Source organism: Bacteroides sp. AF25-5LB, assembly GCF_003602965.1.
Lineage (GTDB): Bacteria > Bacteroidota > Bacteroidia > Bacteroidales > Bacteroidaceae > Bacteroides > Bacteroides uniformis.
In genome coordinates, this window is record NZ_QTMC01000008.1 from 57,672 (window position 1) to 115,342 (window position 57,671).

47 protein-coding genes and 2 pseudogenes (2 of these 49 cut by a window edge) are annotated in these 57,671 nt (G+C 44.7%); 16 read left to right on the plus strand and 33 right to left on the minus strand.

What is annotated here, in order from left to right; all coding sequences use genetic code 11:
• From DWY57_RS10655 to DWY57_RS10670, 4 genes are all read right to left on the minus strand, one after another.
• On the minus strand, nucleotides 1-744 hold the 5' portion of the coding sequence (locus tag DWY57_RS10655; RefSeq protein ID WP_119961728.1) for an alpha/beta hydrolase-fold protein. 141 nt of this gene lie to the left of the window's left edge; the window shows 744 of its 885 coding nt (coding positions 1-744); it begins with the start codon at nucleotides 742-744; its stop codon lies beyond the left edge, outside the window.
• A 121-nt stretch (nucleotides 745-865) separates the two neighbouring features.
• Nucleotides 866-2,431, minus strand: coding sequence for a RagB/SusD family nutrient uptake outer membrane protein (locus DWY57_RS10660; protein WP_119961729.1), 1,566 nt, complete (start codon nucleotides 2,429-2,431; stop codon nucleotides 866-868).
• A gap of 23 nt (nucleotides 2,432-2,454) precedes the next feature.
• Complete coding sequence (locus DWY57_RS10665) at nucleotides 2,455-5,523, minus strand: TonB-dependent receptor (protein WP_243634673.1); 3,069 nt, start codon at nucleotides 5,521-5,523, stop codon at nucleotides 2,455-2,457.
• 72 nt (nucleotides 5,524-5,595) lie between these two features.
• A complete protein-coding gene (locus tag DWY57_RS10670; RefSeq protein WP_119961731.1) occupies nucleotides 5,596-7,251 on the minus strand; it encodes a carboxylesterase/lipase family protein in 1,656 nt (551 codons plus the stop codon).
• 247 nt (nucleotides 7,252-7,498) lie between these two features.
• Here DWY57_RS10670 and DWY57_RS10675 point away from each other — a divergent pair, with 247 nt between their 5' ends.
• A complete protein-coding gene (locus tag DWY57_RS10675) occupies nucleotides 7,499-11,551 on the plus strand; it encodes a two-component regulator propeller domain-containing protein (protein ID WP_119961732.1) in 4,053 nt (1,350 codons plus the stop codon).
• 62 nt (nucleotides 11,552-11,613) lie between these two features.
• Nucleotides 11,614-12,012, plus strand: a complete 399-nt coding sequence (locus DWY57_RS10680; RefSeq protein ID WP_005825862.1) for a hypothetical protein — start codon at nucleotides 11,614-11,616, stop codon at nucleotides 12,010-12,012.
• 232 nt (nucleotides 12,013-12,244) lie between these two features.
• Here the strand turns inward: DWY57_RS10680 and DWY57_RS10685 are convergent, their stop codons facing one another.
• The gene (locus DWY57_RS10685) at nucleotides 12,245-12,955 is read right to left on the minus strand and encodes a SprT family zinc-dependent metalloprotease (protein ID WP_117599794.1); all 711 of its coding nucleotides are present in this window, start codon (nucleotides 12,953-12,955) and stop codon (nucleotides 12,245-12,247) included.
• A gap of 287 nt (nucleotides 12,956-13,242) precedes the next feature.
• Here DWY57_RS10685 and DWY57_RS10690 point away from each other — a divergent pair, with 287 nt between their 5' ends.
• Nucleotides 13,243-14,103 carry a head GIN domain-containing protein gene (locus DWY57_RS10690; RefSeq protein ID WP_119961733.1) on the plus strand — a complete coding sequence of 287 codons (861 nt, stop codon included), beginning with the start codon at nucleotides 13,243-13,245 and terminating at the stop codon, nucleotides 14,101-14,103.
• 300 nt (nucleotides 14,104-14,403) lie between these two features.
• Here DWY57_RS10690 and DWY57_RS10695 read toward each other — a convergent pair whose 3' ends face one another.
• The 6 genes from DWY57_RS10695 to DWY57_RS10720 all read right to left on the minus strand — a co-directional run bounded on the left by DWY57_RS10695 (nucleotide 14,404) and on the right by DWY57_RS10720 (nucleotide 19,438).
• Entirely contained in the window at nucleotides 14,404-14,886 is a 483-nt protein-coding gene (locus DWY57_RS10695) for a hypothetical protein (protein ID WP_117599796.1), read from the minus strand.
• Nucleotides 14,876-15,385, minus strand: a complete 510-nt coding sequence (locus DWY57_RS10700; protein WP_117599797.1) for a sigma-70 family RNA polymerase sigma factor — start codon at nucleotides 15,383-15,385, stop codon at nucleotides 14,876-14,878. Before DWY57_RS10700 ends, DWY57_RS10695 begins: the two co-directional genes overlap by 11 nt.
• A gap of 60 nt (nucleotides 15,386-15,445) precedes the next feature.
• Nucleotides 15,446-16,216, minus strand: coding sequence for an acetylglutamate kinase (argB, locus tag DWY57_RS10705; RefSeq protein WP_117599798.1), 771 nt, complete (start codon nucleotides 16,214-16,216; stop codon nucleotides 15,446-15,448).
• Between the two features lies 1 nt (nucleotide 16,217).
• Nucleotides 16,218-18,110, minus strand: coding sequence for a biosynthetic arginine decarboxylase (gene speA / locus DWY57_RS10710; protein WP_117599799.1), 1,893 nt, complete (start codon nucleotides 18,108-18,110; stop codon nucleotides 16,218-16,220).
• A gap of 135 nt (nucleotides 18,111-18,245) precedes the next feature.
• Complete coding sequence (locus DWY57_RS10715; RefSeq protein ID WP_117599800.1) at nucleotides 18,246-18,773, minus strand: shikimate kinase; 528 nt, start codon at nucleotides 18,771-18,773, stop codon at nucleotides 18,246-18,248.
• Nucleotides 18,774-18,835: 62 nt separating this feature from the next.
• Nucleotides 18,836-19,438 (minus strand): nitroreductase family protein, encoded by a 603-nt coding sequence (locus DWY57_RS10720; RefSeq protein WP_117964278.1) that lies wholly within the window; start codon nucleotides 19,436-19,438, stop codon nucleotides 18,836-18,838.
• 116 nt (nucleotides 19,439-19,554) lie between these two features.
• On the opposite strand from DWY57_RS10720, the gene DWY57_RS10725 reads away from it, so the two are divergent.
• On the plus strand, nucleotides 19,555-20,190 hold the full coding sequence (locus DWY57_RS10725; RefSeq protein WP_034525485.1) for a ribonuclease H family protein: 636 nt from the start codon (nucleotides 19,555-19,557) through the stop codon (nucleotides 20,188-20,190).
• A 93-nt stretch (nucleotides 20,191-20,283) separates the two neighbouring features.
• Here the strand turns inward: DWY57_RS10725 and DWY57_RS10730 are convergent, their stop codons facing one another.
• From DWY57_RS10730 to DWY57_RS10800, 15 genes and pseudogenes are all read right to left on the minus strand, one after another.
• Nucleotides 20,284-21,186, minus strand: a complete 903-nt coding sequence (locus tag DWY57_RS10730; protein ID WP_117599802.1) for a sugar phosphate isomerase/epimerase — start codon at nucleotides 21,184-21,186, stop codon at nucleotides 20,284-20,286.
• Nucleotides 21,187-21,208: 22 nt separating this feature from the next.
• Nucleotides 21,209-22,084, minus strand: a complete 876-nt coding sequence (locus DWY57_RS10735; RefSeq protein ID WP_119961734.1) for a DUF1080 domain-containing protein — start codon at nucleotides 22,082-22,084, stop codon at nucleotides 21,209-21,211.
• 72 nt (nucleotides 22,085-22,156) lie between these two features.
• The gene (locus DWY57_RS10740) at nucleotides 22,157-23,644 is read right to left on the minus strand and encodes a Gfo/Idh/MocA family oxidoreductase (protein ID WP_119961735.1); all 1,488 of its coding nucleotides are present in this window, start codon (nucleotides 23,642-23,644) and stop codon (nucleotides 22,157-22,159) included.
• A 66-nt stretch (nucleotides 23,645-23,710) separates the two neighbouring features.
• Nucleotides 23,711-24,790, minus strand: a complete 1,080-nt coding sequence (locus DWY57_RS10745; protein WP_117599804.1) for a Gfo/Idh/MocA family oxidoreductase — start codon at nucleotides 24,788-24,790, stop codon at nucleotides 23,711-23,713.
• Nucleotides 24,791-25,281: 491 nt separating this feature from the next.
• Nucleotides 25,282-27,120, minus strand: a complete 1,839-nt coding sequence (locus tag DWY57_RS10750; protein WP_119961736.1) for an ABC transporter ATP-binding protein — start codon at nucleotides 27,118-27,120, stop codon at nucleotides 25,282-25,284.
• A 171-nt stretch (nucleotides 27,121-27,291) separates the two neighbouring features.
• Complete coding sequence (locus DWY57_RS10755) at nucleotides 27,292-29,133, minus strand: ABC transporter ATP-binding protein (protein WP_117599806.1); 1,842 nt, start codon at nucleotides 29,131-29,133, stop codon at nucleotides 27,292-27,294.
• 64 nt (nucleotides 29,134-29,197) lie between these two features.
• Nucleotides 29,198-30,505: a glycosyltransferase gene (locus DWY57_RS10760; RefSeq protein WP_119961737.1), complete on the minus strand. Its 1,308-nt coding sequence runs from the start codon at nucleotides 30,503-30,505 to the stop codon at nucleotides 29,198-29,200.
• Between the two features lie 14 nt (nucleotides 30,506-30,519).
• Nucleotides 30,520-31,437 (minus strand): glycosyltransferase, encoded by a 918-nt coding sequence (locus DWY57_RS10765; protein WP_119961738.1) that lies wholly within the window; start codon nucleotides 31,435-31,437, stop codon nucleotides 30,520-30,522.
• A 68-nt stretch (nucleotides 31,438-31,505) separates the two neighbouring features.
• Entirely contained in the window at nucleotides 31,506-33,764 is a 2,259-nt protein-coding gene (locus DWY57_RS10770; protein WP_117599808.1) for a glycosyltransferase, read from the minus strand.
• Nucleotides 33,765-33,806: 42 nt separating this feature from the next.
• Nucleotides 33,807-34,071, minus strand: a pseudogene (locus tag DWY57_RS10775) (glycosyltransferase); the annotation flags it as partial.
• Nucleotides 34,072-34,083: 12 nt separating this feature from the next.
• Nucleotides 34,084-35,367 (minus strand): glycosyltransferase family 4 protein, encoded by a 1,284-nt coding sequence (locus tag DWY57_RS10780; protein WP_119961739.1) that lies wholly within the window; start codon nucleotides 35,365-35,367, stop codon nucleotides 34,084-34,086.
• Complete coding sequence (locus DWY57_RS10785; protein ID WP_117599810.1) at nucleotides 35,367-36,311, minus strand: glycosyltransferase family 2 protein; 945 nt, start codon at nucleotides 36,309-36,311, stop codon at nucleotides 35,367-35,369. The genes DWY57_RS10780 and DWY57_RS10785 overlap by 1 nt, the downstream gene beginning before the upstream one ends.
• Nucleotides 36,308-37,384 carry a glycoside hydrolase family 99-like domain-containing protein gene (locus tag DWY57_RS10790; protein WP_005825939.1) on the minus strand — a complete coding sequence of 359 codons (1,077 nt, stop codon included), beginning with the start codon at nucleotides 37,382-37,384 and terminating at the stop codon, nucleotides 36,308-36,310. Before DWY57_RS10790 ends, DWY57_RS10785 begins: the two co-directional genes overlap by 4 nt.
• Nucleotides 37,385-37,403: 19 nt before the next feature.
• Entirely contained in the window at nucleotides 37,404-38,414 is a 1,011-nt protein-coding gene (locus DWY57_RS10795; RefSeq protein WP_117599811.1) for a glycosyltransferase, read from the minus strand.
• Nucleotides 38,415-38,426: 12 nt separating this feature from the next.
• Nucleotides 38,427-39,491, minus strand: coding sequence for a CDP-glycerol glycerophosphotransferase family protein (locus DWY57_RS10800; protein WP_117599812.1), 1,065 nt, complete (start codon nucleotides 39,489-39,491; stop codon nucleotides 38,427-38,429).
• Nucleotides 39,492-39,752: 261 nt separating this feature from the next.
• Here DWY57_RS10800 and DWY57_RS10805 point away from each other — a divergent pair, with 261 nt between their 5' ends.
• The 5 genes from DWY57_RS10805 (at nucleotide 39,753) to hldE (ending at nucleotide 44,926) form a co-directional block, all read left to right on the plus strand.
• Nucleotides 39,753-41,567 carry an LTA synthase family protein gene (locus tag DWY57_RS10805; RefSeq protein WP_117964287.1) on the plus strand — a complete coding sequence of 605 codons (1,815 nt, stop codon included), beginning with the start codon at nucleotides 39,753-39,755 and terminating at the stop codon, nucleotides 41,565-41,567.
• Between the two features lie 83 nt (nucleotides 41,568-41,650).
• Nucleotides 41,651-42,400 carry a lipopolysaccharide kinase InaA family protein gene (locus DWY57_RS10810; protein ID WP_117599814.1) on the plus strand — a complete coding sequence of 250 codons (750 nt, stop codon included), beginning with the start codon at nucleotides 41,651-41,653 and terminating at the stop codon, nucleotides 42,398-42,400.
• 36 nt (nucleotides 42,401-42,436) lie between these two features.
• Nucleotides 42,437-43,018, plus strand: coding sequence for a D-sedoheptulose 7-phosphate isomerase (gene gmhA, locus DWY57_RS10815; RefSeq protein WP_008662056.1), 582 nt, complete (start codon nucleotides 42,437-42,439; stop codon nucleotides 43,016-43,018).
• Nucleotides 43,011-43,499 (plus strand): HAD family hydrolase, encoded by a 489-nt coding sequence (locus DWY57_RS10820; protein WP_016272073.1) that lies wholly within the window; start codon nucleotides 43,011-43,013, stop codon nucleotides 43,497-43,499. The genes gmhA and DWY57_RS10820 overlap by 8 nt, the downstream gene beginning before the upstream one ends.
• Entirely contained in the window at nucleotides 43,496-44,926 is a 1,431-nt protein-coding gene (hldE, locus tag DWY57_RS10825; protein ID WP_119961740.1) for a bifunctional D-glycero-beta-D-manno-heptose-7-phosphate kinase/D-glycero-beta-D-manno-heptose 1-phosphate adenylyltransferase HldE, read from the plus strand. Before DWY57_RS10820 ends, hldE begins: the two co-directional genes overlap by 4 nt.
• On the opposite strand, the gene DWY57_RS10830 is transcribed toward hldE, so the two are convergent.
• Nucleotides 44,907-45,905, minus strand: a complete 999-nt coding sequence (locus DWY57_RS10830) for a glycosyltransferase family 9 protein (protein ID WP_118696375.1) — start codon at nucleotides 45,903-45,905, stop codon at nucleotides 44,907-44,909. The two genes, hldE and DWY57_RS10830, sit on opposite strands and share 20 nt — an antisense overlap.
• A 212-nt stretch (nucleotides 45,906-46,117) precedes the next feature.
• Between DWY57_RS10830 and DWY57_RS10835 the strand changes: the two genes are divergently transcribed.
• Nucleotides 46,118-47,092: a glycosyl transferase family 90 gene (locus DWY57_RS10835; RefSeq protein WP_119961741.1), complete on the plus strand. Its 975-nt coding sequence runs from the start codon at nucleotides 46,118-46,120 to the stop codon at nucleotides 47,090-47,092.
• A gap of 14 nt (nucleotides 47,093-47,106) precedes the next feature.
• On the opposite strand, the gene DWY57_RS10840 is transcribed toward DWY57_RS10835, so the two are convergent.
• From DWY57_RS10840 to DWY57_RS10860, 5 genes and pseudogenes are all read right to left on the minus strand, one after another.
• The gene (locus tag DWY57_RS10840) at nucleotides 47,107-47,913 is read right to left on the minus strand and encodes an FkbM family methyltransferase (RefSeq protein WP_118696376.1); all 807 of its coding nucleotides are present in this window, start codon (nucleotides 47,911-47,913) and stop codon (nucleotides 47,107-47,109) included.
• A 24-nt stretch (nucleotides 47,914-47,937) separates the two neighbouring features.
• Complete coding sequence (locus DWY57_RS10845) at nucleotides 47,938-48,750, minus strand: LicD family protein (RefSeq protein WP_118696377.1); 813 nt, start codon at nucleotides 48,748-48,750, stop codon at nucleotides 47,938-47,940.
• Nucleotides 48,751-48,767: 17 nt separating this feature from the next.
• Nucleotides 48,768-49,499: a phosphocholine cytidylyltransferase family protein gene (locus DWY57_RS10850; protein WP_118696378.1), complete on the minus strand. Its 732-nt coding sequence runs from the start codon at nucleotides 49,497-49,499 to the stop codon at nucleotides 48,768-48,770.
• Nucleotides 49,496-50,535: pseudogene (locus DWY57_RS10855) on the minus strand (histidinol-phosphate transaminase). The gene DWY57_RS10850 and the pseudogene DWY57_RS10855 overlap by 4 nt, the downstream one beginning before the upstream one ends.
• A gap of 3 nt (nucleotides 50,536-50,538) precedes the next feature.
• Nucleotides 50,539-51,684, minus strand: a complete 1,146-nt coding sequence (locus DWY57_RS10860; RefSeq protein WP_118696380.1) for a glycosyltransferase family 1 protein — start codon at nucleotides 51,682-51,684, stop codon at nucleotides 50,539-50,541.
• Nucleotides 51,685-52,051: 367 nt separating this feature from the next.
• On the opposite strand from DWY57_RS10860, the gene DWY57_RS10865 reads away from it, so the two are divergent.
• The 3 genes from DWY57_RS10865 (at nucleotide 52,052) to DWY57_RS10875 (ending at nucleotide 55,326) form a co-directional block, all read left to right on the plus strand.
• On the plus strand, nucleotides 52,052-52,249 hold the full coding sequence (locus DWY57_RS10865; protein ID WP_227212774.1) for a hypothetical protein: 198 nt from the start codon (nucleotides 52,052-52,054) through the stop codon (nucleotides 52,247-52,249).
• A 63-nt stretch (nucleotides 52,250-52,312) separates the two neighbouring features.
• On the plus strand, nucleotides 52,313-53,356 hold the full coding sequence (pdxB, locus tag DWY57_RS10870) for a 4-phosphoerythronate dehydrogenase PdxB (protein ID WP_117878285.1): 1,044 nt from the start codon (nucleotides 52,313-52,315) through the stop codon (nucleotides 53,354-53,356).
• A gap of 116 nt (nucleotides 53,357-53,472) precedes the next feature.
• Entirely contained in the window at nucleotides 53,473-55,326 is a 1,854-nt protein-coding gene (locus DWY57_RS10875) for a sulfatase-like hydrolase/transferase (RefSeq protein ID WP_005825980.1), read from the plus strand.
• On the opposite strand, the gene purN is transcribed toward DWY57_RS10875, so the two are convergent.
• The gene (purN, locus tag DWY57_RS10880) at nucleotides 55,317-55,904 is read right to left on the minus strand and encodes a phosphoribosylglycinamide formyltransferase (RefSeq protein ID WP_119961742.1); all 588 of its coding nucleotides are present in this window, start codon (nucleotides 55,902-55,904) and stop codon (nucleotides 55,317-55,319) included. The genes DWY57_RS10875 and purN overlap by 10 nt on opposite strands.
• A 149-nt stretch (nucleotides 55,905-56,053) precedes the next feature.
• Between purN and DWY57_RS10885 the strand changes: the two genes are divergently transcribed.
• The 3 genes in view from DWY57_RS10885 to rnc are tightly spaced (at most 21 nt apart) and all read left to right on the plus strand, a layout consistent with a single transcriptional unit that may run on beyond the window.
• Nucleotides 56,054-56,290: an acyl carrier protein gene (locus DWY57_RS10885; RefSeq protein WP_004291965.1), complete on the plus strand. Its 237-nt coding sequence runs from the start codon at nucleotides 56,054-56,056 to the stop codon at nucleotides 56,288-56,290.
• 21 nt (nucleotides 56,291-56,311) lie between these two features.
• Nucleotides 56,312-57,577, plus strand: a complete 1,266-nt coding sequence (gene fabF, locus DWY57_RS10890) for a beta-ketoacyl-ACP synthase II (RefSeq protein ID WP_117599822.1) — start codon at nucleotides 56,312-56,314, stop codon at nucleotides 57,575-57,577.
• A gap of 7 nt (nucleotides 57,578-57,584) precedes the next feature.
• On the plus strand, nucleotides 57,585-57,671 hold the start of the coding sequence (rnc, locus tag DWY57_RS10895; protein WP_226791290.1) for a ribonuclease III. 792 nt of this gene lie beyond the right edge of the window; the window shows 87 of its 879 coding nt (coding positions 1-87); it begins with the start codon at nucleotides 57,585-57,587; the stop codon falls past the right edge of the window.

Here is a 57,671-nt window from a genome sequence, read left to right on the forward strand (position 1 = left end):
ACGATCCAGCAGAAAGTCATCATCTCCGCAATCCACAAACCACTGTACTGTACGAAGCTGTGCCTTACGCGCATCATCTGCCTCAGCCACATACCTGATGCAACTATGTTCCTGCACAGAACGCGTCAGCACAGCCATCTTGTTCGTGGGATCGGGGTCTTTTCCCGCTTCCTCACCACTGACGGGGATATTCATCAAAGCACTCATGGCATAGGCGGCACAATACATATCCGGATAGCGCTGTGCATAGCTTGCCGTTCCGCCTCCGCCCATAGAAAGTCCGGCAATGGCACGATGCTGCTTATCACCTTTCACCCGGTAGGTCTTCTCTATATAAGGAAGGAACTCCTTATAGAAGAAATCTTCGTAAGCCCATCCCGGCATATTGAAGTAGCCGTTCCAGCAAGTGGCCGGATTTCCTCCGGCATTGGGGCTGACGATAATCATCTCGCAAGCCTCGCCCGATGCCGTCAGCTGGTCCATCACATCCTTGCAGCGCTGGTCGTTGAACCAACTGGTGTTTACTCCCGACATGCCATGTAGTAGATAGAGAATCGGGTATTTTCTCGTAGCATCCACCTCATAACTTTGAGGTAAATAAATTGTAAACTGCCGGTTTGCATCCAATATCTTGCTGTAGATACTGTCCGTCACCACTTTGCTCTGCGGTCCCCAACCGGGGAATTGTGCGTATGCTGTTAGCATGGTGAAAATAGCCAGAAAAGTAAATAAGACTTTCTTCATGGTATTTTAGATTTTAATGTTTCTCATATTTATGATACATCAAGGGTAAGGTATCAGAAACGGTTATGCAAAAATAAAAACTTATGATTTCTTTTGTCATGATATATATCAGTTTCTTTTCCTACCAATTTTCATTCTGCACCATATTCGGATTCAGTTCAAGCTCCTTGCGCGGTATAGGCAACAACTTATGCTTCGGTTTGAAGCCATAAGTGGAATTCCGGTACTGGAATTCCGTACCCTTGGAAGAATAGCTCGGTATTTCTTTACCCTGATTGGCCATTACTGTTTCGGCATCGCCCCAACGCACCAAATCCTGAAAGCGTACACTCTCCAGACAAAGTTCCAGACGTTTTTCTTTCTTCACATCATCCAATGTTACAGAAGTCAGACCATTCAGTTGGGCACGGGAACGTATCTGGTTGACGTATTCCAATGCTTTACCGCTATTGCCATTCTGCACATGTGCTTCAGCAGCCAGCAACAACACTTCAGCATAACGCATCACGCGCAGGTTAATGTACTGCAAGGCTTGAAAGTAGGAAGCATCATATACACAGTCCTCTTTCAGAGCACGGTTCTTCCACATAAAATACCCCTCGTGTCCCACCAGGTTCGCTCCTGCCTGCAAAGAAATACCAAGATTCTCCAATTGGGCAGCCGTACGGATGGAGCTGTTCAAACGATAGCCATTTTCACCTTCCATGGCAACAAAAGCTTCATATAAATCCTTTGTCGGATTCATGAAACCATAAGTACCCGTAGCAATGTAGGAAGAGGCCTCGCTACTCAGTGTCAGTTTTTCCGTACGCCACCCCTGCATAATGAAGGTCATTGTCATCTGGTTCCAGGCCTGCTCAGAGTCATTGCGTTTCTGCACTTCCAACATAGACTCGCAACAGCCATTGGCAGCAACGTGCAGCAGTTTATCATAATCACCCGTATAGAGCGCGTATTTACCAGACTCTATGACTTCATCCAGAATACCGGCAGCATCGCCATACTTCCCTTGAAACAAATAAGCTTTACCCAACATGGCCTGCGCCACCTCTTTCGTAATCCGAATACCCGTCTCACTGTCGTTTACATCCGATTTGGAAGGAAGCGCATTAGAATTTATAGCCTCCGTCAAATCGCTCTCTATCAATGCCCACATAACCTCCGGCGTACTGTTGCCGAGGCGATATTCTCCCGGAGTCAACAAATGGTCCACCACCGGAGCCGTACCAAACAGAGTGACCAGTTCAAAATTCGACCATGCACGGAAAAACCTGGCTTCGGCAACAGCACGTTTCTTGACTTCCGTATCCGGCTCCAACAAATCAATAATCAGATTCGACTTATAAATTATGCCGTACATACCCGAATACAGCCCCTGTACCATGCCATGGTCCGTGTCAAATGTATATTCATTCAACTGTTCCATTTGAGAGTTGTCACCCCGCGAGCCACCTCCAGCCCAAACATCATCGGCCAACAGATTCTTTGTGAAAAACCAGTTATAGTAATTGCCTCCCCAACTACTATACAGAGAAGCCAAAGCTTGTATGGCATCGTCATCAGTCTTATAAAAATCTTCCTGACTACCCATATTTCCATGTTTTGCTATATCAAGGCGATCTTCACAACCGGTACTGAATACGGAGAGTAACCCCAGCATCAGTATATAAACATATTTAGTTTTCATTATCAGTATCAATTTGAGGTTTATTAAAATTCAATGTTAAAGCCTAACACCACTTTTTTGGAACAAGGATAAGAGCCTTTGTCGATTCCCATACCTGAAGTAGAATTGGCAGCGGCTTCTGGATCAAAGCCCGGGTACTTGGTGAACGTGAAGAAGTCATCCAAAGAACCATAGATGCGAAGATTACCGACACAAAGTTTTTTCATCCAATTCTTTGGGAATGTGTATCCCAGCTGAATCTGCTTGATTTTGAAGAAAGAACCGTCATAGACCAATGCATCAGAAATCTGATATTTATCCATATTGGTGGCACCGGCACGGGGTACCGACCCATTGGGATTGGAAGCTGTCCAACGATTGTCATAAAACACCTCTTTCATTTTATTGGAAGCGGCAAAGTCAGGCCGGTTGATACAATTAAAAATGTCATTACCTTGCGAGCCCGTTCCGAACACAGTCAAGTCAAAGCCTTTCCATCCGGCTGTCAAAGTAATACCATAAGTAAAGTCAGGAATGGCATCACCGATATATGCCAAGTCACCATCATTCAGGTCACCGCTCTCATCCAAGTCATAGAATGTGGGATCACCGGTTGCCGGGTCAACGCCTTTGAACTTGTATCCACGGAAATAGTATACCGGATATCCCTCCTCAAAATAAGTAATGGTACTGGTGTGGAAATTCACGCCCGAAAGACGGGTGATAGATGGGTCTATATAGGTTACTTTGTTTTTCAGAGTTGCAAGATTAGCACGCACACCATAGTTGAAATTACCGATACGGTCCCTCCATCCCAACTCGAACTCCCAGCCTTTATTGCTTACATTACCGGCATTCATCGGAGAGGTTGAACCACCGATAATCAATGATGGAGTAGTGCCGGACACCAGCAGGTCTTTCGTTTTTTTATCGAAATAATCCATACTGAAGGTCAGACGGTCATTCAAAAAACGTGCATCGATACCCACATTTATTTGTTCGGAGGTTTCCCACTTCAACTCATCGTTGCCCATTGTGGAAGGAGCAGCACTGGTAATGTACGAATTCCCCATTACAAAAGGATAAAGGCCTCCCAATGCCATGTCAGTACTATAAGCATATCCGCTCAATGCAGCCAAACTACCATTCTGTCCCCAACTGGCACGCAGTTTCAGACTGCTGACATGATCCTTCAGAGGTGCAAAGAACTTTTCTTCGGAAACCGTCCACCCTACGGATACTGCGGGGAAATACCCCCAACGGTTCGTGGCAGGAAGCAGAGAAAGGTCGGCTGCGTCTGCACGTAGAGATGCCTGCAACAAATAACGTCCTGCAAACTCATAACCTACACGGCCGAAATAAGAGAGCTTGGCTGAACGCGTCTTCTCACCACCCACCCCTTTAATGGCAGAAGCTGAAGCATAATTCAAATAGTAGAACAACGGATCATTTTTTTTCAGTGCATCCTCTTCATTGGGAGAAAGACTGCCGTTTACGTAGTCATAAGTGGATTCCTGATATGACATACCCACCATGGCCGTCACCGTATGCTGTCCGAAGGTCTTCATATAATTGGCAAAGTTCTCCCACTGATAATAAATAGTAGTTGACGAAGTATTACTTTGACCGACATAGTCACGGCTTTGCGTGGCATTGCCATAGAAAGGAAGGTCTGTTGTAGAGCTACGGGTACCAGACAAGCGGTAACCGAAACGGGAAGTAAAAGTGAATCCCTTGAAAGGCTTGAAGTCCGCATACACAGAACCGTTTACGTTAAAACCACTGTTCTTACCAATGTTATTGTCACGCATAATCATAGGATGATATTGCTCACCTGCAAAAAATTTGGAAACAGCATAATAGTTTCCATTGTCATCCTGCAACAAGTGCTTGCCACTATTCAGGGCGGTCAGCATATGGGTGGGCAGGTTTTCGTATGTATAAGTATCCGGAGTCAGCGGGTCGAGCTGCAATATGGAAGTCAGCAAGCTGCCATACTCATTATTGGTGGAGACACTCCGTACGTTGTATTTTTCTATCTGGTTGGTGGTTCCCACTTTCAGCCATGGCTTGATTTCATATTCAGAGTTGATAGTAGCAGTCAAGCGCTTATAAGTATCGGCATTACCTTTCACGATACCATTATCGTCCAGATAGGTCAGGGAGAGATAATAGTTCCCTCTGTCACTGCCATTAGTAAACGCAATGTTATGCTTCTGCATGCGACTGTTTTCAAAAGCTACATCAGTCCAGGCCGTATTGGTCACACCGTCCCAATTCTGTAACAGATAATCTTCCGTGAAGGTATTCGCCTCTACCATGTAGTCTATGTACTGTTCAGCACTCAGCATCTTGGGTACACGTTGCCAGTGCTGGGAGGAGAATTGGAAATCGTACGTAATTTTACCTTGGCCGGACTTACCTTTTTTCGTGGTAATAAGTACCACACCATTGCCGGCCTCAGCACCGTAGATGGCAGCAGAAGCGGCGTCTTTCAGCACTTCCATGGAGGCAATATCATTAGGATCAATGCCACTAATGTCGGATAGGCGGACACCATCCACCACATAAAGCGGATTGGAGGACACATTGGACGAGTAGCCGCGCACACGTACCGTAGGCGAGGAGCCCGGTGCGGCAGAGGTCTGGATAACCTGCACACCAGCAGTCTTGCCCTGCAAGGCAGCAGGCGCATTACTAATGGTACGATTCTGCATATCCTCGGTTTTCACCTGGGAAATGGCACCCGTAACGGAGCTCTTCTTCTGTACACCGTAGCCCACTACCACCACTTCGTCCAATGTCTTGGTATCTTCCTTCAATGTGACATTCATCACTCCAGGCACGGCTTTCTTCTCTTGTGTAACGTAGCCGATATAGGAATAAACGATAACAGCACCCTCCTTGACGGACAGCATATAGTTACCATCCAAGTCGGTAATCACACCGTTCGTTGTACCTTTTTCGAATACACTTACACCAATCATAGACTCCTTCAGGTCATCTGTCACTTTACCCGACACCTTTATCTGGTTCTGTGCCAGCAGGAAAGGCATCCCAGCCAAAAGGAAAAGTGCTGACATCGCCAGCCTTTTCACTGCATTGTTTCTCATAATGCTTTTCATTAGTTGTTAATTAGATTTATTAATAAAAGGGTTATATTCATTCTTCATCGGATACCTGCATCAGAAACCGCGTACCGGAAAGGCCATCACCACCTCAAGCAGTTCCTTGTCATGATTGTACTTCATGCCACAATCATTATCGAAAATCATCGTTGCTCCCTTATCAGCTGTATAAGGTTCCCACTCGGGCAAACCTTCAGTATTGGGATTCCCCGTACGGGCAAAGTTCAGCCACGCACTGCTCATCTTGTCCGCCAGCACTTGTGCCGCCTTTCCGCCTCCGGTCATCGAAGCATGACGCACGACATTGTTGAACACAAAAGGAATCTCCATACAATGCGTGCTGCGGAGTATTCCGTCCATCACGGGCGATTCCCAAGCAAACATATACATATAGACCGGTGCACCTTGCTGTGCCGACTTCAGTTTGGCCTGCTCCACTGCGCCAGGGCGGAAAATGAAGTCCACATCCACCAGGTCCTTGGGCTGATAACCGGGGTAGGCCTGCTCAAAAGCTTTCAGAAAATCATCCGTACGTTCACCATATTTCTTTTTAATCTGCTCCACAACCTGCTCCTTCGTCATGCTCCGCAAAGGCGGGAAGTAAGTGCTTGCGGTAAACTCGTGCAGGGTAGTGCCTATCATCACCGGAATGTCCTTGCTTTGCACCGGAGCCTGAGGGTCGAAAGGCTGTGCTGGCAGCACATCGCCATCTACCGTGGGAGCCCAGCCAAAGATAAAAGAAGCCACTCCTTCTTTATCAGCCTCTACACGCATTTTGGCAACGGCCTTTTCGCCTGCGGCAAGCAATTTGTCGTAAGGTACTTTCTGTAATTCATCTATCTGCGAAGCATTCAGTCCCAGCTCCTCCATAACCGCACTGCCAATGCGACGAGAATACTTTTGCTCCATCGTACGAAGCATAGATCCGCTTTGTACAATGGCTTTATGGAACAAGCCTCTCGCCGACGGTGTGGCAAGCAACGTAGAGACCTTGCCTCCCCCACCGGACTGACCGAAAATGGTAACATTCCGGGCATCTCCGCCAAAAGATTCTATATTCTTATTCACCCATTGCAGTGCCGCCACCAAGTCAAGCAGTCCGGCATTGCCCGATTTTGCATATTTATCACCATAGGCGGAAAGGTCGAGAAAACCCAGGACGTTGAGACGATGATTCAGTGTCACAACCACTGCATCCCCTTTCTTTGCCAGATTTGTTCCGTCATACGAAGGAAGCTCCTGACCACTGCCGGCGGAATAACCTCCACCATGCAGCCACACCATGACGGGGCGTTTCTTCCCGTCTTTCAGTCCCGGTGTCCAGATATTCACCCGCAGACAATTCTCGTCAGGATAACCGTCATCCCAGTTGAAGGCAAACGCCTGTTCGTCGCTGTACCATCCCATGCGCTTGCCTTGCGGACAAGTAGGGCCGTAGGCACGACTGCTGCGGACACCTTCCCATTTGTCAACTGCCACGGGCGGCATAAAACGTTCGGCTTTGGCATACGGAATACCTTTATATATATAGATACCGTTCTCCACATATCCGGCTACTTTGCCCGATTCGGTTTCGGCAACAGCAACCGTAGAGGAAGCCGTTATCTCCCCCTTCTGCCCGCAAGCAGGTACTCTCTCCATTTTAGCTGTCCCTCCGCACGAGGAAAGTAGGATGGCGGAGAATGCTAACACTGACAAGAATTGCTTTTTCATATTATGTATTAGTTTTATGTTTTTATGATTGCAATATTAGCACATTCTCCCCAAAAGGATTTTCTACGTTATCCAAACGGCTTTCCCCGATGTTCAAAACAGCTTTCTCCAATGTTCAAATGTTTGCAGATTTGTTCAAAACATGCTCTCCGGCAGTCTCTCTCTCAATTTTTATGAGTATTTTCGCATCGTAATGCCAAAACAAAAAGATGGCACATGCCAATGCTTTTAGTCTACACTATATATTATGAAATACATTAAATATTTACTTCTATTGTGTTTAATCACCGCATGCAATCCGTCGGACACAAAGCCCACACCGGAAGGCAGCATCGAAAGCCCTGTCATCACCAATGACCTCTCCAACCAGAAGGTCACCGCCTTTGCCGAAGATGCACAAGGACACATTTGGATAGGAACTTCACGAGGGGTAAACAAATATAATGTACACGAATATCATCAGTATTACTGTACGGATGACTCACTGGATATACCCGATAATCAAATCAACGACCTCTTCCGCGATTCACAAGGCCGGTTGTGGGTAGTCACCGTAAATGGGACTAGCCTATACACAGACAAGGATAATTTCCAAAATATGCCACTGGACTTCCCTAATAAAAACGGCATCCAAATATTCGAGAACAAAGACGGAAAGATTTTTCTGAACATGATGCACAGCCTTGCCGTATATAATCCACAAACACACAAATTTGACGTACCCATCAAGATATTTGACCCGAACTATACCTTCAACAACCGCTGCTTCATAGACCAGAGCAACAAACTGTGGGCAGTGACCCCGCTGTCTCTGCGCCGCTACAACTCCTCCACACTGGCGCTGGAAGACTCCATCCCAATGCAGGGCTTTTCTCCCACCTACTTCTTCATGCAGGCTAACGGAATCCTATGGCTGGCAGGAAACCGCCAGATAGCACTGTACGACACACATACGCACAAATTCAAGGAAACACCCCAAGCCCTCCGAAGCCATCCGTTGCTGCTGCATGCCAACGTCAACTACATCCATCCCTACGGCAGCAACAGCCTGCTACTGAATACCGACCAACAAGGAATGTTCCTCTACAACTACGTGGAAGAATACATGATACATCAAAGCGAAAACGGTTTTCCCTTCGAAGTACCTCACTTCAAGATAAGCACCATGTTTACCGACTCACAGAAAAACCTATGGATAGGCTCTGTAGACCAAGGGTATGTCGTGCGCTATAACTACAAAGAACGTTTCAACACCAACAACCATCTCAGCTCATACCTGAACCGGAAGTCAGTGCTGTCCGTGGCAGTGGACAAGGAGCGAAATCTCTGGATGGCCACCATGATAGACGGGCTGTACGTTTACAACATGGACAGCCACGAAGTGAAAGAAGTGGACCAGCCTGGACTTCCGGGGAAAAGCGCTACCGACAAACCGGACATCACACGCGTATTCGTAGATGACGAGGGCTACATCTGGCTGGCGGCCCTCTATGCGAGCAAGGTGATGAAATGCAGCTATAAAAACGGCATACTGAAGACAGAGGCTATTCATGACATCTTCCTACCGCTGTCGTTTGCACAAGATAGCCGTGGAACAATTTGGGTGGGTACATACAGCCCTAAACTTTATGCCAAAAGGCGTGAAGAAAAAGAATTTGTCCAAACACAAGTATTTTCCTGGACTGGAACCTTCATACCCGGACTCCTTCCACTCAACAACGGAAAGATGTGGGCCACTGCCTTCATGAACCCAGTTATGCAAATCAATCCCGACAATTGGGAAAGCGCTGAAGTACCATTCGAGAACACCGACTGGCAAGCTTGTATCCAACGTTCAGTATTCATCCCTACCGACATCTTCGAAGACAGTCGTGGAGATGTGTGGATTGGAACCGTCAGCAACGGACTGCTGCACTATTCTGCCGCCACCGGAAAAATCAAGACCATAGAGGGTACACCCTGCCGGGACATCTCTTGCATTGAGGAAGATGCACAAGGCAATATATGGACAGGCACACAATACGGGCTGGGCAAATATGACCGCACCGTAGGGAAATTTACCAACTACTATGCCGCCGACGGCATAGGCGGCAATCAGTTTTACGACCGTTCTTCATGCCGCTTGCCCGACGGGACACTGGTTTTTGGCGGTACGCACGGGCTGACTTTCTTCAACCCTATGGACGTAAGTACCAAACGGGAAATTCCACTGCTCTTCGAGGATTTGAAGATACACAACCGGTTGGCACGCCCACAAGACAGCAAAAGTGTAGACAAGCACCTCTCCTACCGGCCGGACATCTGCCTGGACCACAATCAGAATGGTTTCAGCATCTCCTTTGCCGCACTGGACTACTGCGAATACGAACGCGTACATTATTATTACAAGATGGATGGTTTCGACAAATATTGGATTGATGCCCGCAACAACCGAGAGGCCTACTATGCCAATCTGCCTGCCGGTACCTACACTTTCAAAGTTAAAATAACCAATAACGACAAGAGCATTGTAGAAAGGGAGAATTCCATACGCGTCATCGTAAAGCCCGCCCCTTGGCAAACATGGTGGGCATGGTGCACCTATCTGCTCATTGCCGCCGCCATCATCGGTATCTTCATCCGTGCCTGGCTACGCATTAAGCAGGAAAAAGAAACCGCCCGACGCGCCAAACTTGAGAAGGAGCAGGAACAACGGGTGAACCGCATGAACATGAGTTTCTTTGCCAACATCTCGCACGAGTTCCGCACCCCACTCACCATGATTTCGGGTCCGGTAACACAACTTTGCGAAAGTCCCCAAATAGAGGGAGAAAACAAACAACTGCTTTACATCGTACAACGCAGTGTGGGGCGCATGCTCCGTCTGGTGAACCAGCTGATGGACTTCAACAAGCTGGAGAATGACACCCTAAAACTGCGGGTGAAACGGACCGACATCATCTCGCAACTGCAACGTTTTGTAGACATTTTCCGCATCAACGCCAACGAGAAAGGCATCGCACTGAACACTTATGGCCTGGAGGATACTTTCCTCATGTGGCTGGACGTGGACAAGCTGGACAAGATTGTAGGAAACCTGCTTTCAAACGCCTTGAAGTTCACTCCGAACGGCGGAAAAGTGGAACTGTGCTTCGACGTCATTACCCGCGAAGAGGCTGCACGCCTCTTTACGCTGACGGACAAAGACATCGACACACAGTACGTCAAAGTTGCCGTGGCAGACAGTGGCCACGGAATCCCCGAGGAACAGTTGGAGAAAGTATTCGAACGCTATTACCAACTGGACAATCAATCCAAAGGTACCTATAACTGGGGAACCGGTATCGGTCTGTACTATGCCCGTAGCCTGGCGCTGCTGCATCATGGCTATCTGAAAGCCGGCAACCGTACCGAACGAAACGGAGCCGTCTTCACCCTACTGCTACCGGTGAATGACCTCTCTTATACCCCCGAAGAATGCACTCTCCCCGAAGAGGAACAGAACAAGGCATTTCCGATACAAACGGAAGAACAATATCAACTGGAAAATACAGAGAGCATCCGGCAGCAAAAGCAAACTCTTCTGGTAGTAGACGACGATACGGAAGTGGCTCACTACCTGAAAGCCCTGCTTTCTCCCATCTACAAAATCGTCTGCCGCTTCGATGCCGACAGCGCCTTCAAAGCCATGAACGAAGAAGCGCCCGACCTCGTACTGAGTGATGTAGTGATGCCCGGAAGAAACGGTTACGATCTCTGTCGCCAGATAAAAGAGGACTTGCAACTATGCCACATCCCCGTGATACTGGTAACGGCCAAAGCTACTGTAGAGAATCAGGTGGAAGGTCTGAATACCGGTGCAGATGCCTACGTGACGAAACCTTTCGAGCCCAACTACCTGCTGGCGCTTATCAAATCCCAACTGAAAAACCGCGAGAAAGTGCGCAGCCTCCTGAGCCAGTCCACCCAAACGGATAAGATTGAGGGAAATGTGCTTTCGCCGCAGGACAACACTTTCATGACCGAGCTTTACCACCTGATGGAGAACGAACTCTCCAATCCGGAGCTGGACGTGGCGCGCATGACCGAGCTACTGAAAATCTCCCGTACCAAGTTCTATTATAAGGTAAAGGGGCTGACGGGTGAGAACCCCAGCGTATTCTTCAAGACCTACAAGCTGAACCGTGCCGCCGAATTGCTCAAAGAAGGAAAATACACTATTTCAGAGATAGCGGACATGACGGGATTCAGTACGCTGTCCCATTTCTCGACAAGCTTCAAGAAACAGTTCGGTGTGAGTCCGAGCGAATACAGCAAGTAAAAAGCCGGTCGGTTCAAATTTATTCATTACATTTGTACCATTCTTAAAAAACCTTTTTATCCATGGCACACCGACTGAACACCAACAAACAGTTTATGATAGGCAACGGCATCCTTGCCTTTGCCGTGATTTTTGTAGTTGTCATCTTTGTCTACATGAGCATGAGGCTGCAACAACGAAAAGAAGGAGAACGCAACTTCATTGAGACATACACCATCACACTGACGAAAGGATTTGCCGGAGATTCCACTTCCATATTCATCAACGACAGCCTGCTGGTGAACCGTACCATTGCAGAAGAACCTTTCACCATCGAAGTGAAACGCTTTGCCGAGCAAAACGCACTCATGATTGTAAACAATGCAACTGAAAAGCTTTCCTTATTTGAGCTAAGCGAAAAAGGAGGAGAATACCGGTTCGAGAAGGAAGGGGAAGAGGTAAAGCAGTTAGCAAAAAATTAGGGATAAAAAGTTTGAGGCATTTTGCTCTCATATTTCGGAGTCGACAAGCTGTTTCCTGGCTTACCAACAGCCACTGCAAAGACACCACATAACTTTTGCAGTGGCACTGCAAAAGGAGTGCAGTGACAGTGCAAAAGGAGTGCAGTGACAGTGCAAAAGGTATGCAGTGGTTTTGCAGTATCACTGTCTGCAAAACAAGGAACTACTTACCGTGATACACCCATACTAATCTCTAATCATTTATTTTCGTTTGATATTTCCGAAGCTCCGCTCTCAATGCTTGTGCCTTTCCATCAGTCATCCGATCGAGCAAATCCCAGAAACGCTCCCCGTGATTCATCTCGCGGGTATGTGCCAGTTCGTGCAGTAGCACGTAGTCTATCAGATGCTTGGGAAGAAGTACCAGATAATAGGAAAGGTTGATATTGCCTTGTGCCGAACAGCTTCCCCAACGCCCACTGCTGGAATTTATCTTCACACTCTTGTAAGAAAGGTTGTGCTGCATGGAAAGCATATACAAACGGGGCGGAAGAACAATTTTCGCATTTCGCCGTAAAGCTTCCTCAATTACCTTGCGTAGCCAGGCCTGCAACTTCTCATCCGAGAAATCGGCATCAGGAGGACAGATTATCTGCATTTCCCCCAATTCCGAACGAGACAAAAACCGTTCCCGTTGTCCGCTGACCAATGTCAGTTTAAAGAACTCCGTATCAATGCGGTAATCCAAATCAATCAGCTTTCTGACCTGCTTCTGTCTGGCAGCCTTCAGACGCGGACGAAGCTGCTCGATGGCATTCTCTATCTCGGCAAGAGAAGTCCGGGGAGGCACAGTCACGTAAATTCCATCTTCCTTTGTACGGAAAGTAAGACGCCGTGCCCGGGCATTGACCCGGACAAACAAAGGGCCAAGCTCTTTATCTTCTATAATGCGGTTTACTGTCATAAATCAAAGCCTCTCCCATAGGAAAGGGGTGGGAAGAGGCTTTGCAAATGAACAAAGAATCATCCAAAAACGCAAGCAAATACCTGACAAAAGCGGACGGAGTGTCCGATAATGAACACTGCACAAAAACGGCTATCCTTTAACAATCACCATTTTACACTTATGGCACAATAATTGATTAAAGTATGCTGAACTGGTTTCTTTTGAAAAAAGCATTTCTACATGCAACTTTTTCAAGGCAGTTCACGTCTAACTGATAAACACTAAATCACAAAAAACAAAAGAATATGAAAGCTCTAACAACATTTATCGCAATCGCCTTATTGGCATTCAGTACAACCGCTTGTTCACAACAACACACATACCGTTCCGGAGGCTTCGGCAGCAAAACAGTCAAGGCAAGCAAGAACTATGTAACCAAAGACATAAAAGTGGACAATTTCACCAAGCTGAGTGTAGCCGGCAGCCCCGACGTGACCTACACACAGAAGTCCGGCAAACCGACAGTGGAAGTATACACCTCGGACAACATTGTAGACTTACTGGATATCCGTGTCAAGGACAATACCCTCTACATCGGCTTCAAGAAGAATGTCAACGTATCCTATAATAAACTGGAAGTACGTGTGTCCACAGAAAAGTTGAACGGCATTGCTGTTGCAGGTTCGGGAGACGTGGAACTGAAAAACGGACTGAAGACAGACAACCTCAAAATCTCTGTGGCAGGTTCGGGTGACATCAATGGGAACAACATCTCTTGCACAGACCTCGATATTTCCATCGCAGGCTCAGGAGACATCAACAGCAGCGACATCACTTGCAATGACCTCCAAGTATCCGTTGCAGGTTCAGGTGACATGAAGCTGAACAACGTAACGGCTAACTTCACCAAAGCATCCGTTGCCGGTTCGGGTACCGCCATCCTGAGCGGCAGCACCCAAGAAGCTGAATACAGCGTGGCAGGTTCGGGTGATTTGTTTGCTTCCGATTTCGTTGCCAAGAAAGCATCCGCCAGTGTTGCCGGTTCAGGCGACATCAAGTGCCATGCCACAGATTTCCTAAAAGTACGCACTAGCGGAAGCGGCAGTGTGGGCTACAAGGGTAATCCGGAACTGGACTATCCGAAAAAAGGACTGTATAAGCTTTAACATTGGAAAATATAGACTTTAAGATTAATGAACCTAAACTAAATTCTCTCTCAAATAATTACCTATAAAGATGACGAAGGACTCCCGCGAGGAAGTTCTTCGTTCTTTGTGCATCCACCCATGCTGGGCGTACAAACAATAAAGGGACGCTGCATCACGCAGCGTCCCTTCTATTTTAGTTAGTTTTTATAAGATTTTGAGAGAATTGAAACTTCACAGCCTCAAGTTGTTTTAATAAAGCACACTAACTATTATGTTTAAAGCAAATGAAAATGTTATTTTAAAAGCAAATGAAAATATCTATTCACTGATTTCCAGACCCTTGTCCACCCGACGCAGGCTATCCATTACCTGCTTTTCATGAGACACGGGCACATCTCCCGAAAGAGCTACCGACGGTGCGGAAATCTGTTTACCGATAGTATCGGCTGCGGCCACCTCCTCTACATCCGAGAAAAATGAATGTTGCATCACATTCCCCATAGAAAGGACCACTGCCACTACTGCAGCGGCTTTGAACAACGGCATGAAACGTGCGGTCAATGTCATGCGCTTTGCCTTGACCACCGGAACTTCTACTTCGGCAAGCACCCGGGCATCAAAATCCTCACCCAAATGCACTTCCTGCTGAAGCTGCTGATATACGAACAAGTCCTTGTAGCGAAGCAAGTGTCCGGGAACATCGTTACCGCTAAAGAAAGCACGCAGGCATGCTTCCTCTTCCAAAGAAGTTTCGCACTGCCAGTAGCGTTCCAAGAGTTGTTCTATATATTTAGAGTCCATAACCTTCTATATCAATAAACGTTTGTTTTACTTTTTGCCGCGCCCTGAAGAGGTTCACTTTTACCTGCTCCTCGGTCAAGTTCAGGACCGCTGCTATTTCTTTATAGCTCTTACCTTCCACATCCCTAAGCTGCATAATCAACCGCTGTTTTTCGGGAAGCTTGCTCATCAACCGATGTATCAACGCCATCCGTTCCTTGTTCACCAGCTTTTCGTAAGGGCTCGATGCATCGGAGACTTGCTCCATTTCGGGGAGTAGCTCCACGGTACGGGAGTCTTTTCGCTCGCTACGGTCTATCGCCAGATTTCTTGCCACAGTCAAGCAATAGGCTTCAATAGAACCAAACTGCGACCACTCGTCACGCTTGTTCCAAACCCTTATCAGCGTTTCCTGCACAACGTCCTCTGCCTCTGCCCTATCAAACGTAATTCTTAAGGCTAACCGAAAAAGCTTATCCTTCAGCGGGAGAATGTCATTGCGAAAGCTGAGTTCTTGCATCTCTAATAAATTGACGGTTAAGTATTCAGAAAGTTACAGCCTATTGCCGTTTTTTTTGAATTATTTTCGGATACGGGTTCCACTGTTCCCGTTGATGGCTGATGCTAAAGTGATTACGACTTCGGACACACCCGCATTCAACGCCTCGAAAGAGTTCTCCAATTTTGGAATCATGCCACCTTGAATCACTCCATCGGCTACATATTGCTTGAATTCCTCCGGTGTTATCTGTGGAATCACGCTATCATCGTCGTTCTCGTCACGCAGCACCCCTTTCTTCTCAAAGCAGAATACCAAAGTAACATCGAACAAGCCCGCCAAAGCCTTGGCAGTCTCTCCGGCAATGGTGTCGGCATTCGTATTCAGCATGTGCCCCTCTCCATCGTGCGTCAGCGGAGCCATCACGGGAACCACACCCTTATGAATGAGGTCTGCCAAAAAAGCAGCATTCACCTGCTTCACATCGCCCACAAACCCATAGTCCACCTCCTTCACGGGACGCTTAACCGAACGGATTACATCCATATCGGCTCCCGTCAAGCCCAGTGCATTGACACCGCGCGCCTGCAAGCCAGCGACGATATTCTTATTCACCAGCCCGCCATACACCATTGTTACCACTTTCAGCGTTTCGGCATCAGTGATACGACGGCCATTCACCATTTTGCTTTCAATCCCCAGTTGGGCGGCGAGCTTCGTAGCTGAGCGTCCGCCTCCATGTACCAAGACCTTGTAGCCTTCGATGGCTGCAAAGTCATCCAATAACTTATAGAGGGTGGCTTCCTCTTCTACAATCTTGCCACCCACCTTTATTACAGTCAGTTTCTCCATTTTATTCCAAATAAGTATATCCGTACAGTCCGGAACGGTAATTAGACAAGAATTCCTTTCCTTCTTCCACAGAGATACGCCCTTCCTTGACGGATTGCGTCACCCAAGTTTCCAGCGTACGTACCAGTTTCTTAGGATTATATTGCACGTAGTCCAGCACCTCTGCCACCGTCTCTCCATCAATCAGTTGGTCAATGGTGTAGCCTTTGGAATTGACAGACACATGCACAGCATTCGTATCACCGAACAGATTGTGCATATCTCCCAGAATCTCCTGATAGGCCCCTACGAGGAAAACCGCCAGATAATAGTGCTCCTTGTCGCGCAACGAGTGCAGCGGCAGGGTCGTCGTATCGGCACGCGAGCTGACGAAATTAGCTATTTTACCGTCAGAGTCGCAAGTCATATCCTGCAAAGTAGCCTCGCGGTCGGGTCTTTCATCCAGCCGCTGTATGGGCATGATGGGGAACATCTGGTCGATGGCCCAGGAATCGGGCAATGACTGGAACAGCGAAAAATTACAGAAATACTTGTCGGCAAGCAGCTTGCTCAACTTGCGGAATTCCTCGGGGCAATGCTTCATGCCGCTGGCAATGGAGTTAATTTCGCGGCAGATACTCCAATAGAGTTTCTCTATCTGCGCGCGCGTATTCAAGTCGACGATGCCATGACTGAAAAGGTCGAGTGCCTCTTCGCGTATCTGCTGTGCATCGTGCCAGGGTTCCAGCATGCTGCGCTGACTCAGGTTGTCCCAGATGTCATACAGTTCCTTCACCAGTTCGTGGGCATCCTCTCCCGGTTCCCAGTCGTCATCCATTTCGGGCAGGGAAGCCGTTTCCAGTACTTCAAAGATAAGCACGGAGTGATGGGCAGTCAAGCTACGTCCCGTTTCGGTAATGATATTGGGATGAGGAAAGCCGTGTTTGTTGGCAGCATCAACAAATGTCGACACCACATCGTTGACATATTCCTGGATGGAATAGTTGACGGAGCTTTCGCTGCTTGAAGAACGTGTACCGTCATAATCAACTCCCATACCGCCACCGGTATCCACGAATTCGATGTTGAATCCCATCTTGTTCAGCTGCACAAAGAATTGCGAAGCTTCACGCAAGGCATTCTTGATGCGGCGTATCTTGGTTATCTGACTGCCGATATGGAAATGTATCAGCTTCAGACAGTCCTTCATGTCCTTTTTCTCCAGGAAGTCCAGCGCTTCAAGCAGTTCACTGGATGTCAGTCCGAACTTGCTGGCATCTCCCCCACTTTCTTCCCATTTGCCACTTCCACTGGAAGCCAATTTTATGCGAATTCCAATGTTGGGTTTCACTTTCAATTGCTTCGCCATCTTGGCAATAAGATTCAACTCATTAAGTTTCTCTACAACAAGAAAAATGCGTTTGCCCATTTTCTGCGCCAACAGTGCCAATTCAATGAAGCTCTCGTCCTTATATCCGTTACAGACCACGAGGGAGTCCGGGTCTGTATTGACCCCTATCACAGCATGCAACTCCGGCTTTGAACCCGCTTCCAGACCTAGATTGAACTTCTTCCCATGGTTAATCATCTCTTCCACCACAGGACGCATCTGATTCACTTTGATGGGATAGATAATAAAGTTCTCTCCTTTATACCCATACTCATCGGCGGCCTGTCTGAAGCAGCAGGACACCTTCTCGATTCGGTTGTCCAGAATATCGGGAAAACGCACCAATACCGGAGCCGCTACATCGCGCAACTGCAACTCGTCCACCAACTCTTTTAAATCGACGGCAACCCCATCCTTACGCGGTGTCACCACAACATGACCTTTGTCATTGATACTAAAGTACGAAGTGCCCCAACCAGTTATGTTGTACAGCTCTTCTGAATCTTCAATACGCCATTTTCTCATCAGTACATTTACTATTAGACTATTTACAATTTACTATTTTCCCACTATAGTGTGTTTTATAAAAGGGGCGACAAAAATACACATAAATCTAATACATCCAGCTCATCGGACTGAAAAATACACATTTACAAGGGATTAAAGTCCTAAAAGTTGGCGTAACCGTTGCACGGATTCGCTAATCTGGCTGCGACTCTCCAGATAACCGGCATCAAAGCGATAACGGGCCTGCGAGTAGAAAGGCGCACGCTTATCCAGCGCCTCCACAATGAAGGTGCGCAAATCTTCGTCCGTCTTGCCTTGCAGGATGGGGCGCTGCTGCTTCGCCACCCGGAGCCGGCGGAACAGAATATCGGGGTGTACATCCAGGAACACCGTCTGCCCGCAACCGTTCATATACTCCATATTGTCAAAAAAACAAGGAGTACCGCCACCGGTAGAAACCACGACATCCTCAAATTCCCCTACTTCATGCAGCATGTTTCGCTCCAATTCACGAAAAGAGGCTTCTCCCCGCTCGGTGAACAATTCACGGATTGATTTGTGAAAACGTTCTTCGATGTACCAGTCCAAATCAATGAACGGCACATTCATTTCGCGGGCAAAAGCCTTTCCTAAAGTAGTTTTACCGGCTCCCATGTAGCCGGTCAAGAAAATACGCATCATATCTGCTACGAGTTACAGGTTTCCTGCAAAGGTAGCAATTCCAAGCTGAAAACGCCTCTGTATCAGAGAAAAATTTTGATACGCTTGCTTAAATCTTCGAATTCCTTTTCTCCTGGTTCACCGGTGGGTGTACCGAAGGGCATCTGTGCAATCATCATCCAGTCGCCGGGCAGGTTCCAGGTGCGGCGTACCTCGTCGTCAATCAAGGGGTTATAGTGTTGCAGGGAGGCGCCCAACCCCATATCTTCCAGCATAGTCCAGATGGCAAACTGGTGCATAGCGGAGGTGTGCTGTGACCAAGTGGGGAAATTATCCTTATAGGAAGGGAATGCTTCCTGCAGCTTCTTGACTACAGAAGTGTCTTCAAAATAGAGCACAGTACCGTGTCCGCTGGCAAAGCAGCCGTCAATCTTGGCTTCCGTCTTGGCAAAAGCCTCGGCAGAGATACGTGCTTTCAGGGTTTCCTTCACAATGTTCCACAATTTCTTATGTTCGTCGCCCAGCAGCAATACAATTCTTGTAGACTGTGAATTGAAAGCTGACGGCACATTCTTTACGGCTTCACGAATAATGTGTACTATTTCTTCATCCAGTACTGGCGAATCGCTGCCGATAGAGTAATAACTACGGCGATGCGCCATGGCCTCTGCAAATGTTCTCTTCATTTTTTGTCCTTTCTTTTTTATTGAGTCTTCTCTTCTTTATTTTATATCCGCCATACAAAGAAACAAATGAAAGAGTTAAGTTGTTCGGATTTTCTTTTTTACCTTTGTCCGCAGTTATGAAGAAAGAAAAATATTACGTCGTATGGGCGGGAGTCAGCCCGGGTATCTACACTTCCTGGACAGACTGCCAACTGCAGACCAAAGGCTACGAAGGAGCAAAATACAAGTCGTTCGAATCACGCGAGGAAGCGGAAAAAGCCTTTGCCTCTTCGCCGTACGCGTACATCAAGCGGTCGGCCCCTTCTCCTGCCAAGACTATTCCCGGCGCCGACGCTCCCCTTCCTGCCGCCGTCGCAGAAAACAGCCTTGCCGTAGACGCCGCCTGCAGCGGAAATCCCGGTGCCATGGAGTACCGGGGAGTACACGTCGCCAGCCGTCAGGAAATCTTTCACTTCGGGCCGATGTATGGAACCAACAATATCGGCGAATTCCTCGCCATTGTCCACGGACTTGCCTTGTTGAAACAGAAAGGTTTCGACATGCCCATCTACAGTGACAGCGTAAATGCCATCAACTGGATAAAACAGAAAAAATGCAAAACCAAACTGCCGCGTGACGCCAAGACCGAAGAGCTTTTCCACCTAATAGAACGTGCGGAGAAGTGGTTGCGCGAAAACACCTACACCACCCGCATCCTAAAATGGGAGACAAAGCAATGGGGGGAAATTCCGGCCGACTTCGGAAGGAAGTAAAAAAACGCGAGCACCCTGGATTCTTCATCCGGTTGTGCCCGCGTCAAGAAAATGATGCGGCCGAGCTTATGAATGAATAGCCGCCATCATGTTTTATTTGCTATACGATGCCTTCACGAAAGGAGCATCAAGCAAGTAGTCAAGACTCTGCTTCACACTCTCTTCTACGGGGCAGCTGTATTTCTCAATCTCAGCTACGATGTGGCGCACGCCAGCAGTATCCGTATTCTTGAAGATAGCATCATAACCTACCATACCACTCTGCCCAATCTCGCGGTGATCCTTGATATGGAGCATGGTGAAGCGTCCGGGATACTTGTTGAAGTAATCCACCGGGCTGTTCTGGCCGCGCACTACCCAGTAAACGTCCATCTGGAAGAATACATATTCGGGATTGGTGTGTTGCAGCATGTAGTCCAGCATCAGCTCCTTGTCTTCCACTTTCTGGAATTCATGGGCATGATTGTGGTAACCGTATTTCAAACCGGCAGCCTGGCAGCGCTTGCCCACTTCATTGTAATAGTCGCAGTAGGTCTGCAAATCTTTCAATGTCTTGGGAACGGAGAGATACGGAGTCACGATATACTCCATACCGGCCTCCTTATGGGCAGCAATGCACTGATCCCACCATTTCAAGGCTTCCGTAAAGTCGCCCGAAGCCAGTTCCTCGTCCGACAACCCGTGGGTAGTGTGCGAAGAAAGCACGGTCATACCGCTCTTTTCCACCATCTGCTTGAACTCCTGGGGAGTCTTGCCGTAGAACTTACCGTCATTGTAGTTGGCGGCCTCCACACTGGTATAGCCCATATCAGCCAAATCCTTCAGAATCTGGTCGAGGTTACTGCCGTCCTTCACCAAGTCCCTCACAGAGTAGAGCTGTATGGCAACTTCCTTTTTCGTCGTTTCCGGCGTCGTTTCCCTACTCTGGCTGCTACAGCTTGTGGCCATCATGGATAAACACAGTGCTGACAAAATCATCATATGTTTGATTCTCATAGTACTATCTTTTTAGAAGGAATCAGTCGAGAACCTTTACACGGATGTTGCGGTACCAAACATCATCACCATGATCCTGTACACCGATAAAGCCTTCATGGTTTTCGCCACCACAGTTGTTCAACAGTTCAAAAGCCAAAGGCCATTTTTCTTCGCTGAACTTGCTGGCTTGGAGCATATCAGTCCACTGCTTGGTCCACAAGTGATACTCCAGTACATTTTCATCGTTCTGTCCGTGAACTACAGTGCCTTTGTATACCATAATCTTGGCCTTATTCCATTCACCGAAAGGTTTGGCGTTCTGCGGAACAGCAGGAATCATATCATACAAGGAAGCAGCCTGACGGTTGTTGTCCTTACCCAGCTTGGCATCCGGATGATTGGCGTTGTCCAACACCTGGAATTCAGGAGCAGAGATATAGATGGGTTCCAGCACTTCGTTGCCGTCCTTATCCTTTGAAGTAACTTCCTGAGCCAGATAGAAGATACCGGAGTTACCACCTTTCGAAATTTTCCATTCCAGTTCCAACTCAAAATTCTTGAACTTATGGGCGAAAATCAAGTCACCACCTTCACCGGTCTGTCCTTCACCGGTACCGGTTCCACAGAATTTGAGGCAACCATCCTCAATAATCCACCTGGAAGGCACTTTATCCTTACCGTATCCACGCCATCCGTCCAGGCTCTTTCCATCAAAAATAGTAATATAACCGTCCGCATCAATCGGCAGATTCAGACTGTCCGTTTCAGGCGCTTTCAAAGACTTGGAGTAAGACACCGCAGTAGTAGTAGGAGCTGTGGCTTCTTCCGTAGCGTTCGATTTCTTTGCACCGCCACCGCAAGAGGCGAGCATACCTCCGATAAGGCAACAAGCCAAAGGATAATATATTTTCTTCATAATCTGAAAAATTAAATGATTAGTATTCGTTTATGAGCATCAGAAAACAAGTTCTGATGCCCCTTTTAATGTTTATCTAGGCATATCAGGCAATTTCCAGCCTTCGCGGTAGTTATGCTTGATGAGCTCTTCTGCAAAAGCTTTGGCATTTACCGGATCTGTCCATGTCTTGTCGAAGCTTGGATGGCCGTTGTGTATCTTGAAGCCGTCCTTGATGACTGTACGCAATGTCTCGTCGTCGCCAATATTGGTAAAGCGCATGTTGGCTCCGTCCCATTCCAGTGTCTTGTTCAGGCCCTGCAGACGGATGGCCAATACACCCATTGCCACCATTTCGTTCATCGGTCCTGCTTCGGAGAAGTCAGACTTAGGCATTACGCGGCTGGAAGGACTTTCCTTACAAGCACGTACCCAGTCCATCTCATGACCGCCATTCATAGCCTTCGGTACACGGCGGCAAACCTTCGGTGCATTGGGCACGCGGCCAGAAAGTAACCACGGGTTCTGTCCGTAGCAACCGCAAATCAGCGTATCCTTCGTTCCGTGGAAGATAGTCAGACCGCCACCGCTCTGCATCAGTTGCTTTCCTTCGGGGAAGCCTTTCGGACGGTCGGGCATCATGCCACCATCATACCAGTGAACTTCCACTTCGGGCATAGCCACCTTCGGCATATTTTCACGTGCGGGGAAAATCAGCTTCACGTGCTGTGCTTGCGGAGCGCAGGCATTGAGCAACAATGTAGACGAACCTTCTACCTTGGTAGGATACAACAACTTCAAAGCTCTGAACGGCTGGTGCAGGATGTGACAAGCCATATCGCCCAAAGCACCCGTACCATAATCCCACCATCCGCGCCAGTTCCAGGGATGATAGATTTCGTTATACGGATTCATCTTGGCAGGACCGGTGAACAAATCCCAGTTCAGAGTTTTGGGAATGCGGTCTTCCTTCTCGGGAACATTCAATCCTTGCGGCCAGATGGGCCGGTCGGTAGCACATTCCACCTTTGTCACGTCACCGATTTCGCCGTTCCATATCCACTCGCATACCAAGTCGGTACCTTCGTCCGAAGAACCCTGGTTACCCATCTGAGTAACTACTCCCGTAGAAGCGGCCAGGCGGGTAAGCAGACGGGACTCGTATACAGAGTGCGTCAACGGTTTCTGGCAATATACATGTTTGCCCATCGTCATGGCATCAGCAGTGATGATGGCATGTGTATGGTCGGCCGTAGCGATGATAACGGCATCGATATCCTTGCCCATCTCATCGTACATCTTACGATAATCCCAATACTTCTTCGCATTGGGAAGCTCATCGAACACACCTTTCGCGTAGCGCCAGTCTACGTCACACAGCGCCACGATATTTTCCGTAGCCTTCACATGATTAATGTTAGTGTGTCCCATACCACCGATACCTACGGCAGCAATGTTCAAACGGTCACTGGGAGGTACGTGTCCGTGGCTCTTACCCAAAATGCTGCTTGGAGCAATGGTAAGACCCGCCAAAGCTAAACCTCCGGTCTTAAGAAACTCTCTTCTTGTAAATTTCGACATGGTTCTTTAGATTTTAAAATCGGTTAATATAATTAAGTTTTAAAACACTTCTCATTACAGTAGGCATCAGACTACCGTCTTCTTCGGACGGAGCAGTCCATAACCTTCCTTCATATGCCTCCGGCGCTCCCTAATTTCCTCCAGCGTCTGCAAGTCGCCTATGCCAGGCAGGTCGTGGCGGCGCGCATCCTCCAGGAAGGTCCATCCGTATTGGGAAGCAATGGCCGAGTCTCGCATCTGCGGCAATCTCGGATCGCGTTTCCCGCTCTCGATGGAGTCAGCCATAATATTGCATAGCTTATCCAGATTCTTCCCACCAAACGGCTTCTCCAGACGAAGCGTACGGTTCACGCCATGAAGCTCCACCACGGCAGTCCGGAAATCATGCGTCATGCGCACGATACCTTTTGTACCAATAATGTCCGTATATGCATTATGAGTCTGGTTTCTGGAGAGTTGTCCATAGACGAATCCCTGTGTGACATCGAAGGCGATGCCGTTCTCGAACGTACCGTGGCACTGTACCCACCAAGGGTCCTTGTAGTCCCACATCCGCATGCCTTGCGCATGCCAGGTCTTGTATTCACTGTCGGCATACCAGCGGGCAATGTCTATGTAGTGCATGCCGCAGTCGTGGTAGGCGGGACCCTCATATTCGTGTCCCTCGCCCGGCGCCAATCCCGGAGTCATGTGGCAGATGCGCAAGATGGCCAGTTCGCCAATTTCGCCTTCATCGATAAACTGCTTCATAGCCTGGTGATACCAGGAGTTGCGCAGATAAAGGTTGACAGCAGCAATGCGGTCATACTTTTCAATCAGGTCCACAATTTCCCATTCCTTGTCAATGGTATCGGCAATGGGTTTCTCCGTCAAGATGTGCTTATGGCTTCGGACAGCTTTCTCTATTTGTTCTTTTCTGGAATTTGCCAATGCAAAAAGACCAACAGCTTCTACACTCTGGTCGTCAAAGATTTCTTGTTCATCGGATATGATTCTGGATGAAGGGGAAAAGTTTCTTGCCAATTCTCGGGAGGCCGGATCGGTATCACAGATATATGCGATGTCCCATCGACCGCTTTTCTGCATTTCCTCCCAATACATTTGCCCCATTCTGCCGAACCCTATCAAACCAACTTTTATTTTCATGGTAGGCGTATATTAAATATTTACAGTTATAGTATTATCGGGGTCAATTGAATTACATGATTAAGAGTACTTGGACTAATAGTCATAGTAGCTGTTGTCGTAGACATTGGGTATAATTTTTTCATGATATTTGCAATGTTTATGTATGTGTTCTTTGCAAAAATAGGATAATTAGTGATAGAATGGAAGCAAGCAGATATTAAAAAAGCGTAAAAGGCAAAAGAACGCCCTTTATTCATCATCGCCTAACAGCCGTGAAACACTCTGCCGGTAGCCATCAACACCCACCTACATCATAAATTCTGCGTAAGAAGTATAGAAGAGAAAGAAGAATTAATATGCTGTTTGCAGGAAATTAACTTCCTATTTACAAAGTATCAACAAGAAGGGATACACGAAATCAATACATTGCCTTACAATGGATTAACTTCCTATTTAGTCATAACAACATAGCACAAGCGGATGGAAGCAAGGTGCGCAGAACTTTATTTCTATGAGAGAGACTGCATATCATTCAGCCTCTTATAATAGCCGTTCTTCTCGAGAAGTTCCTCGTGCTTACCACGTTCCACGATTTCACCTTCATAGAGTACACAAATTTCATCCGCATTCTTGATGGTGGAAAGGCGGTGGGCGATGGCAATCGTGGTACGGGTCTTCATTAGCCGTTCCAGCGCCTCCTGCACCAGGCGTTCGCTTTCGGTGTCGAGTGCGGAAGTAGCCTCATCGAGTATCAGGATGGGTGGATTCTTCAGGATGGCACGGGCAATACTGATGCGCTGGCGCTGTCCGCCGGAAAGCTTGCCGCCACGGTCGCCAATGTTGGTCTGATAACCGAGCTCGGTCTCCATGATGAAATCGTGGGCATTGGCAATCTTTGCAGCTTCAACCACCTGCTCAATTGTTGCATTTTCCACACCGAAAGCAATGTTGTTGAAGAAGGTATCATTGAACAGGATGGCCTCCTGGTTCACGTTTCCTATCAACGCACGCAAGTCGTGGATGCGAAAATTCTTAATATTCACACCGTCAATTGTAATCTCACCCAACTGCACATCGTGATAGCGCGGCAGCAAATCCACCAATGTCGACTTGCCGGAGCCGGACTGACCGACAAGTGCAATGGTCTGTCCTTTGGGCACCATCAGATTGACGTGCTTCAACACTTCGCGCTTGCCGTCGTAACTGAAGGAGAGGTCCTTAAATTCAATCCGGTCATTCATCCCGTGCAGCGGCAACGGGTTTACCGGTTCCTTAATGGGGTTCTCGGCTTTCAGTATTTTGTCCACACGTTCCATGGATGCCAGACCCTTTGGAATGTTGTATCCTGCCTTTGCAAAGTCTTTCAACGGATTGATGATACTGTACAGAATCACCATATAGAAAATGAACGTTGAAGCTTCCATGGAAGTACCATCGCCCAAAATAAGCAGACCACCAAACCACAGAACCAATACAATGAGCAACGTACCGAGGAATTCGCTCATAGGATGTGCCAACGACTGACGGATGGCTACCTTGTTGGTGGCATCACGCAGCTCGTTGCTACATTGTTTGAAACGGTCCACCATCTTGTCTTCGGCTATGAAAGCCTTGATGATGCGCAGTCCGCCCAACGTCTCTTCCAGTTGCGACATCGTGTCGCTCCATTTCCCCTGGGCTTCCAGCGACTTGCGTTTCAGCTTCTTGCCGACCTTTCCCATCAGCCAGCCCATACCCGGCAATACCAGGACAGTAAACAAGGTCAGCTGCCAACTGGTTACAATCAAAGTGGAAAAATAAAGCAGAATCAGGATAGGATTCTTGAGCAGCATATCCAGTGAACTGGTAATGGAGTTTTCAATTTCGCCTACGTCACCGCTCATACGTGCAATGATGTCCCCTTTTCTTTCTTCAGAGAAAAAACCAAGTGGCAAGTGCATCACTTTGGAATAGACCATCACACGGATATCGCGTACTACTCCCGTACGCAAAGGAACCATTATAGCAGAAGAACCGAAGTAGCAGGAGGTCTTCAGCATGGTCATGAAAGCAAGGAAGAGCCCCATGAACAGCAGTGTCATCTGCGGCCCGTGTGTCTCAATCATCTGGGTGACGTAGTAGTAGAAGTTGTTCACCGCCACTTCCTTCAGGCTGCCGCTTCCCCACTCCATGAAGTGATATACCTCGGTATTCGCCCCAGTCTTGAAAAGGATGTTAAGGATAGGGATTAACAATGTAAATGAAAAGACGTTGAATATAGCGGACAGCACATTGAGCACGATTGCCCAACCGATATATCTCTTGTAAGGCGACACAAAGCGCCGCATCAGTTGTAGGAATTCCTTCATTGATTGTAGTTAAGTGAATTATAAGGTTGCAAAGGTACAAGAATAAAATGAAAAACATCTAAGTTCGATGCTTATCTCTAAATATAAAACGACAGCGGACTATTAACTAATCCGCTGTCTACATAAAAAATCACTGACCATCAATAGTCATATATTCCTCACAAAATATATTTATGAAAGTGACTGCATATCATTCAGTTTCTTATAATATCCATTAAGAGCTATAAGCTCATCATGCGTTCCACGTTCCACAATTTCACCTTCATAAAGTACGCATATCTCATCTGCATTTTTGATTGTAGACAAACGGTGGGCAATGGCAATGGTAGTACGTGATTTCATCAAACGTTCCAAAGCTTCTTGCACCAAACGTTCACTCTCTGTATCAAGTGCAGAAGTGGCCTCATCCAAAATCAAAATAGGAGGATTCTTCAAAATCGCACGCGCTATACTGACACGTTGTCTTTGCCCACCAGACAAACGCCCACCACGGTCACCAATCATAGTATCATATCCTTTCTCAGTTTCCATAATAAAATCATGTGCATTAGCTATCTTTGCAGCTTCAACAACCTGCTCCATCGTAGCATTCTCGACACCAAATGTAATATTATTAAAAAAAGTATCATTAAACAGAATAGCTTCCTGATTCACATTGCCTATTAATGACCTTAAACTGCTTATGGAAACATCCTTCACATTCTTACCATCTATCAATAAGGCTCCTTCTGTGACATCATGATAACGAGGAACCAAATCTACTAAAGTGGATTTTCCTGATCCTGACTGTCCTACCAGAGCAATAGTCTTACCTTTATGAACCGTCAAATTAATATGTTTCAAAACTGGTCTTCCCTCTATATAACTGAAACTTACATCACGAAATTCCAATTTATTCTCAAAGCCATTTAATGATAAGGGCTGCATAGGATCTTTTATATGGCTCTCAGCCTTTAATATCATGTCAATACGTTCCATACTGCCAAGCCCTAAAGGTATATTATAAAAAGCCTTAGAGAACTCTTTTAAGGGATTAATGATACTATAAAGAATAACTAAATAGAAAATAAAAGTGGCTGCATCCATGGGAGAATAAGTATTACTCAAAATCAATGAACCACCAAACAGCAATACGATAACGATGATACAAGTACCCAAAAATTCACTCATCGGATGAGCTGAACTCTGACGGATTACCATTTCATTCACAGCATTTCTAAATTCATTATTGGTCTTTGCAAAACGCGCAGACATTTTCTTTTCTGCAAGAAAAGCTTTAATCACACGTAATCCTCCCAAGGTTTCGTCCAATTGAGACATTATATCTCCCCATTGGGCTTGTGCCGCTGATGATTGTCTTTTCAATTTACGGCTGATTATTCCCATGAGCCATCCAGCCAATGGAAGAATTATAAGGACAAACAAAGTCATCTCCCAACTTACAGTAAACAAAGTGACAAAGCAAACCAAAAGAGCTATCGGATTACGAATTAACATGTCAATGGAACTGGTTAAAGAATTCTCAACAACAGTAACATCCGCACTCATACGAGCAATAATATCCCCTTTACGCTCCTCAGAAAAGAAACTAAGAGGCAACTCCAATACTTTATTATATACTTGAATACGGATATCACGAACAATACCTGTACGAAGAGGGACCATAATTGCAGAAGAAGCGAAGTAACCTGCAGTCTTCAATAACGTCATAAAAACCAATATACATCCCATCATAACAAGTGTAAGAAAAGCGCCATGTTCCAAAACAAAATTACTGATCCAATAATAAGCATTATTAATAAGAACATCTTTGTCAAAGTTTCCCCAGTCCATGGGCATATATTCATACACTTTAGTGTCAATCTTAAACAATATGTTTAAAATAGGAATAATAGCCATAAAAGAAAAAACGTTCAGCCATTGAGAAAGGAAATTCAGTATCAATGCCCACGTTAAATACTTGCGATACGGCATGATATATCGCTTCATCAAAGAGAAAAACTGTTTTACCATAAGTTTTGATTATAATTAAATTGCTAAATTACACGAAAATACCTAAATACTCAAAATAAAAATTTTAAAAATTCAGAATATGAGAATAAATAGCTATACGCTGTTCTAACATCTTTTTCCAATCATATAAATCTTCTAATTTACGTTTAGCTTGTAAAACAAGTCTACACTGCATGTTACTATCATTAGCCAACCTAATAATCGCATCTGCAAAATCCATAGCTGTATCCGCCTTTAAACACTCTTCATTATCATTAAAACTAATCCCCTCTACTCCTTTAGAAGTAGTAACAAAAGGAATGCCCAAAGATACAGCATCTAATATTTTCATTCTCAACCCACTACCGATGCGTATAGGAACAAGAGCAATACTACCTTTAAGAAAATCACTCAAATCCTCCATATAACCTACAAATTTTATTTCTGGACAAACAGAAGAAAGTCTTACTATATGAGAGCAATCCCACCGTCCTGCAACCCTAAAATCAAAAGAGAATCCTTGCTTATGCAAATAAGGAGCCACCTCTTTGCAAAACCAAGTAATCGCATCTAAGTTCGGATAATGATCTCCACTTCCAACAAACGTTAATCTATGAGTAATTGCCGGAGTAAATTCTTCAATAGAAGTATCTGACATCTGCACCACCGCTGGAGAAGCATAAATACGTTCTTTACGACCAAGAAAATCAATCAGCAGTTGTCTGTCTACTTCAGTCAAAGCAATTACATGCTTATATTTTAGCAAGGCAGCTCGCTCATAGTCCTTTGCCACAGAGAAAAGCATGCGATCTTCATCTGTCATCTCTTCAAACAAAGACATTTCATTAGCATTACGGACATATCTTAATTCATGATGCACAAAAATCGTTTGTACATTTTCCGGCAATAAATATCCTACAGAAATCAATTCATAAAATTCAACCTGAATAATATCATATCCTTGCTTTATAACCTGACAAATATATTGAGCATATCCAGATTCAAGGGGCTCAAAAACCGATCTTAAAAGAGCAGAATTCTCGCGAACTGGATCTAAACCTGATTCCATATCTACCCCCATATTCACAATCTGCCTTCTCATTTTGCGCTCCACAGAAGCCTTCACTCTTTTCAAAACATTGTAATATAATGGATTACGGACTTCAATATGTACAGATTTCTTTTTAGGCCATTTATATACAAAAAAATCTACATTTGCCCACAATTTTTTCAGGGCCACTATATTTTTATCATGTTCTTCGGATTTTGAGCAAAGCAAAATTGACACCGACATTCGATTACGGATATAATTAACCATATTAAAAAAGGCCTGATTACCTCCTGAATCTAAAGGATATGGAATATAGGGAATTATAAAAAGTATCTTTTTCATATTTTCTCAAAAACTCATTTTTTCAACAAATGGCGATACGCCACGTGTAAAGCGGCAACATAATCTATTTTACCAAGAGCATAACATAAACGGACAAGATCACACAAACTGAAGTTACCACGAACTGAGCAAGACAAAATCGTATGAGTATAAGCTTCTAAAGCTTTTCTCAATCTAGCATCTCTAAGATTGCAAGGATAATGTCTGTTTATCCAATTAAAAAAAAGGCCTGTTGCTCTAAGCTTTTCCTTATCAAAACCTACAGAATTACTAATATTCTCACCTTCTACATTTCGCCAACACACAGCCCTCCCAGGTAGAGAAATAATTCCTTCTGTTAAATCGGCAAAACTTGCCCAAGTAGCATCATCCGAACACCATGCAAACGGAAACTTCACAAAACCTTTTATTTGTTTCCAAACATCACGGCTAAAAACATACTCACAAGCAGCCGAACTAATCTTTCCTGATAACTTATCCAATAAAAACTCATATCCAGAAATCCGTTCCGTTTCAAAAGGAGGATTCTGATATTTCATGTTACCACAAGCATCTATTACCATTAAAGGGAAACGCATACACACCAGCTTATCTCCATATTTCTCAACAGCCTGCATTACTCTTTTAACCCCATCAAACGGCATTATATCATCATCAGAAAAAAGCCAAACCAACGGCTCATTGGATAAAGCAATACATCTATCCCACTGCCCAGGCAAATCTACGCCTCCAAGATTCGTACTAAACCGATGGTAAACAATATCTAACTTCTCATCATAATCATGGACAAGCCCTTCTATATTCTCCGGACTCGCATCATCACCCACATATACAATAAATTCTGAACTATTCTGCTTAAGTATTGAATCCAGAGTTTCTCTCAAAAAACGAGCTTTATAAGCAGGTATAATTATTGCCAGTTTTTTCTCCATCTTTAGTTATAACAATTAATCATATAAAGCAGTCAAAATGCTTCTATCATAGGCTTACTACTACAACTTCATTCCTTTGGCAAAGTATTCAAGGCTTCATTATACACACCAATATACCGTTCTGCAGTATGAGTAATATTCATTTTTTTAGTAACCTCACTAGTCCGCCTCTTCAACTGCATGTACTTTTCATTATCTGTAGCCAAAAGCAAAATAATCTGCGCCAATTCATCAACTGGTATTTCACCCTCCCTAAGTTTAAATAACATACCAGCCATATTACCAGCTTCATCAGCCAACATATTACGAACTTCTCCTATATCACTCGCCACGACTGGAGAACCACTCATCAAACTTTCTATCACAACTAAAGGGAAACTCTCACCCTTGAACCGAGAAGGTAACAATCCCACATCAGACATAGCAAAATAATTCCTGACATCACTTTTGCGTCCCAGCAAATGAATATAAGAAGGAAGGTTTTTACCTTTTAAAAAGTCATAACATTCTCCTTCCCCAATCAATATCAAATGAATCGGTCGCTCTGACTTCCTCCTTGCTATTTTTACAGCCTCTATCGCTTCTATCCAGCCTTTCTCAAAAATAGCTCTACTAACCAATGTCAAACAAAAAGCATTTTCTTCAATACCCAACTCAAGTCTTTTGTGGGGAACAATAGGTATTTGCGGAAGCCCATTTCCTATTTTCCGAAATTGCAAGTTTTGAAATAGGCCCTTAAACGGAAGCAAGTTTTTATCAGCAATATATACAAAACAAGAACAGCTTGGGATCACAAACTCCAATATTCCATCCAAGTTCTTTTTAGAAATAGCTTCATACATACCATGAAGTGTAATAATATGCTTACAAGCACCTTCCTTATTCCTTATAACGCGAGCTACAAAGTAATCCACAGTCCCTTCATGAGTATGAACGATCTCCGTTCCAAGAGCAGAAATTACACCATTAAAGAATTTAACGTCACTAAGTTCGATTAATGGTATATCTCTATCCAGTTTTTTCCTGATTCCTTCGTCATAATTTGCTCTTCTAAAATCAACAAAAGTTACTGCTATCCCCTGCTTTTTCAATTCATTTGCCAAATAAATGGGAAATACCTCTCCCCCACCTTGAATTAAAGAATAGCCGCAAATAGCAACATTCGGACGCCGACATTTTGCACACTCTTTTATCTGATTAAGATCGTATATTCTCTCAACCTCCTCTACCTTGTTTTCATGTTTTCTATCTATACAATGTCGTACTAAGTTATTCTTAACAGTATCAAAAATCGATAAATCTACTGCATAGTTCTGGGCTACAAAACAAGAAACACGAAAAGTTTCAATATAATAATCCAATGTATCTTGAACTTTCAATGAAGTACTATTCTCATGTATTCTATAATAATTGGTCACTTTATTAGTATAGCTGACAGCTCCTCCTCGAATCAACCATAGATAAAATAACCAATCACCACATAAGGACATATCTTTCCAGATAGCAGTAATCTCATCAGGTATAGTACCCACATTTCTAAAAACCGCACTACTGACATTTGGGACTACATTTTTAATCCCAAAAGCCTTATTCACAAGCATGTGAGCCGACATAACAAAAGGAGCATTCCAAGATATTGACGAATCCTTTAGATATCTCTCTATTGACCATATTTTTTTACCATCTTTCATGAATACACTCCTTGCAAAGGAAAGCATTACCGATTGGTGGCGCAACCCTAAAAGTACTTCTTTTAAAAAACCTTTATCACAATAATCATCACTTTCAGCTATCCATATATACTCTCCTTTGGCCAAACTCAATCCCTTATTCCATTGAGCAAAAACTTTTCCCGAATTCTTCTCATTGACTATTAAACGGGTTTTTTGTGGATATTTCTGAGCATATTCAGTCAATATTTCAACACTATTATCAGAAGATGCATCATCCAATAGAATTACCTCAAACTTTTTATACGTTTGGCTATAAATTGAATCCAAACGTTCTCTTAAATATAGAGCATGATTATAATTTGGAACAATAATACTAACTAAAGGTAAACTATCCTGAGCCAAAGGAATATCAAGAACATCAAAACAACGATTATTCACTTTAAACAATAGTTCTTTTTCTGAAACTTTCCTAGTAAAATGAAGGAATTTTAAATATGTAAAATTAACTTCATCATAAGAAATCACCTTTTTAAGCAAAGTTACTTTCAGTATTCTATATTTTTCAATAGTGTATATACCATTTCCACGAATCTTCTTCTCATATATAAATGACAAAAATTTACGTCTCCAAAAGGTAATCTTATTTCCATTCATAACAGTCAAATTTTATATAGTCTATTTATGTCACAATACTTAAATTATACCACAATCCGGTTCCTTAAGTTTCTTCTCAATGCACTTTCCCCAGCCTACCGAATGAAACTTTACATCCTCATGAACAAAAACAGAAAGGGATAATGTGCCCGAGAAGCTCCTCATTATACGCACGTGCTATCGGCCATTGTTTTTCACGATTATCAATAGCAATGATTTCATAATCAACACCAATAGTATCATGAATATTCCGGGTTACTTGCTCCAAACGTTCGGGAGATACCGAACAAATTATGATTGAAAGCATAATCTGATGCTATTAGTTTGTATTATTTTGCAATATCTCATCATAAACAGCCAGTCTTCTCTCCAACATTTCCTGAGGATTATAAAGTTCACGCAAACGCTTCAATGCTTGCGTCGCCAGCCTGACTTGCAATTTTTTATCCGCCTCCAAACGAATGACTGCTGCTGCAAAATCAGTTGCGCTATCAGCAATCAAACACTCTTCATTGTGACGTAGGTCAATTCCCTCAACTCCTTTTGTCGTAGTTACAAAAGAAGCCATAGAGGAAACCGCATCCAATATTTTCATCCTCATACCACTACTAATACGAATTGGCACCAGAACGATGCTTCCATTCAAGTATTCCCGCAAATCCTCCACATAACCCACTAACTCCATTTCCGGACATACTGCCTGAAGACTTTTCACGTAACGGCTCTTCCATGTCCCAATCACTTGAAAAACAAATTTAAACCCCTGAGCACGCAAACAAGGGGCTACTTCATGACAAAACCAATCTACTGCATCCTGGTTCGGGTAATGATTTTCACTTCCAACAAATGTCAGACGAACAGAGGCCGGCTTCACAATTCTGTCATAAACAGACTCTATCTGTACCACTGCCGGAGAAACATAAATATTGCATTCTTGTCCAACCAAGTCTGCCAACAATAAACGGTCAATATCCGTCAATGCAATTACATGCTTATATTGACGTAAAGCGGCTTTCTCCATATCCTTAGCAATACCATAGAGCATCTTGTCTTCATCTGTTACATGAGTAAGGCATTCCATTTCATTTTCATTACGTATATACCTCAGTTCATGATGCACAAACACTGTTTGTACATCTTTTGGCAATAGATACCCCAAGGTTATCAATGGATAGAACTCAACCTGAATAATATCAAATCCACGACGTGAGATGTCAGACACATACTCTACGTATGCCTTGGGAAAAGGTTTAAAACAAGAATTCTTCAACGTCATATTCTTATACGGATGCTCTTGCTGAAAAGAATACAGTTGCCGTTGCATCTTGCGGGAAATGGATTCAGACATCTTTTTTAACCAACGGTAATATCGGGGGCAACGAGTCTTAGGTTCTGCATCTTCTTCCCTAAAAAGATAGAAATCAACATTTGTCCATAAAGCCCTTAAACTTTCGACATCATTCATCTCCTTATTTCCCGGCGAAAGCAACAAAGACACAGACATTTTGTGCCGGATATATTCCACCATATTGAAAAAGGCCTGATTACCTCCAGCAGTCAACGGATAAGGCACACAAGGAAGTATAAAAAGAATTTTCTTCATTATCTCTTTCGATTTCTAAGTTTCAACTTACACATGCGGAATGCCACACTTAATGATACAGAAGGGCAAATATACCATAAACTACGACAAATACCCATAAGATCATGTAATTTATAACGATCTTGCAAACTGTAATGCAATATCGTATGGGCATATTTCTTTATCGCATGCTGTAGTTTTCTATCTTGAAGTCTGTCCGAGTAAAAAACTGAAACCCATTTTATAAATTGCCTTGTAGCTACTATCTTCTCTTCATCATAATTGAAGGAACAACTTATATTCTCGCCCATCACATTTCGCCAACAAACCGGCTTACCCGGCAAAGGAATCATTCCACCTGCATTTTCACCTATGCTTGTCCACGTTGCATCGTCTGAACACCACGCCAATGGAAACTTCACAAAACCGCCTATCCGTTCATATATATCACGAGTAAAAACATATTCACAAGCAGCCGAATAAATTCTTCCTTCCAATTTATCCAACAAAAACTGATAGCCCGAAACCGGATATTCCTGCAATGAAGGATTTTTATGTATTATCTTGCCATTTTCATCTATCACAGCAAGGGGAAAACGGAACATCCCATGCCTCGTACCATAGCATTCTAATGCTTTTATAATACGCTCTACCCCGTCCTGCGGCATCAAATCATCATCTGAAAAGAACCAAATAACCGGTTCTTTTGCAAGTGCTATACAACGGTCCCAATGCCCCGGCAAATCCACTCCACCCAGATTAGTATCAAAACGTCGATAGACAATATTCATTTTATCCGCATAATCAGAAACAATTTCCTTCAGATTCTGAGGACTTGCATCATCACCTATGTAAACAGTAAAACTCCGACAAGTCTGTACGACAATAGAATCCAAAGTCTGCCGGAGGAAGCGGCACTTATATGCCGGAATAACAATTGCTATCTTTTCTTCCATAGAAATCATCCCTCTACAACATTCTTTTTTATCACTTCCAGATAACGTTTTCCATAATGTAAATCCGGTTCCAGATAGTTCCCTTCAGCCCACTCATTCCATGATTTTACAAATGCAAGCCGATGGTCTAAAGGCTTATTCTCAATACGCTTTATTGCTTCTTTCATATGTCGGGCAAAATAAGAAGGTTCAGCGTGATTCAAGACCAACGATTTACCACGGGAACGTGGAGAATGATCCCAGTTAGGAATAATGGTAGGTATAATATTCTCTTCATATTCTTCATCACCCACAAAGAAAGAACTGGCCTTCTTATACTCCACAACCTTAGGAATACGAAATATTTTATGTTTCCATTTCGCATATTTATAAGTCAGAGCAGCTTTCTTCTCAAAGTCAAACAAGCGTACAACATTAATAGCATCAAACCCCATTTTCATAAGTCTCTCTTTTTCTTCTTTCAAATGATAGGTTTGTCCTATGAAATAAACCCCCTTCAAGCCATTCTGCACAGCTAAAGTACGCCAGAGTTCAATGAACTCTTTCATCTCCGGATGATCCAAAGGATGATAAACCATAAACAACGGTTTCTCATCCACTGTAATATAGCGATGGTCTTTAAAAGCAGGTAATACCTCGTGGAAATGAGCTATATAATCTTGTTCTCCCGGATAAAGCTGATTTATCAAAGTATCTTTGCTCTTTATGCCGTGATAAAAGCCCCTCCATGACTCATTAGCCCAAGCCAGACAAAAAGGAAAATCCGGTTCATCAGAAGACAATACTTCATTAAACGGACGCTCTAAGAGTCTCTTTCCATTTCCAAACCAATAATGCCAGTAACAAAAGCCTTCGATACCATATTCTTTTGCCATATCAGCTTGCGCTTTACGTGTTTCCGGCACTCGCAAATCATAATATCCCAAATCTGCCGGCACCTTAGGTTGATAATGTCCAGGAAACAATGGACGTGCCTTTCCTACATTAGTCCATTCCGTAAAACCTTTCATCCACCATCTGTCGTTTTCTGGTATTGGATGAAATTGAGGTAGATAAAAAGCTATAACCCTTGCTTTATTCATTATTGAGATTCAATTAAAGTTATAATGTTTGGAATTTATACCGTTTAGATTTGAAGAATGTCCTCACTAAACGGTAAATACATCTATAAACCTTTAGATGACAATACATCATACGGCGCTTAAATATATGCATAACACCCAATTGCGGCCACGACACATTATCAAACTCCTGCATTCTGGCTAATACATCATTGATAACATCATCTATCAAAGAAGATTGAGGAAGCATCATCAAATGGTCAATCAAATGAATTCCCCGTTCATGTACACAATAAGGAGCTTTATCCCATATTTCTTTTTCTCGCACAAATTTCACTTGTTCATAGACAGTTTGAAAGAGCAGATATTCCTTTTCGTAATTGTACAATTTACCTTGAGTAGTACTTCCTTCACGTTTCAAATAATGATATTTAGGACAGTCTTGCATAACGACTTTCTGCGTTTTATAAAATATCTGATAAGAAACTGCAATATCTTCAAAAACTCTATTTACCGGAAAATATATTCCAGCAAATAATTGACGCTTATACAACTTATCCCACATATAATTTCTTATACGCTTATCTTCTACCAATGTTCGGATAGCTTCTTCACGAGAAAAGCTGGAGAATTGCCCAGAAGAGTGCTTCACTCTGGTCTTTACGGCAGTTTCTATATAATGCGAGCAAATGGATATATCCGCCCCATTCTCTTTCAGTAAGTGATACAAGAATTCGTACATATCCGGTTCAATCCAGTCGTCGCTATCCACGAAACCAAGAAATTCACCTTGAGCTACCGCCAAACCTCTATTCCTAGCTGCACTCTGACCTGCATTTGCCTGATGGATAACCTTTATCCGTCCATCCCTTTGGGCAAATAAATCACAAAGCTCTCCCGAACCATCGGAAGAGCCGTCGTCAATCAATATTATTTCCAGATTCTTATAAGTCTGCCCGCAAATGGATTGCAGGCATTTCTCCAAGTAATTCTTTACATTATAGACCGGTACAATAATACTTATCAGAGGTAGTGTCTCAGTGTTCTCCATAAGCTATGACAATTACCACAACCGCAAAGTGGCCATCAACGGATAGCCCACCCGCCATCGCAATTTAAACTTACGTACCAGATTCCAAGGCTTGGTTCTGGTCTTACCTTGAAAATACCAGATGTAGTTGTTTACGGCATCCAGTACCCGTGAAGAGGACTCACCGTCCAGATGCGCCTCATGCTTGTGCACGTAGGCACGCATCCGCTCCATCAGTTCTGCCGGACGGGAAATGGCCTTTTCTATCGCTCCTTCTACAGCATCCGTCTCAGTGACATTCAGCAAATGATCCCCTGGCATGGTGTTACAATAGGTCACAACCGGTTTGTCCAACATCATCGCCTCAACAATCACAGACGAAGCATCGGACAACAATACATCCGCACTGTTCAGCAGCTTGGCATCAACAAGTCCACTCTCGTGGAAAGTAATATTGGGGCAGGAAGCGGCCAGTTCCTTGTATTTCTTGAGGACTTCCATATCCGAAAATTTCGGATGGAACGAAATAATCCAATCCCAGTTCTTCTCGCGCACCAGTCTCTTGATGGTATCAAACAGATGAGGAGCAGAAGTTATATTTTTGGTAAACGTAGAAGAGTACAAGACTACCGGACGTGCATTATGAGGAGTATGTGCACGTTCCTTCACGAAAGTATCCGCCTTGCACCAGCCAGTTTCATATACCTTAAAGAAGCCGTATTTCCTCTCAAGCTCCTTGAAGGGAAGAGTGCTCGTTTCTCCTTGTGTGCAATAGACATCGAACCATCCGCGAACAGAAAAATGGTCATCCTTTTCATCGCCACGCTTATTGATGGGGTAGCCATGGAAAAGGGAGACTTTCACTCCCGGGAAGAAATCATAAATATAATTGCCCGGTGCAAAAACAGCAATAGGCTGATAATCCATCACTTCCTGGACGGATTGAAGCCACCTCTCATCCTGGGCCAACAGAACCGGGCAGTCTGACTCGATAAACCATGCAACATCATCCCCTCTACGCCTGATTTCGTCCTGAAGCGGGCGAAGTATAGGATAGGAATAGGCTACCGAAACGAAAAATAAATAATGCTTCTTCATACACTCAAAATATCACGGCAACGACACAATCGTCACCTCATTTTACCAATAGAACAATAAAATTCAGCCCTTAGTTTGTAACAGTTTTGCTTTCTTTGCTTTAAACGTCTGCAAAGTAAATACAAGAATTCTGCATATACTGCATCAATCCAGAAAAAAAAATGACTTTTATCAACTTTTCTCCAAAAGTTGCTGTTTATGAAGCTTTTTCTTCTCTAAAATATCTATCTTTGCACCCCACTATTTTAAAAGTACTATTTTATGAGAAGAAATCTTTTTCATTGCTCCAACAGCCAACAAGGAGCAACAGATAAAGTGACTCTTTTATTCGGAATCACCATTTTTTTCAAATTCCTGCTATTCGATTTCATCTGGAGCATACCCACCACATTCGCTTCATTCTCTACCATCGAATTTTATGCGACCAAAATAATAGCCACCCTCGTACTTCTCGTCCCCTATAAGTTCTTCCGGTTCTGGAAAACAGAGATAGTCATCATGCTTTTGCTGGATATACTACTGATTGTCAACCTGATGTATTTCCGCACCTACTATACTGCCATTCCACTTAACAGCTATGGACTTTCTGGAAACCTAGCCGATTTCACCGGAAGCGTTTATGACTCTTTCCGCTGGTACGACATCTTCTTCCCTCTATCTACCATTGCCAGTATCCCCCTTTATTGGCATTACAAAAGAAATACCGCCGGAAGAACATCATACAAGTATTACGGAGGGGCTTTGGGAATCGGTATCCTGCTGTTTGCCATCACCACCCTGGCCAAAGGAGGATTCAAGGAAGCATACAACACCGTCCGCCAGAAAGCCTATCTGTGTGCAAGCACCACTTCCATGTATACCGTCTTCGGAAGCCTATGCTATGACCTCATCAACCAGAAGCAGGAGGCCACCCCACAGATACAGCAAGAGATAAAGGAGTGGCTGAGCCAGAAACCCGGACATCACCCTTTGGCCGGACGTATCGGAATCCGCAACAACTGCATCGTCATCCTGGCAGAATCTCTGGAAAGCTGGGTACTCGAAAGGGAAGTGGAAGGGCAAGAGATTACTCCATATCTCAACAAACTGCTGCAAGACTCCACCACCTTATACGCTCCCCACGTACTAACGCAAGTGAAAGGAGGGCGCTCCATTGATGCACAGCTGTTGCTTTGCGCCGGTATGCTGCCTATCAACAGCGGCACATACAGCAGCCAATATCCTGACCACACCTACGGAACCCTGCAGAAAGCCATGCATCAGCAGAAGAACTCGCGCAACTACCTCCTGACCATTGATAAAGTATCGACCTGGAACCAAGGCGTCATAGCCTACAGTTTCGGGACCGACACCATCATTGCTTATCATGACTTTGAACTGACAGAAGCCTTTGGCACGCACAAACGTACCGGAGACGGCTCCTTCCTGGCGCAATGCCGCCAAAAAATAGAGAAGGGGGAAATCTGGAAGAAGGGGGAGAATGTTTACATGCAGCTGGTGACCTACTCCGGCCATGCTCCCTTCAAATTGCCAGAAGAATTGAAAGAGATTCATTTCTCTCCGGCCATTCCACAGAAAATGAATGACTACATGACCACTGCACGCTATACGGACAAGGCGATAGGAAAATTCGTAGAGTACCTGAAAACACTCCCACAATACGACGAGACCCTTATCGTCATCACCGGTGACCACGAAGGACTGGCTACCTACCGTGAAGAATTGTGCAACGCCCCCGGTGGCAAGGGTATCGTATCCGACAAGACATTCACCCCTTTCATCATAGTAAACTCTCCGGTAGGCATGCGTTATGATAAAGTGATGGGACAAATCGATATGTACCCCACCCTGCTGAACCTGCTCCAACTGGATGATTACTACTGGAGCGGATTGGGCCAAAGCATCCTCGACCCATGCAAGAAAGGATTCGCCATCAGCCCCCAAATGGAGGTGGTAGGTGAAGAGCCCACCCCGGCAGAAGCCGAGTTCGCCCAAAAAGCATACGATATTTCCGACCAGATGATACATTTTGATTATCTTTGCTCAAAAGCGAAGATAAGCGGCACCTCAAAATAAAAAATGAACAAGTTCATTTTGTTCTGCTTTCGGTTTGCACTATCTTTGCACCGTTCAAAAGAAGTAAAATGTAAATAAAAACAATGAAGGTACATATTCATCCGCATTATGCCGCCTACGAGAGTTATATCCGAGCCATCCCATCGGAAGAATATGAACGGGAAGAGGTTTATTGTAACCGAAGAAACACAGTCGAAAGAGTGCGGTTCGGAGACAAGGACTTCGTAATCAAAAAATACAAAAGACCTGCCCTCATAAACTGTCTCATTTACACTTGGTTTCGCAAAAGCAAAGCGCAGCGCGCCTTTGAATATGCAGAACTTTTTCTGCAACGGGGAATAGAGACCGCCCCTCCGGTAGCTTATATAGAAATCAAAAAGAATGGTTTCTTCCACACCGGATACTTTATTTCCGAATACCTCCCCTACCCGCTTGTAACGGATATGTTCGGTATGGAAATGGAGGAAGAAGAGAAAAAACGGCTAAGACATGACCTCGTAGACTTCACTCTCCAATTACATCTGAACAAGGTCTTGCCACTAGACTATAATCCCAAGAATATATTTTACCGGAAGACAAACGGCAAATATCACTTCGCCCTCATTGACATCAACCGCCTGAAGCTCGGTAAAGTGCCCGGTATCAGAATGTCCATGAATGCCTTCAGCCAACTGGGTATTCCCGCCGATGACTTCATGAAAATAATACCTCTATATGCCGAGCAAAGAGGATTCGATATTGAAGAATGCATATTCTTCACTCTCTTCAGCAGACTGAAATGGAGAAAGCAAAGACAATTTAAAAATTTCGTCAAAAGCAAGCTTCATTTCTGAAATGTCGTATCTTTGTACCAACGAGATTAGAAAATTATGCAAGATTATATCACCCAGTCCATCCAAGAAGGTATCAGGCTCAAAGAAAATATCCTGAACAACCGGCAAATGCTTGCCGACATTGAAACTGTCGGCAATCTGATAGTACAAGCCCTTCGACAAGGGCACAAAGTCTTGCTTTGCGGTAACGGCGGCAGTGCAGCCGATGCCCAGCATATCGCTGCCGAACTCGTCGGACGTTTCGTGACCGAACGGGAAGGCCTGCCCGCCATCGCCATGACAACCGACACTTCCATCCTGACCGCAGTCAGCAATGATTATGGCTTCGACCGCGTCTTCGAACGGCAGACAGCAGCCTTGGGAACGAAAGGTGATATTCTGATAGGCCTTTCTACCAGCGGCAACTCTCCCAACGTGGAGCATGCCTTGCAGAAGGCACAATCTATGGGCATCACCACCATAGGACTCCTGGGAAGGGATGGAGGAAGGTGCAAGGAACTTTGCAATTACCCGTTGATTATACAGCACGCCGAATCTGCCAGGATTCAAGAAGTGCACATAACTATCGGACATATCTTGTGCGGCATCGTTGACAATAAACTGTTCTCCCATGAATAAAGCGATTTTCCTTGATCGGGACGGTACCATCAATGTTGATTTCGGCTACGTTTATAAGACCCAAGAGCTTGAATTATTGCCCGGTGTAGCCGAAGCACTCCGTATTTTTCAGGAATTGGGTTATCTGCTGATTGTCATCACGAACCAATCCGGCATTGGACGTGGCTACTTTACGCTGGAGGACGCCGAACAGTTCAACCGGGCACTCGCCCAAGAGCTGGAAAAACATGGAGTTATACTGAACGATTTCTATACTTGCCCTCACGCTCCGGAAGAACATTGCGAATGCCGTAAGCCTTCTCCTTTCATGGTGACGGAAGCGATGAAGAAATATGAAATCGACCCATCCCAATCCTATATGTTCGGAGATAAGAAATCGGATACGGAATGCGGCGAAAGAAGTGGTGTCAAGTCCTTCCGGGTCACCTCTGAGCACTCACTTCTATATTGGGCCAACCAATTAAAAAACAACCTATTATGAATACAGAATTAAACAGTATAAAGGGAAAGAAGGTACTCGTTATCGGAGACGTGATGCTGGATACTTACCATATAGGGGACGTGAAAAGGATTTCTCCCGAAGCCCCCGTACCAGTGGTCCGTGTCACCCGCACCTACAATGTATTGGGAGGAGCGGCCAATGTTGCAAGAAATCTGTTGGGACTGGGTTGCTCGCCGTATGTCGTCAGCCTGCTTGGCAACGACCACAACGGAAACACAATGCAGGAGATGTTCGCTGATTTGGGTATCAGAAACGAACTGTTTTATACGGACCACCCGACCATCACCAAAACCCGCGTAATAGGCAACAGCCAGCAAGTAGTACGGCTGGACTTTGAAACAGAAAATGAATGCCTGAACGAAGAGACTGAGCAGAAATTGCTGGATGCCGTGAAGCGTGCACTCCCCGAAGTGGACATTGTCGTGATTTCGGATTATGGCAAGGGAGTATGCAATGATACAGTATGCCAGCAGGTTATATCCGCCTCTGCCGGGCAAGGGAAGAAGGTCATTATAGACCCCAAAGGGACAAATTGGGAGAAATACCGTTCCGCAACCATCATCACCCCCAATCTAAAAGAACTTTCAGCCGTTTCGGGAATGGATGTGAGAAATGAGGATAAAGAAATCCATAGCGCGGCAGACCGGATACTGAAGGAGTATAACCTTACTTCTCTATTAGTGACACGTTCCGAAAAAGGGATGTCATATATAGCTCCGGAAGTCTCACAAGACATTCCTACCGAAGCAAGGGAAGTATATGACGTTTCAGGTGCAGGCGATACTGTCGTGGCAACTTTAGCAGCTGCGCTGGCAGCCGGTATCCCTATTGCAGATGCCATTTATCTTGCCAATAAAGCGGCCGGCATTGTAGTCGGGAAAATAGGCACCAGCCCCATTCTGTTCAAAGAGTTGCAGGACGAGCTACAAATCGGGAAACCGGCCAGCAAACTTATTCCTATTCCCCAACTTGCAGATACTATAAAACAACTGCGTGCGCAGGAGCGCAAAATCGTATTCACAAACGGCTGCTTCGACATTCTGCACAAAGGACACGTGTGCTATCTGGAAAAGGCCAAAAGACTGGGGGACGTACTTATCGTAGGATTGAATTCGGACAGCTCAGTAAAACGTCTGAAAGGGGAATCGCGCCCCATCAATGATGAAAACGCCCGCTCCACAGTCCTGGCAGCCTTGGAAGCAGTGGACTACGTAGTGATTTTTACGGAAGACACCCCTCTGAATCTCATCAAGACAGTTGCACCGGACGTGTTGGTAAAAGGTGGCGACTATGCCATAGAAAACATTGTAGGCAGGGAGTACGCCCAAGAAACAGTAACTATCCCTTTCGTAGACGGTTATTCCACTACAAAGACGATAGGCGCCATCAACCAAGAGAAGCAATAATCTTTTCAGCGACTTGTTGGGGGGTAATATCCACCATACACTTCTGATAAACAGCCAGCTTGCATTTACCCCGTCCGTCTTTGGTGCACGGACGGCAAGGCAGGGCTGTTTCGAGTATTTCCACCGTAGGTCCCGTAGGGAAACCGAAGGCTGTAGGTCCCATCAAGGCAAAAGCAGGAACACGGAACAAATCAGCGGCATGCATAAAACCCGTATCAGCGCTGATTACCAGATTGGAACGCAACACTATGTAAGAAGATTCCATCAATGAGGTTTGTCCCGCAAGGTTAACTACCCGTTCCGGTGCAGCACTTCTGATTTCCTCACAGAAAGTATCCTTCGGACCAGCCAGAATAACAAATCTATACTCAGGAAGAAGGGCAACCAATTCTTTCCAATAGGAAACGGGCCAGCGTTTCATTTCCCAGTTGGCAGACGGCACCAGCGTAACCATATCTTTGGTTACAAAGTTCTCATACTTGCTACGTATTTCATCCGGGAAACACCAGTCGTGATAGTTGTCTGGAAAATGCGTAATTCCCCATTTCTTCAATGGTTTCTGAAAAGACACCATCCCCCTGAAAGGCTTGTCGAAATGATTGATTCCCAGTTTAAACAACAAAAAGCGTTTGCCTCTCTCTTTGCTCCGCAGAGCAACGTAAGGTTTCACAAAAGGCAATGGAGACACTATCAGCTTCAATATGTTGGAACGGATATTACTATGAGCGTCATAAATGTAGTCGAAATGCTCTTTTCTCAAATCAGCCGCCATTTTCAACAATCCGGCAAGTCCGGTCTCCTTGTCAAACGCCCAAATTTTATCAATCCTGCCATCCATCGACAAGGTCCCCACCATATCTTTCCGGGTAATCCAATGAATTTCCACATCTGCAAACCGTTCACGTATTCCACCGATAATTCCCATACACTGGATAATATCCCCTATCGAGCTGAAACGGATAATTAAGAATTTGGTCATAACAAATTTATTAGAATTGCTGATTCACCACAAAAGTAAGCGTTAACAACGAAAAAACAAACCAGACTACTCAAAATCTGAAAACAGAGCAACTCTTTATTATAAAAAGAATATGATAATTAAAGGATAAATTCAATTGGAAGTTCTCATTTATTTATATAAGTTTGCATCATATTTCATACAATGTACCTACTGAATAAAAAACGAAATCAATGGATTACAAACTATTGTATGCCCTAAAAAGCGGGAAGAACATCAAACTTGTCTATTATATAAAGAATATGCTCGGTATGCTGATACCCAATGTATTCTTTCAGATGCAGCTTCATCATAAGTTGGCATCTTTATCCGACAGAAAAGATAAAGACTACATTTTATACCGGGTAAACTACTATAACAAACTTTTACCGGGTGCAATATTGCCCGAATCGGTACCTGCACTTGCAGAACATAAATTAAAAGGGCACAAAGTCTACATCTATGATACCCGCTGCTATACCCGCTGGTTTTCCCAACAACTACGGTTGAACCTATGTGCCGGTGATGTGGATTTCGTCCCACCAATCCCATCCATTTCAAAAAGCCGTCTTATAACTGAAAACAACGGCAACGGGGTTATTATGAAACTCAACAAGATAAGGCATTTTATTTTTGTCCGTGACAAGAAAAAATTTACAGAAAAAAAAGATATGGCTGTCTTTCGCGGAAAAGTAACAGACAAAGAGCAGCGAATCAAATTCATGAAAATGTATTTTGGCCATCCCATGTGCGATTTGGGAGATATCAGCCGGGATACTATCAATCCTACGTGGTGCATTGGAAAATTGACCATTAAGGAGCAGCTTGAATATAAATTTGTCCTAGCCATAGAAGGCTATGATGTTGCCAGCAATCTAAAATGGGTAATGTCTTCCAACTCTATCGCCGTAATGCCCCGTCCTACTTGTGAAACTTGGTTCATGGAAGGCACATTAATTCCTAACTATCACTACATTGAAATCAAACCGGACTTCTCTGATTTGGAAGAAAGACTGCAATATTACATGGCTCATACTGATGAAGCTCAAGCAATAATCGAACATGCACATGAGTATATAGAGCAATTCAAGAATAAAAAACGGGAACAATTGATATCCCTTCTTGTATTGGAAAAATACTTCAAGATGACCGGGCAGTTCAATCATTGATACATCAACACATACTATACTATAACATCACATCCTTTACAGCCACGCAGAACAACACTACGTACTTTATGCCTAAAGTATCCCTTTTGATTACGATAAGTGCAACCGAACTGCTTTAAGAAGGTGGTTATTACCGCTTCATCATCTTCTTCATGGTAAGTACAGATTGCAAAATCCAGCTGTTTACACTCTTTAAACAGTCCCTTGCAACCTGCCAATGCATAACGTTCAGCCCCCTCTACATCCATCTTCAAGAACAAATGCTCCTTATCTTTGTCTTTAAAGAAATCATCCAATGTCTGTTCTGTAGCAGAATTATGATCACTCACATACTTTCGGACAATAGTAACCTTCTCCTGCCAAGGACTAAAAGTGGCCTTAAGAGCTTCTATCCACAACTCATCTTGTTCAAACAGATAGACATGTCCAACCTCTTCCACAACTTCCAACGAAGAATAACCTTCAGCACATCCTATATCAACGAATGTTTTGCCGGTAACCTCTTTTATACTTTCCAGATAATGATGAGGGGAACGTTTATCTTGTTCCATGACAAGTTCCCTATAATTCCTTGCTATTTTATCAAGAGGAGTATTCCGTCTGAAATATAGTCGTTTGCCATCTTTCAAGACATAGTGCAATCCCCTGCTTTCATCCATCTGTATATGGACTTCCATATCATCATATTCCTCCCTGAACTCATATAAATGGCGTGAATATTTATGGTCTTTAATATACTTATAGTATTTTAGTGAAGGAGAATGGGAACTAAATATTTTTGTCAGATAATAAGGGATTGCCCCATATAGCAGTCTTTTCATTACAATATAAATTTTATTATTTAATCAGACCTCATATTCTCTGTAAGGCTTATCTAAATCCAGATAGTGGAAATTATGCTGTCTCTGCCCGCTTTGTTTCGGTATAACCATGTAGTCTCCATATTTTCTGGTCAGATAGGTATCATAATCTTGTACTCCCCACACAGTTTCGTCCTCAAACGAAACGGGAGTCGGAGTTCCCAGCTCTGCCTTGGGCATGATGCCGCGCATACCGTCATCATAATCACAGACTAGAGAAGACTTGTCAAAGTCATAGGTGGTCATCACATTTCTGATACTCCTCTGTACGCCGGCAGTAGTAAAAAATCTCCGGCACAGCAGCGGCAACCATGAACCGGGACCTTTCCCATGCTTATAAGGGTCGCGGTAGATAAAATAGAGCACCCGCTTGTAAAATTCATACCGGGCAAAATGAATCCTCTGTTTCAGGTTGCTTTGCGGTACACCGTCCAATGGAAATACGTCCAAGTAGATACCTCCCAAGTATTTCAAATGCATACGCTCGATAAGAGTCGTATCCGCATCTTGTATCTTGGCAAAAGGTAATGGATAATTCGGATCATTTTCTGCGCAGACAGCCTCATAAGGCTGGGGAAGCCACTCCTTGGAATGAGACATCAACAAATCATAATCAGCCCTCGGCATACCGATATCCAAATCATCGTCCCAAGGGATAAATCCCTTATGACGGACTGCACCAAGCATAGTACCGGCCATTATATAATAGCGCAAACCATGTTCTTTACAAACTTTATCCACAGCAAGCAATATCTTCAAAATACGAAGCTGCAAAGGACGTATATCATAATCTGCCATAAAAATCAGCCCATTAATTAATAAAGTTGTGAAGGAATCAACCGCTGTGCTTGTTCAAAGTCATTCACCGTATCAAGCTCCACAGAAAAATATTCGGTAGTGTCAAGCGCATAGAAAGAGTGTCCTTGCGGTATGAGACGCTCAAAAGCACGTTCATAGAAGATATTATCCAAACCTTCTTTGGTAATCATAACCTCCAATTCCCGGAAAAGCGCTTCTGTATAAGCGGCAGACATCTTCTCGATGCCAATAGACTCGCCAATCGCTCGGGATATGGAGCACGTCTTACTGATTTCCAACACCTTGCCATCATTGTCCGCTATTACCTTGATTTCCTCTTCCCCCAATGTATGATGGTTCAGAGCCAACGCATCCGCTTGACCATATCCAAGCAACTTGGCTACAATCTGCGGGTCAAAAAGGATATCGCTGTCCAGCAACAGAATATCCTCTTTATCTACATAAGGCCGTGTAAGCCATAAAGAGTAGATATTATTGGTAGAAGCATATTTCTCATTATAGATAAACGTAACCTCCAATGCCGGATAATGAGCTTCCAGAAAATCCACAATCTGCTGCTGTCTATAACCGGTGACAATGACAAACTCCCGAAAGCCATTCTGCAGCAATGCATCAAAGGCTCTTTGCAGCAAACAACGCTCTCCAACTTTCAACAGACATTTTGGAGTGGTATCAGTCAACGGACGCAAACGCGAAGCTATCCCTGCAGCCAATATAACCGCTTTCATTGTAATGCAATTTTTTTAATGGTGTCAATGACAATACGGTTCTGTTCAGGACGCCCCAAGGTAATACGCAAATGGGTATTGATGTCTGGTTCATTCATGAACTTCACCTTATAATCCTCGTCGGCAAAAGCTTTCTGTAAACGTTCTTTCAAGACAATCGGATATTTTATAAGGACAAAGTTCGCCACCGACTCATATACCTTGAAACCAGGCAACGTCCCTATCTCCGCTTCAAAGCAGGCGCGACTCTCATTCATCAGCCGTGCTATATTCCGGTAATGCGCATCCGATTTCAGTGCGGCAATAGCAATATCCTCAGAGATACGGTTATAACCCAGATATTTGTTGCTGTATTTGCCAAAGCTGGCCAACTCCTTACTCATAAACCCAAACCCCATGCGCAATCCGGGCAATCCGTAGAACTTGGAAAGCGTGCGTGAAATAATCAGGTTGGGATATTTATCAACCAGCATCTTAATATAGTCCGTATCAGTAGATACGAAAGAGGCATAGGCTTCGTCCACCAAAACGATGGTTGTTACGGGCAACTCAGCCAACAAAGCGTCCAGTTCTGCAGGGGTCAGCCCGTTACCGGTGGGGGATTATTGGGCGAAGCGATTAATAAGACCTTGGGATTCTCACGCTGTACCATCTCTTTCATGGCAGCGAAATCATATTTAAAGGTATTGCCATCCTCATACAACGGATATTGCAGCGTACGCCCGTTCACCTCGTCGGCTATGGATTTATAGTACCACCACGAGAATTTAGGAATGAGCATCGTCTTGTTCCCATCCTCTTGGGTCAGGAAATAGTGGACTGCTTGTTTCAATATATCTTCTCCACCATAACCCAACAGCACCTGCGGTTCATCAATTCCGTAAGATTCAGACAGATAAACAGACAGAATACTCTTCTTGCCTTCGTCGTAGATACGGGTATAGAAACAGAGTTTGTTTATATCAAAATTCTTTAGAGCCTCCACCACCTCTTGCGAAGGTGCGTAGTTAAACTCATTGCGGTCCAAATAATTCATATCTTAGATTTCTTTTGTTAATACTTTCTGATAACACTCCATCGTTTCACGCGCCATCTGCTCCTGCGTGAAACGCTGTGCCCACTTCAATCCCTCCGCAATCATGGTGGCACGCAAAGAAGGCTCTTGTGTACGGGCAATCGCCGCTGCCAATCCCCCCACATCGTGGGGACTCACATACAATGAATGCTCCCCCCCCGCTTCTTCAAGACAAGAGCCGGTTGCTGCAACCACCGGAATGCCGGAATGCAAAGCCTCAAGAATAGGGATGCCAAAACCTTCGTAAACGGATGGGTATACAAAAGTCTCGGCCGACTGATAAATGGCAGGTAAATCGTCTGAAGGGATACCATGCAGAAAATGTACTCTGTCTTGCAATCCGGCTTTTGTCATAAACTCTTTCAGCTGATGGATATAGGCTGTGGGTCTCCCTACCAGAACAAAGTGCAGTTCATCGGGCAGATACTCCAAAGCCTTCACAATGGCCAGCGCATTTTTACGCTCCTCAATGGTGCCCACCGACAAGATATAGCGTTCGGGCAACCGATAACTCCGCATCACCTCCTTGCGCTTATCCTTACCGACACGGCAGGCATACAGAGAGCTACACCCTTGGTAAATAACGGAAATTTTATCCGCAGGAATTCCATAATAATGTATGATGTCACGCTTGGTACACTCACTCACAGCAATGATGTGGTCTGCATGCTTGCATGCATAGCGGCATTTGTAGTTATAAATCAAGCGGTCGACCAACGAAAAACAATGTGAAAGTCTCAGGAAAATAAGGTCGTGAACAGTCACCACACTCTTTACTTCCCGTACCCGATGGATGGTCAGGGGAAGTTCGTTACTCAATCCGTGGAACAGCCGTATGTTGTCCCGTTTCAAAGTCCTGCGTATACCTCCCACGCGCCACAACGAAGTCATTCCTCTCCAGAGCCAATAAGATGGATAATGTACCGATACCGTTCCCCGGCTTTCAGCCACCATCGACGAGAGTTGCTGATTTTCACGGTGTACCGGAGCATACAACCAATACTCGTTTTCCGGAGCAAAGGCTGACAATGACTGCACCACATACCGGCTGTAATTGCCCAATCCCGTAAAATTCTGCACAGCCCGTTTTCCGTCGTATCCTATTCTCATCTCTAAAAAGTTTCAGCTGCAAATGTACAAGATAATCCTCATATAGCAGTCTATTTCGCTTTCCTTTTTTGACAAAAACACAAATTCACCTATAAAACATAAAATAAAGATGAGCAATCACTTGCTGTCTGTTACAAAAACTAAGTACGGAATCGGGCACATCCCCATTGCCCAATCCGTACTAGCTCATTGTTTTATCCTTCAAACACCTTATCTCCTTCCCGAAAACTACTTTATTCATCATCGGCCCACTGTTATGAACCAATTCAACCACACTAGTGAGCTGTTTAGTTCACTCAAGTGAACATCACGGCTCACTAACGTGGGCTGCTGAAGAATCCAAAAGTAAAACGAAAGAATGAAAAGGATGCAACAGAAGAAAGAAGGATGCGGAACGGAAGAAAACACGGGTGAGAGCAAAATTTACCCTCACCCTTTTCGATTGCTCTCACCCACCCCTGCAATGCCGATGAATAGGGAAGTTGAAGAAAAGAGTGAGAGCGGTGAGGGCAGAAATGCAAACTTAAAACGGAAAAAGCCGAATTATTTTCCGGGCATTACTTAGCCACTTTGACGGATTAGTCGTATCTTCGCACGATGGAGAATCGTCGAAAAGAACAGCAGCATTATGAGAGTCATTGTTGACAACAAGATACCTTTTATTAAGGAAGCCATCGAAAAAATAGCCGACAGCGTGATTTATACTCCCGGCAGAGACTTCACTCCGGAGTTGGTAAAAGATGCCGATGCACTGATTATACGTACCCGCACCCGCTGCAACAAGGAATTGCTGGAAGGCAGTAAAGTCCGCTTCATTGCTACCGCCACCATAGGCTTCGACCATATAGATACGGAATATTGCCGTGAAGCAGGCATCGCTTGGACCAATGCCCCCGGATGCAATTCAGCATCCGTAGCTCAATACGTGCAATCAGCCTTACTATTATTGCAACAACTCAAAGGAGTACAACTGTCCGAATTGACATTAGGCATCATCGGCGTAGGCAATGTGGGTAGCAAAATAGCCCAAGTAGGGCAAGAACTAGGCATGCGTGTCCTGAAGAATGACCTGCCCCGGCAAGACAAGGAAGGAGAGAGCGATTTCAGTTCCTTGCAAGCACTCGCAGCAGAATGTGATATCCTCACCTTCCACGTACCTTTATATAAGGAAGGGCCATACAAAACATTCCATTTGGCAGACCATACTTTCTTCCGGTCATTAAAACGCTGTCCCGTCATTATCAATACCTCACGTGGAGAGGTGATTGAAACCAATGCGCTCCTGAATGCCTTAGAAGACGGACTGATTTCCGATGCCATCATTGATGTATGGGAGAATGAGCCTGATATCAATCTTACCTTATTAAATAGAGTGTTCCTTGGAACTCCCCATATAGCCGGTTATTCAGCCGACGGAAAAGCCAATGCCACCCGTATGTCCCTGGATGCCCTTTGCCGTTTCTTTCACATCAAAGCCGACTACCGCATCGCTCCCCCCCAACCCCGGAACCCGATTATTACCGCCGACAGCCTGGCAGAAGCATATCTGCAAATGTATGACCCGAGAAGGGACAGCGAAGCACTGAAAACACATCCCGAACAATTTGAAAAATTGCGGGGAGACTACCCGCTACGAAGAGAAAAAGATGCTTACACTTATATCCCAAAGTAGCACATACATTTAGAAATACAGCCCGATAATACAAAAGACGTCACTATATAAGCTCCTCACGCCTTTACTATCAATGCCGAATCAGAGGAAACTATAGGCAAAACATTACAATATCAATGCAAAAAATACAGTTAGAGAAATCACTCAGTGAAGGATTTATTTTTTATGCAATTTCAACTCTGACGATTGCCATACAATTTCTGTTTTATCTGATTCACAGTCCCCGGCTCGCCATGATGGACGTGGGAGGCTGGATGTTTTATATAACGGCCGCTTGCTCACATGCCGCCTTGTGGGCACTTATTCCTTACATCATATCCTTAATCGTAGCCATTACCGTCCGGCGCCATCAAGCCGCCGCCATCACACACATTATTCTTGTATCATTACTCAATATACTTGCTTACATAGACGGCAGTGTGTACAGTCTTTACAAGTTCCATATCAATGGTTTTGTACTGAATCTCCTGGTTGGAGAGGGCAACAGTGAGATTTTCACATTCAGCTTCTGGCTTTATCTGAAGATTGCAGGAGTATTAGTGGGTATATTTGCCGCCAATACTTTGCTAAGAATACTTGCAGGCCATTGTTATACCCGCTTTCACCGCTGTGGCTTCCGTCCTGTACTTGCCACTCTGATTTTGTTTGCACTATTCTCTAACTTTTATCATGCCTATGCCGCTGTAGCGCAAAAGACTTCAGTGATTCGCAGCGCCCCCTGCCTGCCCTATTACTTCCCGCTTACGGCAACCCGCCTGATGATGAAGTTAGGAGTGGTCTCATCCAAGGATGTCATTAAAATGAACTTCAACAACAAAAAGCAGTCTGCTGACCTCAACTATCCGATAGATTCTTTGAAATACGAAGTCCATTCCAACCCCAAGAATGTAGTGCTGATAGCCATAGACTCATGGAACTACCGCGCCTTTAACCAGGACATTACACCTCATATCAGCCACTTTGCCGACAGTTGCAGCAGATTCACCTCCCATCTAAGCAGCAGCAATGGCACACGTGGAAGTATCTTCGGGCTTTTCTTCAGTCTCTCATCCATCTACTGGACTGATTTTGAGGTATCGGGCATACAGCCCCTGCTCATAGAAGAACTATTGAAGCAGAATTATCAGATAGGTATTTATCCCAGTGCTACAATCGTCAACCCGCCATTTGCCAAAATACTTTTCTCAAAGGTACCCGACTTGCGTACCCATACCGAAGGAAAAACCGTTTATGACCGCGACTGCCGTATTACAGCAGATTATCTGCAAGCACTCGATACGCTGGGCAGCGGTACAAAACCTTTCTTTTCCTTTCTCTTCTATGATTTGGCACACGGATATGAAGTGCCGAAGGACAAGCTTTATCGTTTCCAACCGTCCTGGGAGTTCGCCGACTATATGAAACTGAACAACGACATAGACCCTACTCCTTTCCTGAACCTCTACTACAACTGCGTGGCGGAAGCCGACTCACTGGTGGGATGCGTCCTCCACAAACTTGAGGAAAAGAAACTGCTAGACAATACCCTGGTCATCATTACCGGAGACCATGGACAAGAATTCAATGAGAATCATAAAAATTATTGGGGCCACGGCAGTAATTATTCACCGGTACAAACACATATCCCCTTCCTATTATATGAACCGGGAGAACAGCCACATACCTACCATCACCGTACCACGCACTATGATTTTGCACCAACCCTAATGAATAAAGTGCTGGGTGTAACCAATCCGCCTTCCGATTACAGTATGGGGCATTTAATAACCGATACTTGTCCACGGAACTGGCATATCGTGGGCGACAATCTCAATTATGCCTTTATCGTAGAAAATCATACTATTCTGGAAAAACACCCTTCCGGATATATAGAAATCAGCGACAGTGCATTGAATCCCCTGGAAAACTACAAGATAGACAACCGTAAGCTGAACGAGGCCATCCTCTCCCTTAACCGATTCTATAAATAACTGGGAGAGAGGCCTTCCACCAACTCCTCTATCACCTTCGGATAGTATTCATACTCCAGCCGGTGGATGCGTTGCGCCAGCTCCTCCGGCGTATCGCCCGGCAATACGGGGCATTTCTGCTGGCAGATAATGCCGCCTTCGTCATAATGCTCATTCGTATAATGGATGGTAATACCGCTTTCCTTTTCGCCGGAAGCAATCACTGCCTCGTGCACACGGTCGCCGTACATTCCCTTTCCACCGAACTTGGGCAGCAACGAAGGATGTATATTTATCATTTTATTGGGATAAGCATGCAGAATATTGTCCGGCACACGTGCCAGGAATCCTGCCAATACCACAAAATCAATATCATGCTCTCGAAGCGTCGACAAAACAAGCTCTCCACTTTCCCAATCGCTCTTGGCAAACCAGACACAAGGCACTCCCAGCCCCTTGGCACGCTCTAAAACAAACGCATTCTGCTGGTTAGTCAAAACCAGAGCCACACGTGCCGAACCTTTTTCCCGGAAATAACGGATGATATTCTCGGCATTCGTACCACTTCCCGACGCTAAAACTGCGATATTTTTTCCCATAACCCCTCCAATTACTGCACAAAACCGTGAAAAATGTGCAAAAAGGTGCATTTAATTCATCAAATATTTGCGAGGAATGATAAATATTCATTCCTTTGCACCGCAAATTTAAAGAAATAAAACTAATTATTAATTAAAAACTTAAAGTTATGTCTGAAATTGCATCAAGAGTGAAAGCGATTATCGTCGATAAATTAGGCGTAGAAGAATCAGAAGTTACTAACGAAGCTAGCTTCACTAACGACCTGGGAGCTGATTCTCTTGACACTGTAGAACTTATCATGGAATTCGAAAAGGAATTCGGTATCTCTATTCCCGATGACCAGGCTGAAAAGATTGGTACTGTAGGTGATGCTGTATCTTACATCGAAGAACACGCTAAGTAATCTTATCCATTCGTTTATAACATGGAATTAAAAAGAGTTGTAGTAACAGGTCTCGGCGCCATTACTCCCATTGGCAACAGTGTTCCCGAATTCTGGGAAAATCTTGTGAATGGGGTTAGTGGAGCAGGACCTATTACTCATTTCGATGCATCGCTTTTCAAGACTCAGTTTGCATGCGAAGTAAAAGGCTTCGATGCTACCAAATATATGGACCGCAAAGAGGCCCGCAAGATGGACTTGTACACACAATATGCCATTGCAGTAGCCAAAGAAGCGGTAGGTGACTCTGGGCTTGACGTCGAAAATGAGGATTTAAACAGAATCGGTGTCATCTTCGGCGCCGGTATCGGTGGCATCCGTACATTCGAAGAAGAGGCGGGCAACTATGCCCTGACCGGTAAGGAAAACGGCCCCAAATTCAATCCGTTCTTCATCCCCAAGATGATTTCGGACATTGCTGCCGGACAAATTTCCATCATGTATGGTTTCCATGGTCCCAACTACGCAACTTGTTCTGCATGTGCCACTTCCACAAATGCCATTGCCGATGCGTTTAACCTCATCCGTCTGGGTAAGGCCAATGCTATCGTAACCGGTGGTTCGGAAGCTGCCATCGCCGCTTGCGGTGTAGGCGGTTTCAATGCCATGCATGCATTGTCAACCCGCAATGATTCTCCCGAAACTGCATCCCGTCCGTTCAGCGCAAGCCGTGACGGATTCATCATGGGTGAAGGTGGCGGTTGTCTCGTTCTAGAGGAACTGGAACACGCCAAGGCACGCGGTGCCAAAATCTATGCGGAAGTTGCCGGCGTAGGAATGTCTGCCGACGCTCATCACCTGACAGCCTCTCACCCCGAAGGTTTGGGAGCCAAGTTAGTGATGCTGAATGCGTTGGAAGATGCAGAAATGAAACCCGAAGAAGTAGATTATATCAATGTTCACGGTACATCTACTCCCGTAGGTGATATTTCGGAAGCAAAAGCAATCAAAGAGGTATTCGGACAGCATGCGTATGAGTTGAACATCAGTTCGACAAAATCCATGACCGGTCATTTGCTGGGCGCTGCCGGTGCGGTAGAATCCATTGCAAGCATCCTCGCCATCAAGAATGGCATTGTTCCTCCGACCATCAACCACGAAGAGGGTGATAACGACGAAAACATCGACTATGACTTGAACTTCACGTTCAACAAAGCACAAAAGCGCGAAGTGAACGTAGCTTTGTCCAATACTTTTGGATTCGGTGGTCATAATGCGTGTGTCATTTTCAAGAAATACGCAGAATAATAAGGTCGTGTTACGTAACCAAATAGATAAAATAAGGCTCTTGTTCCGCAAGGATAGAGAGTCTTATTTTTGTTTTTACAGAATTCTCGGCTTC

What these genes read in the sequence shown, in the direction of transcription:
- DWY57_RS10660 (WP_119961729.1), bottom strand. Translation starts at nt 2,431, where the DNA reads ATGAAAACTAAATATGTTTATATACTGATGCTGGGGTTACTCTCCGTA.
- DWY57_RS10665 (WP_243634673.1), bottom strand. Translation starts at nt 5,523, where the DNA reads ATGAGAAACAATGCAGTGAAAAGGCTGGCGATGTCAGCACTTTTCCTT.
- DWY57_RS10670 (WP_119961731.1), bottom strand. Translation starts at nt 7,251, where the DNA reads ATGAAAAAGCAATTCTTGTCAGTGTTAGCATTCTCCGCCATCCTACTT.
- DWY57_RS10675 (WP_119961732.1), top strand. Translation starts at nt 7,499, where the DNA reads ATGAAATACATTAAATATTTACTTCTATTGTGTTTAATCACCGCATGC.
- DWY57_RS10680 (WP_005825862.1), top strand. Translation starts at nt 11,614, where the DNA reads ATGGCACACCGACTGAACACCAACAAACAGTTTATGATAGGCAACGGC.
- DWY57_RS10685 (WP_117599794.1), bottom strand. Translation starts at nt 12,955, where the DNA reads ATGACAGTAAACCGCATTATAGAAGATAAAGAGCTTGGCCCTTTGTTT.
- DWY57_RS10690 (WP_119961733.1), top strand. Translation starts at nt 13,243, where the DNA reads ATGAAAGCTCTAACAACATTTATCGCAATCGCCTTATTGGCATTCAGT.
- DWY57_RS10695 (WP_117599796.1), bottom strand. Translation starts at nt 14,886, where the DNA reads ATGGACTCTAAATATATAGAACAACTCTTGGAACGCTACTGGCAGTGC.
- DWY57_RS10700 (WP_117599797.1), bottom strand. Translation starts at nt 15,385, where the DNA reads ATGCAAGAACTCAGCTTTCGCAATGACATTCTCCCGCTGAAGGATAAG.
- argB (WP_117599798.1), bottom strand. Translation starts at nt 16,216, where the DNA reads ATGGAGAAACTGACTGTAATAAAGGTGGGTGGCAAGATTGTAGAAGAG.
- speA (WP_117599799.1), bottom strand. Translation starts at nt 18,110, where the DNA reads ATGAGAAAATGGCGTATTGAAGATTCAGAAGAGCTGTACAACATAACT.
- DWY57_RS10715 (WP_117599800.1), bottom strand. Translation starts at nt 18,773, where the DNA reads ATGATGCGTATTTTCTTGACCGGCTACATGGGAGCCGGTAAAACTACT.
- DWY57_RS10720 (WP_117964278.1), bottom strand. Translation starts at nt 19,438, where the DNA reads ATGAAGAGAACATTTGCAGAGGCCATGGCGCATCGCCGTAGTTATTAC.
- DWY57_RS10725 (WP_034525485.1), top strand. Translation starts at nt 19,555, where the DNA reads ATGAAGAAAGAAAAATATTACGTCGTATGGGCGGGAGTCAGCCCGGGT.
- DWY57_RS10730 (WP_117599802.1), bottom strand. Translation starts at nt 21,186, where the DNA reads ATGAGAATCAAACATATGATGATTTTGTCAGCACTGTGTTTATCCATG.
- DWY57_RS10735 (WP_119961734.1), bottom strand. Translation starts at nt 22,084, where the DNA reads ATGAAGAAAATATATTATCCTTTGGCTTGTTGCCTTATCGGAGGTATG.
- DWY57_RS10740 (WP_119961735.1), bottom strand. Translation starts at nt 23,644, where the DNA reads ATGTCGAAATTTACAAGAAGAGAGTTTCTTAAGACCGGAGGTTTAGCT.
- DWY57_RS10745 (WP_117599804.1), bottom strand. Translation starts at nt 24,790, where the DNA reads ATGAAAATAAAAGTTGGTTTGATAGGGTTCGGCAGAATGGGGCAAATG.
- DWY57_RS10750 (WP_119961736.1), bottom strand. Translation starts at nt 27,120, where the DNA reads ATGAAGGAATTCCTACAACTGATGCGGCGCTTTGTGTCGCCTTACAAG.
- DWY57_RS10755 (WP_117599806.1), bottom strand. Translation starts at nt 29,133, where the DNA reads ATGGTAAAACAGTTTTTCTCTTTGATGAAGCGATATATCATGCCGTAT.
- DWY57_RS10760 (WP_119961737.1), bottom strand. Translation starts at nt 30,505, where the DNA reads ATGAAAAAGATACTTTTTATAATTCCCTATATTCCATATCCTTTAGAT.
- DWY57_RS10765 (WP_119961738.1), bottom strand. Translation starts at nt 31,437, where the DNA reads ATGGAGAAAAAACTGGCAATAATTATACCTGCTTATAAAGCTCGTTTT.
- DWY57_RS10770 (WP_117599808.1), bottom strand. Translation starts at nt 33,764, where the DNA reads ATGAATGGAAATAAGATTACCTTTTGGAGACGTAAATTTTTGTCATTT.
- DWY57_RS10780 (WP_119961739.1), bottom strand. Translation starts at nt 35,367, where the DNA reads ATGAAGAAAATTCTTTTTATACTTCCTTGTGTGCCTTATCCGTTGACT.
- DWY57_RS10785 (WP_117599810.1), bottom strand. Translation starts at nt 36,311, where the DNA reads ATGATTTCTATGGAAGAAAAGATAGCAATTGTTATTCCGGCATATAAG.
- DWY57_RS10790 (WP_005825939.1), bottom strand. Translation starts at nt 37,384, where the DNA reads ATGAATAAAGCAAGGGTTATAGCTTTTTATCTACCTCAATTTCATCCA.
- DWY57_RS10795 (WP_117599811.1), bottom strand. Translation starts at nt 38,414, where the DNA reads ATGGAGAACACTGAGACACTACCTCTGATAAGTATTATTGTACCGGTC.
- DWY57_RS10800 (WP_117599812.1), bottom strand. Translation starts at nt 39,491, where the DNA reads ATGAAGAAGCATTATTTATTTTTCGTTTCGGTAGCCTATTCCTATCCT.
- DWY57_RS10805 (WP_117964287.1), top strand. Translation starts at nt 39,753, where the DNA reads ATGAGAAGAAATCTTTTTCATTGCTCCAACAGCCAACAAGGAGCAACA.
- DWY57_RS10810 (WP_117599814.1), top strand. Translation starts at nt 41,651, where the DNA reads ATGAAGGTACATATTCATCCGCATTATGCCGCCTACGAGAGTTATATC.
- gmhA (WP_008662056.1), top strand. Translation starts at nt 42,437, where the DNA reads ATGCAAGATTATATCACCCAGTCCATCCAAGAAGGTATCAGGCTCAAA.
- DWY57_RS10820 (WP_016272073.1), top strand. Translation starts at nt 43,011, where the DNA reads ATGAATAAAGCGATTTTCCTTGATCGGGACGGTACCATCAATGTTGAT.
- hldE (WP_119961740.1), top strand. Translation starts at nt 43,496, where the DNA reads ATGAATACAGAATTAAACAGTATAAAGGGAAAGAAGGTACTCGTTATC.
- DWY57_RS10830 (WP_118696375.1), bottom strand. Translation starts at nt 45,905, where the DNA reads ATGACCAAATTCTTAATTATCCGTTTCAGCTCGATAGGGGATATTATC.
- DWY57_RS10835 (WP_119961741.1), top strand. Translation starts at nt 46,118, where the DNA reads ATGGATTACAAACTATTGTATGCCCTAAAAAGCGGGAAGAACATCAAA.
- DWY57_RS10840 (WP_118696376.1), bottom strand. Translation starts at nt 47,913, where the DNA reads ATGAAAAGACTGCTATATGGGGCAATCCCTTATTATCTGACAAAAATA.
- DWY57_RS10845 (WP_118696377.1), bottom strand. Translation starts at nt 48,750, where the DNA reads ATGGCAGATTATGATATACGTCCTTTGCAGCTTCGTATTTTGAAGATA.
- DWY57_RS10850 (WP_118696378.1), bottom strand. Translation starts at nt 49,499, where the DNA reads ATGAAAGCGGTTATATTGGCTGCAGGGATAGCTTCGCGTTTGCGTCCG.
- DWY57_RS10860 (WP_118696380.1), bottom strand. Translation starts at nt 51,684, where the DNA reads ATGAGAATAGGATACGACGGAAAACGGGCTGTGCAGAATTTTACGGGA.
- DWY57_RS10865 (WP_227212774.1), top strand. Translation starts at nt 52,052, where the DNA reads ATGCAACAGAAGAAAGAAGGATGCGGAACGGAAGAAAACACGGGTGAG.
- pdxB (WP_117878285.1), top strand. Translation starts at nt 52,313, where the DNA reads ATGAGAGTCATTGTTGACAACAAGATACCTTTTATTAAGGAAGCCATC.
- DWY57_RS10875 (WP_005825980.1), top strand. Translation starts at nt 53,473, where the DNA reads ATGCAAAAAATACAGTTAGAGAAATCACTCAGTGAAGGATTTATTTTT.
- purN (WP_119961742.1), bottom strand. Translation starts at nt 55,904, where the DNA reads ATGGGAAAAAATATCGCAGTTTTAGCGTCGGGAAGTGGTACGAATGCC.
- DWY57_RS10885 (WP_004291965.1), top strand. Translation starts at nt 56,054, where the DNA reads ATGTCTGAAATTGCATCAAGAGTGAAAGCGATTATCGTCGATAAATTA.
- fabF (WP_117599822.1), top strand. Translation starts at nt 56,312, where the DNA reads ATGGAATTAAAAAGAGTTGTAGTAACAGGTCTCGGCGCCATTACTCCC.